Source organism: Streptomyces sp. TN58, from assembly GCF_001941845.1.
Taxonomy (GTDB): domain Bacteria; phylum Actinomycetota; class Actinomycetes; order Streptomycetales; family Streptomycetaceae; genus Streptomyces.
On the sequence record NZ_CP018870.1, the window covers coordinates 2,439,785 to 2,497,455 of the forward strand.

The following is a 57,671-nucleotide window of genomic DNA, read 5'->3' on the forward strand; positions in this document are numbered from 1 at the left end:
CTGGCCTCCAAGGTTGCCGCCATCTGAGTTCCGCACTCGATGTGATCGCCGGAAGGGACCCAGCGGGCCCTCTCTCCCGCTCCTGACCGGCACCCCGCTCCGCACACGAAGCGTTCGCCACGCGGGTGCGGCGCACAAAGCAGTGACCGAAGGCCCCGGCCGTCCCCCTTCCCCAGGGTGGCGGCCGGGGCCTTCGCGCTGCCCGGATCGGCGGCGCCGGACGCGGGCCGCGGCGCGGTCGGATCCGGTCGCTCAGCGGCGCTGGGGGCGGGCCGCGCGGGCCACCGCGACGACCGCCTTCTCCAGGGCGTACTCGGGGTCGTCGCCCCCGCCCTTGACCCCCGCGTCGGCGGCGGCCACGGCGCGCAGCGCGTCCGCGACGCCGTCCGCCGACCAGCCGCGCATCTGCTGGCGGACCCGGTCGATCTTCCACGGCGGCATGCCGAGGTCGCGTGCGAGGTCTCCGGGCCGGGCTCCGCGCGGGGCCGAGGCGAGCTTGCCGATCGCCCGGACCGCCTGCGCCAGCGCGCTGGTGATCAGCACGGGGGCCACGCCGGTGGCCAGGGACCAGCGCAGCGCCTCAAGGGCCTCCGCGGCGCGGCCTTCGACCGCCCGGTCGGCGACGGTGAAGCTGGATGCCTCGGCCCGGCCCGTGTAGTAGCGGCCGACGACGGCCTCGTCGATGGTCCCCTCGACGTCCGCGCACAGCTGGGCCGCGGCGCTCGCCAGTTCCCTCAGGTCGCTGCCGATGGCGTCGACCAGGGTCTGGCAGGCCTCGGGGGTCGCCGAACGGCCCAGCGTGCGGAACTCCCCCCGTACGAACGCGAGACGGTCCGCCGCCTTCGTCATCTTCGGGCAGGCGACCTCCCGGGCGCCGGCCTTGCGTGCCGCGTCCAGCAGGGCCTTGCCCTTGACGCCGCCCGCGTGGAGGAGGACCAGCGCGATCTCCTCGTAGGGCGCGGCGAGGTAGGCCCTGACCTCCTTGACCGTGTCGGCGGACAGGTCCTGCGCGTTGCGCACGACCAGCACCTTGCGCTCGGAGAAGAGGGAGGGGCTCACCAGCTCGGCGAGCGTGCCGGGCTGGAGCTGGTCCGAGGTGAGGTCGCGGACGTCGGTGTCGGCGTCGGCGGCTCGGGCGGCCGCCACCACCTCCCGCACGGCGCGGTCGAGCAGCAGCTCCTCCTGCCCCACCGCGAGGGTGATCAGGGCAAGCGGATCGTCGGTGGAGTTCTTCCTGGTGGCCATCGGCTCCAGCATCCCACGCCGCACTGACAGCCCCCGCGCCCCGGCCTCCCGCACCGCGTGTTCGACAATGGCCCGGTGAACGTGCGACATGTACTCGTCCTGCCCGACCGCGACGCCGCCGAGGAGGTGGCGCAGGAGGCGGTCGACCGCTTCGGCCTTCCGGAGGAACCGCAGTTGGTCCGCGACGCCCTGGCCGGCGAGGACGACGCCGAGGACGCCCAGTGGCTGGTGGTCGTCGAGGACCCGCGGGAACGGCTCGACGCCACCGCTCTGGACGACCTCGCCGCCGAGTACGAGGGCTGGCTGGAGGCCCCGTGAGGAGGCCCGCGGCCTCGGTCAGGCCTTGTGCACGATCTGGACGTCCAGTGCCACGTCCACGCTCGAACCGATCGCCGCGATCCCGTGGGCCAGCATCGACTGCCAGGTGAGGGTGAAGTCCTCGCGGTGCAGTTCGGCGGTGGCCCGGCAGGCCGCCCGCACCTCGCCCTCCATGCCCGTGCCGAGACCCAGGTACTGGGTGTCCAGGGTCACGGACCGGCTCACCCCGTGGAGCGTGAGGGCGCCGGCGACGGCCCAGCGGCTGCCGGTCCGGTGGATGAACCGCTCGCTGTAGAACTCCACCGTGGGGTGGCGGACCGCGTCCAGGAAGTCCCCCGACCGCAGGTGGTCGTCGCGCATCCGGAACCCGGTGTCGATGCTCGCCGCGTCGATGATCACGTGCATGGAGGATTCCTCCATGCGGTCGGCTATCCGCACCGCCCCGGCGAACGTGTTGAACCGTCCGTTGATCCGGGCGAGGCCGATGTGCCGGGCCGTGAAACCGATGGACGAGTGTGTCGGATCGATCTCCCAGTGGCCGGGCTGCGGCAGGATCGGCGGCTCCACAGCGTCGAGGATGATCTCCCCCGTACCGGGCTGGGCCGGGTCTCCCACGAGCGTGACCCCGTGGAAGGGCGTGTACCCCTCGGCGGTGACGGAGAGCCGGTACTCCCCCTCCGGCACGGCGGCCGTGAAGCCGCCGAACGGATCGGTCTCGCCGCTGACGATCCTGCGGCCGATCGGATCCGTCACCTCGAACGCGGCCTGCCGGATGGGCCGGTGGACCGTGTCGAGGACGCGGCAGCTGAGCAGACGCGCCGTCGGCGGCAGCGTCAGTGTCGCGGATGTGTGCGGGCTGGAACTTCCGGCCGACTCCATCCCCCGTCGGCGACCGAACATGACGTGTGCACCCCCGTGCTGTGTGGACTTGGACCGTTCTGGCGACGACGCATTCGATCATGCTGTCGGGTTGGGGGCAAACAGAGCGGTCCCGCCCGGTATGCCCGCGTCGCATACGTCGTCTCCTGGCTGGAAACGCACGCAGCCGAACGCCGGTTCCACTGACGGCGATCGAACCGTCGGTGTCGGTGCGCAGCACCGTCGCCCCCACGGCCCGCAGGCGGCTGAGCGTGCGCGGGGCGGGGTGCCCGTAGCGGTTGCCCGCCCCGACGGGCACGATCGCCAGCCGGGGCCGGACCCGCTCGTGCAGCCCGGGATCCTGGTGTGCGGAGCCGTGGTGGGCGACCTTGAGGACGTCCACCGGGCCCAGCTGCGGATGCTCCCTGAGGAGGGCTTGCTGCGCCTCGGGTTCGAGGTCGCCGAGCAGCAGCAGGGTGAGGCCCGCGCCGCGCACCAGCAGGACGACGCTCGCGTCGTTGGGCCCCTCGAAGGGCGACCCGGCCGGCGGCGGCCACAGCACCTGCCATTCGAACGGGCCGGCCCGCCGCCGCTCCCCCTGTACGGCCGCTACGACCGGCACCCCGGCGGCCGCCGCGGTGCGGCGGACGAACTCGGCCTGCCCGGGCGGCTCTTCCAGCACGGTTGCCTGGATCACCCCCACGGACCGGCCCCGCAGGACACCTGCGAGGCCTCCTACATGGTCGGCGTGAAAGTGCGTCAGCAGGAGCATCGGCACGCGGCTCACCCCCAGCTCGCGCAGGCAGGCGTCCACCGGCCCGGGTTCCGCGCCGGCGTCCACCACCACGGCCTCTCCCGGGCCGACGGCGAGGACCGCCGCGTCCCCCTGCCCCACGGCGCACTGGACGTAGCTCCAGTCGGGCGGGGGCCAGCCGGTGAGCGTACGGGTGAGCTGCGGTGGCCGCAGCACCGCGAGGAGCAGCAGCACCGCCAGCGCGGAGCACAGCCACGGCCTCCTCCCCCACCGGGCGCCGGCCAGGACGACCGCCAGGGTGGCGGCTGCCAGCAGCAGGCCGCCGGTGAGCCCGCCGGGCCAGGGCAGCTCCGCACCGGGGAATCCCGCCCCGGTCCGCGCGACGGCGGCGATCCACCCCGCCGGCACCCCTGCGCACCGGGCGAGCACCTCCGCGGCGGGCATCCACAGCGGGGCCGCCGCCAGCGCGGCGAAGCCGAGGACGGTCGCCGGTCCGGCGGCCAGCTCGGCCAGCAGGTTGCACGGAATCGCGACCAGGCTCACCCGGGCGGCGAGCACGGCGACCACGGGCGCGCACACCGCCTGGGCGGCAGCGGCGGCACCGACCGCCTCGGCGAGCCGGGGCCCCATCCCGCGCCGCCGCAGGGCCGCGCTCCAGCGGGGTGCCAGGGTCAGCAGCGCCCCCGTGGCCAGGACCGAGAGCAGGAAGCCGTAACTGCGGGCCAGCCAGGGGTCGTAGAGCACCAGCAGGAGCACGGCGGCCCCCAGGGCGGGGATCAGGGACCTGCGCCGGCCGGTGGCGATGGCGAGCAGGGTGACCGTGCCGCAGGCCGCGGCCCGCAGCACGCTCGGCTCCGGCCGGCACACCACCACGAACGCCAGCACGAGGGCCGTGCCGCCCAGGGCGGTCGTCCGCAGGGAGAGTCCGAGCCGGGGCGCCAGCCCGCGCCGCTCGGCCCGCTGCGCGCGGCCCGGGGGGCCGATGAGCAGGAACAGCACCACGGTCAGGTTCGACCCGGAGACGGCCAGCAGATGGAGCAGATCGGTGGCCCGGAAGGCCTCGTGCAGGTCGGCCGGGATTCTGGACGTGTCCCCGACGACCAGCCCCGGCAGCAGGGCCCGCGCATCCGGTGCGAGCCCTTCGGTGGCGTCACGCAGCCCCGCCCGCAGCCGCCCCGCCAGCCGCTGGGAGGTGTCCGGGCCGCCGGTCACCCCGGGCGGCGTGTCACCGGCCGGCCGGAGCAGTGCCACGGCCCGCTCCCCGCCCCGCGCCGGGGCCAGTCGGGCGACCACCACCACCCGGGTGGAGGGCAGGAGCCGGGCCCATTCCGGGTGCCCGGCGAGCACCCGTACCGGGGTCCCGACCCGGATGCTCACCCCGTCGGGCCCGGTCACCCGGGTCACCACCGCGTCCAGCACCACCATCGGCGGCCCGGTCCCGCTCCGCACGGCCCTGGGATCGGAGTCGACGGTCAGCTCGGTGAGCACCCGGGCGTGCCGACTCGCCAGAGCGGCGACGGGCCCGGCCCGCGCCTCGGCCAGCTGGAGCCCCGCGACGCCCGCTCCGGCGGCCGCGGACAGCAGGACCGCCGCCACGGCCGGGGCGACCCGCCACAGCGCGCCTGGGCGCCTTCCGTGGAGCAGCATCAGCAGTCCCGCGACGGCCACCGCCAGACCGACGCCGAGGACGGTCCGCCCGGCGGGTGCGCCGAGCGCGACTGCGGCCGCCGCCCAGGCGGCCCCGGCGGGGACGGCCAGACGCAGATCCGTGGGGCCCGCCGTCTCGGGGCGGTTCACGGCCGCACCAGCGGGCGCAGCTCGGCGAACCGGCGCTCGCCGATCCCGTTGACCTGGCGGAGCTCCTCGACGGAGCGGAAGCCGCCACGGGCGGTGCGGAAGTCGACGATGTGCCGGGCCAGGACCGGCCCCACCCCCGGCAGGCCGTCCAGTTGCTCGACGGTGGCGGATCCCAGGCTGAGCGGCCCGGCGGGCGGGCCGCCCGGCACGGCGCCTCCGGGCTGCGGCCGGTCCGTCGCGTCCACGCCCACCAGGACCTGTTCACCGTCCACCAGCACCCGGGCGCGGTTCAGTCCGGTGGTGTCCGTGCCCGGCCGGACTCCCCCGGCCGCGGCCAGTGCGTCCTCGACGCGGGAACCGGCCGGGAGCCGCCGGACCCCCGGCTCCCGGACCTTCCCGCCGATGTCGACGACGATCGGCGCCGGTCCCGCGCCGCCGCCCGCCCCGGCCGGCGGCCCGGCCGAAGCGGTGGCCCCCGCCGGCACCACCGCGGGGGCGGCCGGAGCGGGGGCGGTCAGCGCGGGGGCGGTCACCTCCCGCGGCCGGGCCGACCAGTACTGCTGCCCGGCGAAGCCGACGGCGGCGACCAGTACCACCCCGACGGCGGCCACCGTGCGCGGCTCCACCGCGCAGCGGGCCTGCAGCCACACCGGCAGCCGTTCCCGTGCCGCCAGCCTCCGCGCGGCCCCGGCGGGCAGCTCGGGCCCCTCCCCGGGCGGTACCGCGGTCTCCCGCGTGGCCGGCGGCGACGCCTGCGGCGGGCCGGCTCCGCCGAACAGGGCCTCGGCCCTCAGCCGCACCGCGTCCGTGTCCGGATCCCGATCCGGATACGGACGCGGGCTCGGGCCGGGATCGGGATCGGGGTGGTCGGGAGCGGGATGCCGGGGATGTGCCGGCGTGGAAGTCAGGCCGCGGCTGCGCATGCCGCGCCCTCGGCGGTAGCGAAGACGGCTGTCGGAGAGACGGGAACGGCCCGGGCCGCTGGTGGCGCCCGACGGATACGGCGTACGCGCTCGAAGAGTCATGTCCCGACCGTAGGGGCAGATCCCGACAGCCGTTCGGAGGCTTCAATTCCGGTGGATGACCGCCCCGTTGTGGATAACCCCGCCACTCGTTCCGGTGATCAGCGGGGCGAGACGACCGCCGCCAGCAGCCCCGGCCCGGTGTGCGCGCCGATGACCGCTCCGACTTCGCTGACGTGCAGCTCGACCAGTCCGGGAATGCGTTCACGGAGCCGCTGGGCGAGCTTCTCGGCCCGCTCCGGCGCCGCCAGGTGATGCACCGCCACGTCCACACCGGCGGAACCGGCGCGCTCGACGGCCAACTCCTCCAGACGGGCGATGGCCTTGGACGCCGTACGCACCTTCTCCAGCATCTCGATCCGCCCGCCGTCCAGGGTCAGCAGCGGCTTCACCGCGAGGGCCGAGCCCAGCAGGGCCTGGGCGGCCCCGATCCGGCCGCCGCGGCGCAGGTAGTCGAGGGTGTCGACGTAGAAGTACGCGGCCATGTCCGCCGCCCGCTTCTCGGCGGCCGCCACGGCCTCGTCCACGGTGCCGCCCGCTTCGGCGGCCTCGGCCGCCGCGAGGGCGCAGAATCCGAGGGCCATCGCGACCATGCCGGTGTCCACGACGCGTACGGGCACGGGCGCGGTCCTGGCTGCCACCACGGCGGCGTCGTAGGTTCCGGAGAACTCGGCGGACAGGTGCAGGCTGACGACGCCGGCCGCCCCGGCGTCCGCTGCCGCCCGGTAGGCCCGTACGAACTCCTCCGGGCTGGGGCGGGAGGTGGTGACCGAGCGGCGCTTCTGAAGGGCGAGGGTCAGACTGCGCGCCGAGATCTCGGTGCCCTCCTCCAACGCCTCTCCGCCGACCACCACGGTGAGCGGGACGGCGGTGATCGCGTGCCGCGCCATGACCGGTCGGGGCAGGTAGGCCGTGGAATCGGTGACGATGGCGACATGGCGGGACATGAGGCGGAGGTTACCGCTCGTAGGGGCGGGACGGCAGCCGGGCCCCCGGCCGGGGTCGGCTGGGCGCGGCGCGCGAGCCGTCCGGTGGCCGGGTGGCCGGGTGGCCGGGCCGAGCCTACGGGCGGCACGGCGGGGTGTGGGCTCGGGGGCCCTGCGGGGGTGTCCCCCACCCCGCCCCTTCCCGAAACCCGGGGCTCCGCCCCGAGAGCGGGGCTTCGCCCCTCGCACGCCCTTCGGCCGTACCGTCGGCCTCGGGCCTCCGTTACGTGACGGCGCCGGGGTCCGGCTCGCTCAGCCCGCGCTTTCCGGGCGGGGAGCCTTCTGCCAGGGGTACTGCACCGTCGGTGCGGGCGGGTTCAGGGCCGCCGGCCGGGGCTTGGGCGCGGGTTCAGGGCTCGGCGCGGACTGGGCGGACTGTGCTGACTGCGCCTGCGCGGCCTGCGCGGCGTCCCATTCGGCCGCTGCCGCCGCGAGGTCGTCCACCGGTTCGCGGGACCAGTCGCGCAGCGCGCCCGATTCCATCTGGATCTGGTCCGACAGCAGCGACAGGTCGTCCTCCGCGAAGCGCCGGGCCCGGTCGCGGGCGGCCCACCGCAGCGAGTCCGCCGACTGGATGATCCTGGACGCGCGCTCCCGCAGGTCCGGCAGGAGCTCGGCGGTGCGCTGCCTGTCGGGCTCCTGCTCCAGGCGCTTCAGCTCTCCGTCGAGCTCGTGCCCGTGCGCGCTCAGCCGCTCGAACAGCCCGAGGGACTCCCGCAGCGAGGCATCCGCCCGCGCCCCCTCGGCCAACGCCAGCTGGGTGGCGCGCATCGATGTCCGCAGGTCCAGCCGCAGCTGCGCGAGCGCCCCCGCCACCCCGACCTGACCGAAGCTCTTGGCCCGCAGCGCGGTGTCCTCCACCGTGCGCCGGGCCTGCACGACCGTCCGCTCCACGCCCCGCTTGGCCGCGCCCACCGCCTTGACCGTGAGGTACGCGCCGAGGCCGACGATCGTCAGCAACATCAGCGCGAAGATGATCAACGCCACCTCCATGACGGCCCCTTTCCCCAGGCGTCAGCTCTTCCCCTCCACCGTAAACGCCACGGGCAGGCCAGGGGTTCCAATCGAACCCCCAACCTGCCCGTACGGGATCTCCCCCATGCGGGGGTGGCGCCTTCCGGCGGCTCAGATCACGATGTTGACCAGCTTCGGCGCGCGCACGATCACCTTGCGGATCTCCGCGCCGCCCAGCGCGGCGACGACAGCGGCGTCGTTCACGGCCAGCTGCTCCAGCTCGGCGTCCGTGATCGCCGGCGACACCTCCAGGCGCGCCTTGACCTTGCCCTTGACCTGCACCACACAGGTGACGCTCTCGTCCACGACGTACGCCGGGTCCGCCACGGGGAAGTCCTGGTGGACCACGGACTCGCTGTGGCCCAGCCGGTGCCACAGCTCCTCCGCGATGTGCGGGGCCAGCGGGGCGACCAGCAGGACCAGCCGCTCGGCCACGGAGCGCTCCAGCGGGCGGCCCGCCTTGGTCAGGGTGTTGTTCAGCTCGGTGATCTTGGCGATGGCGGTGTTGAACCGCAGCCCCGCCATGTCCGCTCCGGCCCCGTCGATCGCCTTGTGCAGGGCGCGCAGCGTGTCCTCGCCCGGCTCGGCGTCGACGACCGTCACAGCGCCGGTCTCCTCGTCCACGATGTTGCGCCACAGGCGCTGCAGCAGCCGGTACTGGCCGACCACGGCGCGCGTGTCCCACGGACGGGAGACGTCCAGCGGACCCATCGCCATCTCGTACAGGCGCAGCGTGTCGGCGCCGTACTCCTCGCAGATCTCGTCGGGCGTGACGGCGTTCTTCAGGGACTTGCCCATCTTGCCGTGCTCGCGCTTGACCTGCTTGCCCTCGTGGAAGTAGGCGCCGTCGCGCTCCTCGACCTCGGCCGCCGGGACGTACACACCGCGCTCGTCGGTGTAGGCGTAGGCCTGGATCATGCCCTGGTTGAACAGCTTGTGGAACGGCTCCGCCGACGACACGTGGCCCAGGTCGAACAGCACCTTGGACCAGAAGCGGGCGTACAGCAGGTGCAGGACCGCGTGCTCGGCGCCGCCCACGTACAGGTCGACACCGCCGTGCGGGGCGCCCTCGCGGGGGCCCATCCAGTACTGCTCGATCTCCGGGTCGACCAGCGCGGAGGCGTTGTTCGGGTCCAGGTAGCGCAGCTCGTACCAGCAGGAGCCGGCCCAGTTGGGCATGGTGTTGGTCTCGCGCCGGTAGGACTTCACGCCGTCGCCCAGGTCCAGCTCGACGTTGACCCAGTCGGCCTTGCGCGACAGCGGGGTCTCGGGCTGCGAGTCGGCGTCGTCCGGCTCGAAGGTGCGCGGCGAGTAGTCCTCGACCTCCGGCAGCTCCAGCGGCAGCATCGACTCGGGCAGGGAGTGCGCGACGCCGTCCTCGTCGTAGACGATCGGGAAGGGCTCGCCCCAGTACCTCTGGCGGCTGAACAGCCAGTCGCGCAGGCGGAAGTTGACGGTGCCCTCGCCGATGCCTCGCTCGGCCAGCCATTCGGTGATCGCGGCCTTCGCCTCGGCGACGCCCAGGCCGTCCAGCGAGACGCCCTCGCCCGCCGAGTTGATCAGCTTCGCGTCGTAGGAGACGAAGGCGTCGTCCCACTCGGCCGGGTCGGTGCCGCGGCCGTCGGTGGGCTCGACGACGCAGCGGATCGGCAGCTCGAAGGCGCGCGCGAACTCGAAGTCCCGGCTGTCGTGGGCCGGAACGGCCATGATCGCGCCGGTGCCGTAGCCCATCAGGACGTAGTCGGCGATGAAGACCGGGACCTTGTCGCCGCTGACCGGGTTGGTCGCGTACTCGCCGGTGAAGACGCCGGTCTTGTCCTTGGCCTCGGCCTGGCGCTCGACGTCCGACTTCGAGGCGGCCTGCTTGCGGTAGGCGGTGACGGCCTCGGCCGGGGTGGCGTGCCCGCCCGTCCACACGTCGTGGGTGCCCTCGGGCCAGGCGGCCGGGATGAACTTCTCGACCAGCGGGTGCTCGGGCGCCAGCACCATGTAGGTGGCGCCGAACAGGGTGTCGGGGCGGGTGGTGAAGACGGTGATGGCCTCGTCGCCCAGCGCGAAGTCGACGCGCGCGCCCTCGCTGCGGCCGATCCAGTTGCGCTGCTGCAGCTTGATGGCCTCGGGCCAGTCCAGGGCGTCCAGGTCGTCCAGCAGCCGGTCGGCGTAGGCGGTGATCCGCATGTTCCACTGGCTCAGCTTGGACTTGAAGACCGGGAAGTTGCCGCGCTCGGAGCGGCCGTCGGCGGTGACCTCCTCGTTGGCCAGTACGGTGCCCAGCCCGGGGCACCAGTTGACGGGCGCGTCGGAGGAGTAGGCCAGCCGGAAGCCGTTCAGCACGTCGGCCCGCTCGGCCGCGGTCAGGTCGGCCCAGGCGCGGCCGCCGGGCACCTCACGGGAGCCGTCCTCGAAGGCGGCGACCAGCTCGGCGATGGGCCGGGCCTTCCTCGCGTCCGCGTCGTACCAGGAGTTGTAGATCTGCAGGAAGATCCACTGGGTCCACTTGTAGTAGTCCGGGTCGATCGTGGCGAACGAGCGGCGCTTGTCGTGGCCCAGGCCCAGCCGGCGCAGCTGGACCTTCATGTTCTCGATGTTCGCCTCGGTCGACACGCGCGGGTGCGTGCCGGTCTGCACGGCGTACTGCTCGGCCGGCAGGCCGAAGGCGTCGAACCCCAGGGTGTGCAGGACGTTGTGGCCGGTCATCCGCTGGTGGCGGGCGTAGACGTCGGTGGCGATGTAGCCGAGCGGGTGGCCGACGTGCAGGCCCGCACCGGACGGGTACGGGAACATGTCCATGATGAACTTCTTGGGCCGCGCGACGACCGCCGGGTCCCCGGCCAGGTCACCGGTCGGGTTGGGGGCCTCGTAGGTGCCCTGCGCGTCCCATACGTCCTGCCAGCGTGCCTCGATGTCGGCGGCCATGGCAGCCGTGTAGCGGTGCGCCTCGGCCGCCTCGGGGGCCGGGGTGTTCGTCTCGCTCATGATTTCTGAAGCTCCATCGATCGTCTCTGCCGTCTCTGCCTGCCCAAACGAAAAAACCCCTCGCACAGGAGGGGGCGCCGCGCCGAGGCCGACCGTTTCCGAAGGTCGGTACTGATCAGCGCGGCTCGGTAAGCAGGAGGCGTACGGCACGCATGGCGTCAGGGTACCGCAGCGGCCCCCGCCGACGCTCGGCCGTTTCACCCGATGGCACAACGAGAAGCGGGCCACCCGATCCGGGTGGCCCGCTTCTCCACTGTGGAGCTAAGGAGAATTGAACTCCTGACCTCCTGCATGCCATGCAGGCGCTCTACCAACTGAGCTATAGCCCCTTGTTTGTTTGCCGCTTCGGTTTCCCTTGCCGGTTCCCCTTGGCGACGTCCCAAACATTACACGGTCATGGCCCTGGTCCAAAAATCGGTTTCCACCAACCATGGGCCATGTCCGATTTGCAACGGTCTGTCATGCTCTCGCGAACTGGTAGAACCGCTTGAGCGTGCAGTGCTCGTCGAGCAGCCGACCATAGATCGGCTCCCCTTCCAGCTCGCGGTACGTCTCGATCGGGTCGCCTTTTATGATCAGCGCCCGCGCGCATTCCTCGCACCAGTACTGGTAGTCGGGGTTGACCGGGTCCATGTCCCGCACGATCGGCGTCCCGTTGTTGCACCAGTCGCACCGGCGCCGGTGTGCACCCATCCGTTCGCGACTCCCTCCCGCGTCGGGCCGTCGACTCCCCCTCCGGCTGTCCGATTCTGCCACGCCGGTGCGGGCCAGGTCAGCAAACGCAAAGGGTACAAAAGCAAGGATCCCGCCCCCACTTGGGGACGGGATCCTGATTGTGGAGCTAAGGAGAATTGAACTCCTGACCTCCTGCATGCCATGCAGGCGCTCTACCAACTGAGCTATAGCCCCGCTCTCCGCCGCGCTTCCCCCGTCTCCGGTGTTCTTCGCTGCGAACAAGAAGAACTCTAGCCTGTGACCAGCCGGAAAGTGAAATCCGGGTCGGAGCCCTGGTGGGAAGCGGCAGGGAGCCGGTCAGTCGTCGTCGCCGAGCACCGGTTCCGGCAGCGTGCCGGCGTTGTGCTCCAGCAGGCGCCAGCCCCGGGCGCCCTCGCCGAGGACGGACCAGCAGCAGTTGGAGAGCCCGCCCAGGCCCTCCCAGTGGCGCGGCTCCAGGCCCAGCAGGCGCCCGATCGTCGTACGGATGGTGCCGCCGTGGCTGACGACGACGAGCGTGCCGTTCCCCGGCAGCGCGTCGGCGTGCTCCAGCACCACGGGCGCGGCGCGGTCGGCGACCTCGGTCTCCAGCTCACCGCCGCCGCGGCGAACCGGTTCGCCACGCTTCCACGCCGTGTACTGCTCGCCGTACTTGCCGAGGATCTCCTCGTGCGTCAGGCCCTGCCAGTCACCGGCGTACGTCTCGCGCAGCGCCTCGGTGTGCGTCACGGGCAGCCCCGTGACCGCGGCCAGCTCGGCCGCGGTGGCCGCGGCACGCCGCAGGTCCGAGGCGACGATGGCGTCCGGCTTCAGGGACGCGAGCAGCCGCGCGGAGCGGCGCGCCTGCGCCAGGCCCGTCTCGGTCAGCTCGATGTCCGTGGAGCCCTGGAAGCGCCGCTCCAGGTTCCAGGAGGTCTGGCCGTGCCGCCAGAGGACGATCTTCCTGCTGGACCTGGCCGGCCCGGCCGCTTCGGTCGCGCTCAGAACAGATCACCGTCCAGGTCGTCGTCGCCCGCCGCCTCGCGCAGCTTGGCGTGCTCCTCGGCCTTGCCGATGGTGAGCTTGGCGTCCTCGGGGAGCTCGATCTCGGGGCAGTCCTTCCACAGGCGCTCCAGCGCGTAGAAGACCCGCTCCTCGCTGTGCTGGACGTGGACGACGATGTCGACGTAGTCGAGCAGGATCCAGCGGGCGTCGCGGTCGCCCTCGCGGCGCACCGGCTTGGCGCCGAGCTCCTTCTGCAGGCGCTCCTCGATCTCGTCGACGATCGACTTGACCTGGCGGTCGTTGGGCGCCGAGGCCAGCAGGAAGGCGTCGGTGATCGACAGCACGTCGCTGACGTCGTACGCGATGATGTCGTGCGCGAGCCGGTCGGCCGCTGCCTGGGCAGCGGTGGTGATGAGCTCGATGGAGCGGTCCGTGGCGGTCACTGGCCATGCTTTCGGGTCGGCGGGCAGATCCCTACAAGGGTCTCATGTACCGCCGACGGCGCCCGCGCGGAATGTTCCGCGCGGGCGCGAGCGCCCCTCCCCGCCGGACGCGGGCCCGGTCAGGACGGCTTGTAGTCCTTGCCGAGGATCACCACGACCTCGGCGTTCACGACGTTCTCGGCCTTCTTCACGACCGTTTCGGGCAGCCCCAGCGTCTTGGCCACCTCGATCGCGCGGTCGCGCTGGGCGTCGTCCTGATAGGTGATCTGGGAGGCCGCCGCGGCCTTGTCCGCCTTGCCGCCGTCCACGAAGGTGTAACCGCCGTTCATCAGCGCCGCCTTCGCCGCGACCTGCGTCTTCTCGTCGCCGGTGGCGTCCTTCAGGCCGACGCGCGGGGCGGCTCCGGGCTGGGCGGCGTCGGCGGACCCGCCGAGCACCTCCTTGACGACCTTCTTGTTGGCCTCGTCCGTGAGCGTCCCGTCCGGCTTCACCGCGATGACGTCGGTGCGGTAGGCGCCCACCTTGGCGTGCGCGCCGAGCTTGGACAGCAGGGCGCCGAGGGTCTGCGCGTCGAGCGCGGGATCCAGGATCTGGCCGATGCTCTCGACCGTGACGGCGGCGGCCTTGGGGTCGCTGGGGACCTTGCGCAGGACGGCGTAGAGCACCTTGCCGGTGCGCTCCAGCTGCTTGGCTTCCGCTTCGCCCTGGGCGCGGTGGGTGGCGTACGCGACGGCCATAGGGCCGCTCAGGCTCTGCTTCTGCCCCTGGGCGACGGCCGGGGTCTTGGCCGCGTCGTCGGCCGGGACGGCGGTGTCGGTGTCGACCTCGATGCCGCCGACCAGCTCGACCAGGTTCTCCAGGAAGGGTGTGTCCAGGCGCCAGGTGCCGCCGATGCTGGTGCCGAGCACGGCGTCCAGGGCCTCGCGGGTGCCGAGGCCGCCCTCCTCCACCGCCTTGCCGAGGGCGGTGGCGGTGCCGTCCTGGCCGGTGACGGCGAGGGCATTCGGCAGCAGGACGGTGGCGCCCTGCTTGGTGGTGACGTTGTCGACGAGCAGCGCCGAGGAGGTGCCGCCCTTCTTGGTGTTGTGCAGGTGCACGACGATCATGTCGCGCTTCTGCGCCCCGGGGTCCGCGGTCGTGGCGGTCTTGGTTCCTGGACCGTCGAGGAAGGGCAGCTTGCCCGCGTACCAGAGGTAGCCGGCGCCGCCGACGACGAACAGCGCCAGGACGACGATCAGGGCGGTGACCCGGTTGCGGCCGCGGCGGCGGGCCTCCTCGCGGCGCTCGGTGCGGCTCTCGGTGAACTTGAGCCAGTCGATGACGTCCTCGGACTCCTCGTCCGGCTGGTCGATGAAGGCGAACATCTCGGTGCGGTAGTCCCGGCCCGCCTCGGAGCCGGCCTCGGGCCGGCGCGGCTCGGGGACCTGGGCGGCGGGCCGCTCGGCCGGGGCCTCGGGCCGCTCGGCGGCACGGGGCTCGGGCGGCGCCTGCTGCGGAATCCACTGCTGGGCCTGCGGCTGGGTCTGCTGCGCCTGCTGCGGGGCCTGGTACTGGGTCTGCTGGGCGTCGTACCCGTAGGGGGACGGCGCCTGGGTGTACTCCTGCTGCCCGTACTCCTGCTGCTGCGGGTAGTACTGATGCTGGGGCTGCTGGGGCTGGGCGTAGCCCTGGTGGTCGTAGCCGTAGCCCGGCTGTTCGTAGCGGGGGGCGGCGGGCTGCGCGGGCGCCTGGCCGTACACCGGCCGCCCGTACGCGTCGTAGCCGATGAGCTGCTGCTCGTGAGCGGCATACGGGTCGTACGGATCCTGTCGGTCGTTCACCGCGGGCCCCTTTCTCCGGAAGCTCAGGCTCCCCGGTACAGCTCACGCTTGTCGATGTAGCGCACCACACCGTCCGGCACCAGATACCAGACGGGGTCGCCCTGGGCGACCCGCGTGCGGCAGTCCGTGGACGAGATCGCCAGCGCGGGGACCTCGACCAGGGAGACGCCGCCCTCGGGCAGCCCGTCGTCGGTGAGCACGTGGCCCGGCCGGGTGACTCCGATGAAGTGGGAGAGCGAGAACAGCTCGTCGGCGTTGCGCCAGGTCAGGATCTGCGCGAGCGCGTCGGCACCCGTGATGAAGAACAGGTCGGCGTCGTCGTTCAGCGCCTTCAGGTCCCGCAGGGTGTCGATCGTGTAGGTCGGCCCGCCGCGGTCGATGTCGATGCGGCTCACCGAGAACTGCGGGTTCGACGCCGTGGCGATGACCGTCATCAGGTAGCGGTCCTCGGCGGGCGAGACCGCCCGCTGGGACTTCTGCCACGGCTCACCGGTCGGCACGAACACCACCTCGTCGAGGTGGAAAAGGGCGGCCACCTCGCTGGCGGCCACCAGGTGTCCGTGGTGGATCGGGTCGAATGTCCCGCCCATCACGCCGAGCCGGCGTTTGGCCGGACCGGTAGGCGTCTCCTGCTCTCCCATGAGCGCAGAGCCTACTGGCCCGGCGGACCGGTCCGGCTGGGGGCCGTGTTGCGAAGTGGCGTCGTCCGCCGGAGAGCGGTGCGGGCCGGACGGGGCTTTCGAAGCACTTCCAGTGCTTCGACCGCACTAGCGGTCGCGGTTCAGGCGCGTGGTGACCCACAGCATCAGCATCAGGATGATGAAGGCGGCGCCGCCGGTCACGTACGGGTTGAGGCTGTCGTGGTTGCCGCCGTGCTGCTCGGCCCCCTCCGAGGCGAGGACGACCAGGTTGTGGGCGGTGGAGGAGAGGCTCATCAGGCAGGTACCTATCGAGTCGGGGAGCGGGCGGAGACTTCGCTCACATCGTATGCGGGCGCCCGGGGCACGCTCGCGCCGACTCAGGCGTTGGAGAGGATAGACGCATCGTCGAGCAGGTGGATCAGGGGAGGGCGCAATGACGCAGACGGGATTCGAGAAGACGCCGGCGCGGGACCGCAGGAGGTTCCCCGGTATCTCCTCGCGTGCGTACGAGCATCCGGCGGACCGGTCGGCACTGGTGGCGCTGCGGAAGCTGACCGGCTTCGACACGGTCTTCAAGGCCCTGAGCGGGCTGCTCCCGGAGCGCAGCCTGCGCCTGCTGTTCCTGTCGGACTCGGTGCGGGTGGGCGAGACGCAGTTCCCGCACCTGCACGCGATGCTCCGTGACGCCTGTTACATCCTGGACCTGGAGAAGGTCCCGCAGATGTACGTGCAGCAGGACCCGCGGCCGAACGCCATGTGCATCGGGCTGGACGAGCCGATCATCGTGGTGACCACGAGCCTCGTCGAGCTGCTGGACGAGGAGGAGATGCGGGCGGTCGTCGGCCACGAGGTGGGCCACGCGCTGTCGGGGCACTCCGTCTACCGCACGATCCTGCTGTTCCTGACGACTCTGGCACTGAAGGTGGCGTGGATCCCGCTGGGCAACGTGGCGGTCATGACGCTGGTGACCGCGCTGCGGGAGTGGTTCCGCAAGTCGGAGCTGTCGGCCGACCGGGCGGGGCTGCTGGTGGGGCAGGACGTGACGGCCTCGATGCGCGGGCTGATGAAGCTGGCGGGCGGCAACCACCTGCACGAGATGAACGTGGATGCCTTCCTGGAGCAGGCCGACGAGTACGAGAAGGGCGGCGACCTGCGGGATTCCGTGCTGAAGATCCTCAACATGCTGCCGCGCACGCACCCCTTCACCACGGTCCGGGCGGCCGAGCTGAAGAAGTGGTCGGAGAGCCGCGACTTCCAGCGGATCATGGACGGCCACTACCCGCGCCGCGAGGAGGACAAGGACACCTCGGTCACGGACTCCTTCCGGGAGTCGGCCGCGCACTACGCCGATTCGGTGCGCACCAGCAAGGACCCGCTGTTCAAGCTGGTGGGTGACATCGCGGGCGGCGCGGCGGACATGGGCGGCAGGCTGCGCGACCGGTTCACCGGAGCCGGAGCCGGATCGGGCTCCGGCGCGGACACGGGCGCCGAGGGCAAGGGCGGGGCTACGGGGCAGGGCTGACCGGGGCGCCGGGTGTCGCGGAGGGGGCCAGTACGCCGCACAGCCCCGCCGTGCGCCTGGGGTGGCCGCTGGCGTACGGGTCGCTCGCGGCCGGTCCGACCGTGGTGGGGCCGGCCCCGGCCAGGAGCGGGCGGAAGCCCCCGGCCGGGTCGGCGGAGCAGTCGTGCGGCCCGGCCATCACATAGGCCGAGGCCAGCTCCAGCCGCCGGGCGCCCAGGTCGTCGCGGTCGAAGCGCAGCCGCAGCTCGCGGCGGACGGTGAAGAGCGACGCGCCGTCGGCGGCGGCCGGGGCTCCGGCGGCCGCCCGTACGGCGTACACGAAGGTGTGATCGGTGGTGACCTCCAGCACGTCCTGGGCCACCTCCTCGTAGGCGAGGCTGCCGCTCACACGGACCCGGGGGTCGGCCATGGCCGCGGTGGCCGGGTCGAAGCGGACCAGCCAGCCGGTGGCCGCGTGCCGGCCGTCGCCGGAGGGCGAGGTCATGCTGCGGTCGAACTGCTCCAGCTGGTCGGGGTCGAGCAGGACGCGCACGGGCCGGGTGGCGGACCCGGCGAGCACGTCGGGGTCCAGCGAGGACTGCACCAGGTAGTCCTTGGCGATGGACAGGGCGGTGACGACCTGGACGTCGGTGAAGTGCTGGGTGCGGCGCACGGCGGGCAGGCTGATCCCGGCCGCCCCGACCCTGTAGTCGGCGGCGGGGCTCTTGGCGAGCAGCTCGGGCGGCGTCCCGCCGGGTACGGCGGTGGTCGGCGCGAGGGGGACCACGGTGCTGGTGAGCGGCCCGGCGGGCCCGCCGGGCGGGGGGACGTAGGGGTTGCGCAGCCCCATGTAGACGGCGACGGCGAAGGCCGTGGCGATGAGCAGTACGAGCAGCATGCCCTGCCGTGCGCCGCGGCCGGGGGTGCTGGTCCGGGGTGCGGAACTCGACCAGACGGACCGGCTGCGGACGGCCCGGGCGTGCTCGCCCATGCGTTCTTGTGCGGAGTACTCCTGGAGCCGGGCAGCACGGACGAAGTCCTCGTCGAACACCACCGATCGGTACTCGTCCGACCGGAATTCGTCGTCGCCCCCGCCGGTGCCGTCGGGGGTGCCGTCGGGTGGGTCTCCTGGCACGGCCATCGCTTCTCCCCGCTGTCCCCGCTTCAGAGAAGCCCCCAGCTCCGGCGAACGCGAGTGGGGTCGTACCTTCAGGGTTGGCGTACTGAGGGGTACGTAAACGCGCCGACGCCGGTGACTTCACCCCTGGGCGTGCTGGCGGGCGCGGGAGCGGGGTCCTTTGCGCCCGAGGCACTGCGGTAGACGGCGCTGAAGGCGAGCGCGACCATGCCGAGGCCCATCACGAAGGCGAGCACCCAGGCGACGGGGCGCAGCCAGGGGGCGCGGCCGCGGTAGGGGCGCAGGCTGCCGCCGTAGACGCCGTAAGGGCCGTCGGGGTGGCTGTGGGCCCGCTCGTGGCCGCCGCCGCGGTCCCAGCCGTACTCGTCGGCGTCGTACTCGTCGGGGTGGCCGTAGCCGTAGCCGTCGTGGTCGTCGTCGCCCGTCCAGCCGCCGGCGACGGCTCGGGCGGCTTCCGCCTCCGCGCGCGCCCGGTCGGCCGCCCGCTGGCGCTCGGCGGCGCTCGGTTCATGGATCTCGGCGTTCCGGACGAAGTCCTCGTCGAACACCACGGAGGCGAAGTACTCTTCCGCGCCTCCGCGGTCGTCGTCGGGCTCCCCGTCGTCCGGGAACGGCTTGCCCCCCACGTCGTCCGGCACGGGAACAGAGTAGACCTGGGGGGAGCCGTTGGGCAGGGTGTCCGCCGAATTCCGGCCACGCCCTGGGGGTGATTCGACTACCGAACGTGACCGTCGCCGGTGACGATGTACTTGGTGGAGGTGAGCTCGGGAAGCCCCATCGGGCCCCGGGCGTGCAGCTTCTGCGTGGAGATGCCGATCTCGGCGCCGAAGCCGAACTGGCCACCGTCGGTGAACCGGGTGGATGCATTCACGGCGACGGTGGTGGAGTCGACCAGCTGGGTGAAGCGGCGTGCGGCGGCCTGCGAGGTGGTGACGATCGCCTCGGTGTGGCCGGAGGTCCAGCGGCGGATGTGGGTGACGGCGTCGTCGAGGGAGTCCACGACGGCGGCGGCGATGTCGTAGGAGAGGTACTCCGCGGCCCAGTCCTCGTCCGTGGCGGGCAGCGCGGTGGCCTTGGTGCCTTCGGCGGCGGCGATTACGGCCTGGTCGCCGTGGACGGTGACGCCGGCGTCGGCGAGCGCGTCGAGGGCGCGCGGCAGGAAGGCGGCGGCGATGTCGCGGTGGACGAGGAGGGTCTCGGCGGCGTTGCAGACGGAGGGCCGCTGGGCCTTGGAGTTGAGGAGGATGTCCACGGCCATGTCGAGGTCGGCCTGGGCGTCGACGTAGACGTGGCAGTTGCCGGTACCGGTCTCGATGACCGGGACGGTGGACTCCTCGACCACGGTCTTGATGAGGGAGGCACCGCCGCGCGGGATGAGCACGTCGACGAGGCCGCGGGCGCGCATCAGCTCGCGGACGGAGTCGCGGGACTCGCCGGGGACGAGCTGGATCGCGTCGGCGGGCAGGCCGGCGCTCACGACGGCGTCGCGGAGGATGGCGACGAGGGCGGTGTTGGAGGCGTAGGCGGAGGAGCTGCCGCGCAGGAGGACGGCGTTGCCGGACTTGAGGCAGAGGGCGGCGGCGTCGACGGTGACGTTGGGACGGGCCTCGTAGATGATGCCGACGACGCCGAGGGGGACGCGGATCTGGCGGATGTCGATGCCGTTGGGGAGGGTGTTGCCGCGGACGACCTCGCCGACGGGGTCGGGGAGGGCGGCGACGTCTCGGACGTCGGAGGCGATGGCGGCGACCCGCTCCGGGGTCAGGGTGAGGCGGTCGATGACGGTCTCGCTGGTGCCGGCGGCGCGGGCCTTGTCCGTGTCCACGGCGTTGGCGGTGACGATCTCGGTGGTACGGGCCTCCAGCGCGTCCGCGATCGCCAGCAGGGCCGTGTCCTTGGCGGACCGCGGGAGTGGGGCGATGGCCGCGGCGGCGGTCCGGGCGGCTTGCGCGGTCGCGAGGACGGGGGAGGTGGCGGTGGCGTCGTCGAGCGAGGTCATGCCGACCAGGGTAGTGCGCCGGGGGTGCGGCCCCGGTGGGGCTTCCATCCCGCGAGACGGGTCGGGGGTGGCCGCTGCGCGGAGCCTGCTCCCCGCCCCGCCCTTTCTCCGTTTCCCGGGGCTCCGCCCCGGACCCCGCGCCTCAAACGCCGGCGGGGCTGGAGAGCAGGGGCCCGCGCGTCCCGGCCCCGCGCCTCAGACGCCGGCGGGGCTGGAAGGGCAGGGGCCCGCGCGTCCCGGCCCCGCGCCTCAGACGCCGGCGGGGCTGGAAGGGCAGGCCCGTGCGTCCCGGCCCCGCGCCTCAGACGCCGGCGGGGCTGGATCGCGGGGGCCTACAAGCGCGTCAGTATGGGTGGACGCCTACCGGGTGGGCCGGGGGTGGGCCGTAGCCCTCGGCCACGCGCAGGTGGTAGGTGGCGCGGTCGATGACCTCCAGGCCGACGATCTCCCAGGGCGGCAGCTGCGCCGAGGAGCGGTGCTCGCCCCACAGGCGCAGCGCTACGGCTGCCGCGTCGTGGAGGTCGCGGGCCTCCTCCCAGTACCGGATCTCCGCGTGATCGTCGGCGTACCGGCTGGTCAGCAGGAACGGGTGGTCGTGCGCCAGTTGCTCCAGCCCCCGCCTGACCTCGGACAGCGGGGCCGGCTTGCCGGAGACGCTGAGGGTCACGTGCCACAGACGCGAGGCCTCGCCCTGCTCGTACCCTCCGCCGTCACCGTCCCCCGTACCGACGCTGGTCAGCGCTCGTCTCACCAGCCGCCTCCTGTCTCGCTACGCGTGTCCGCCTGCCGGGCCCTCTCACAGTTGACCAGTCCCCGGGCGGCCGCGCTGCGGTTTTGCCGAACCTCAGCCCTGGAGCAGGACCAGATCGTCCCGGTGGACGACCTCCCGCTCGTACGCGGGTCCGAGTTCCCGCGCGAGCTCGCGAGTGGAGCGGCCGAGGAGCTGCGGGAGCTCCTTGGCGTCGAAGTTGACCAGGCCCCGGGCGACGGCACGGCCGTCCGCCGCTCGCAGCTCCACCGGGTCGCCCGCGACGAAGTCGCCCTCGACCGCCGCGATCCCGGCGGGCAGCAGCGAGCTGCCCCGCTCGGTGACCGCGCGGACGGCGCCGTCGTCCAGCACGAGGTGGCCCTGCGGGGTGGAGGCGTGCTGGAGCCAGAGCAGCCGGTCGGCGCTGCGCCGCCCGGTGGCGTGGAAGAGCGTTCCGGTCGCCCGTCCCGCCAGGGCGTCGGCGGCCTGGCTCGCGGAGGTGAGCACCACGGGGACGCCGGCGGCCGCCGCGATCCGCGCCGCCTCGACCTTGGTGACCATGCCGCCGGTGCCCACGCCCGCCTTGCCGGCGCTGCCGATGGAGACGTGCGCGATGTCGCCGGGCCCGCGGACCTCGTCGATGCGGGTGGTGCCGGGCAGGGACGGGTCGCCGTCGTAGAGGCCGTCGACGTCGGAGAGGAGGACGAGGAGGTCCGCGCGGACCAGGTGGGCGACGAGGGCGGCGAGCCGGTCGTTGTCGCCGAAGCGGATCTCGTCTGTGGCGACGGTGTCGTTCTCGTTGACGACCGGGAGCGCGCCCATGGCCAGCAGCTGGTCCAGGGTCCGGTACGCGTTGCGGTAGTGGGCGCGGCGGCTGGTGTCGTCGGTGGTGAGCAGCACCTGGCCGACGCGCAGGCCGTACCGCGCGAAGGAGGCGGTGTAGCGGGCGACGAGGAGGCCCTGTCCGACGCTGGCCGCGGCCTGCTGGCGGGCGAGGTCCTTGGGGCGGCGGCGCAGGCCCAGCGGGGACAGACCGGCGGCGATGGCTCCGCTGGAGACGAGGACGATCTCCTTCTCGCCGCCGCTGCGGGCCTTGGCCAGGACGTCGACGAGCGCGTCCACCCGGTCGGCGTCGAGTCCGCCGGCCGCGGTGGTCAGGGAGGAGGAGCCGACCTTGACCACGATCCTGCGGGCGTCCACGACACCTTGCCTAGCCGCTGACACGTTGTTCCCCTTGCCCCTTGCCTTCAATGCCTGCCACCTCAATCTACGGGGTGGCCGACGGAGGCCGCTCAGGGGTTTCAGACCGTGGACGAGGTCCTGGCCTGCCCTTCGTGCTCCTGCGGCCCGGCGGCCCGGTCGGCGCCGGGGACGAGGATCTTGCGGGAGAGGAGGAAGGTGAAGGGGATGGCCACGACCGCCGCGACGAGCGGGGCGATCCGGGTGTCCATGCCGGCCCAGGCCACCAGGGCGTAGAGGCCGGCGGACTGGATGACGTAGTTGGTCACGTTCGTCAGCGGGAAGAGGAGGAACTTCTTCCAGGTCGGCCGGGTCCGGTAGGTGAAGTAGGTGTTCATGAAGAACGAGCCGACCATGGCGAGCACGAAGGCGAGCGAGTAGGCGGCGAAGTACGGCATCCAGGGGTGGAGGAGGAGGTAGATGCCGAAGAAGGTACCGGTGTTGACCCCGCCCACCAGGGCGAAGCGGAATACCTGGCCGAGTTGTTCCCTGCGGCTCATCGGGTGCTGCGCTCCGCGATCGTCGGTTCGGTCGCCGGGGTGGCCGGGGTGGCCGGCGCGGTCCTCGGCAGGGGTTGGGAGCCGTGCGACTCCTTCACCAGGAAGTGCGGCCGGCGCTTGGTCTCGTAGTAGATGCGGCCGATGTACTCGCCGACGAGGCCCAGCATGATCAGCTGTACGCCGCCCAGGCCCGTGATGATGGCCACAAGGGTGACGTAGCCCGGGGAGTCCACACCGTTGGTGATCGCCATGACCGTGATCCACAGCGCGTACAGGCCGGTCAGGGCGACCAGCGACACGCCGAACCAGATTCCGATCCGCAGCGGCCTGTTGTTGAAGGAGATCAGGCCGTCCATGCCGTAGTTCAGCAGGGCGCCGAACTTCCACTTGGTCTCGCCGGCCTCGCGCTGCGCGTTGCGGTAGTCGAAGTGGACGGTGTCGAAGCCGATCCAGGAGAACAGGCCCTTGGAGAAGCGGTTGTACTCCGGCAGGGACAGCAGGGCGTCCACGGCCGGGCGCGACAGCATCCGGAAGTCGCCGACGCCGTCGGTCAGTTCCACGTCGACCCAGCGGTTGACGCCCCGGTAGTAGAGGCGGCTGAGTGCGGAGCGCATCTTCTTGTCGCCCTCGCGCGTGCGGCGGGCGATGATCTGGTCGTGGCCCTGCCGGTAGTGCTCCAGCATGGTGGCGATGAGTTCCGGCGGGTGCTGGAGGTCGGCGTCCATGATCACGACGGCGTCGCCGGTGGCTTCGCGCAGGCCGGCGAGCATGCCGGCCTCCTTGCCGAAGTTGCGGCTGAAGGAGACGTAGCGGGTCTGTTCGCCGTGTTCCGCGGCGATCTTCCGGAGCTTGCCGAGGGTGCCGTCGCGGCTGCCGTCGTCGACGTAGCAGACCTCGTACTCGACGGGCAGGGCGTCCAGGACCCTGCGGATCTCTTCGTCGAAGCGGTCGATGACGGCTTCTTCGTTGTAGCAAGGGACAACTACGGACAGCTTGGTCATGAACACTTCCTGCTGGATCCGAACGGGTGATTGTCGGCGACCGGACCCGCCTCTCACCTCTTCCTTAGAAGTATGCACGGCGAGTGACCGCCGAGAGTCGCCCTGCCTGAGCCGAGGGCGGCACACGGTAGCTTTGACGGGATAAGCGGAATGAGCGGAACGAAACGAAGGGATCGAGGTGCACGTGCCCGACGTCTCGGTGGTCGTCATCGTCTACAACGACGCAGAGCGTCTGTCGACAGCAGTCCAGTCGGTTCTCGACCAGACACTCCAGGGTGTCGAGGTCGTGATCGTCGACGACTGCAGCCAGGACCGCTCCTTCGCGGTCGCCCAGGAACTTGAGGCACAGCACCCCGGGAGGGTGCGCGCCTTCCAGCTGCCGCAGAACAGCGGCGGCTGCGGCGCGCCGCGCAACCACGGCATCCAGCAGGCCACGGGAACGTACGTGATGTTCCTCGACAGCGACGACGTGCTGGAGCGCAACGCCTGCCGGAACATGCTGGCCGCCGCCGAGCGGACCGGCTCCGACCTGGTCTCGGGCATGTGCGTACGCGTGCACCTCGACAACCGGTGGGGCAAGACCACCGAGTGGTACCCCTGGATCTACTCGCGCACGCGCACGCTGGAGTCGATCACCGAGTTCCCGGACCTGCTGGTCTACGACACCCTCTCCACGAACAAGTGCTACCGGCGCGAGTTCCTGCTGGAGCAGGGCCTCGAATTCCCGGTCGGCATCCACTACGAGGACCTGCTGTTCTCGGCGCAGGCGTACGTGGCGGCCCGGCGCATCACGCTGATCCCCAACCACGTGTACTTCTGGAACGTGGTCGAGAAGGCCGCGGCCAAGTCGATCAGCAACCGGCGCCACGAGATCGCGAACTTCGTCCACCGGATGGAGATCCACCGGCGCGTCGACGAGCTGCTGGCGGCCAAGGGCCACACGGACATCAAGTCCGCCAAGGACGCCAAGTTCCTCAAGCACGACCTGGTCCTGCACCTGCGCGACCTGCCGCTGCTGAGCGACGAGTACCGCCAGGAGTTCGCGGGCCTGGCCAACGGCTACCTCGCCGGCATCGATCCGGAGGCGTACGAGCACGTCACCCACCTCCAGGCGATCTGCGCGTACCTGCTGGGCAAGGAGGACTGGGACAACCTGCTCCCGGCCGCCGACGCCATGATCAACAAGGGTCGGCTGACCTCCCCGCTCGCCGAGCGCGACGGCCGCGTCTACTGGTGCGCGCAGCACATCGACGGCCCCGACGCCGCCGAGGCCCGCCGGATACTGGACGTCACCGAGCAGGGCTTCCACACCACCCCCCTGCCGTCCCTCACCCTGGGCAACCGCCTCACCTCCTACGAGGACGACGGCCGCGGCACCGTCACGCTGTCCGGCACCGTCGTGAACCCGCTGGGCCGCATCGACGCCGACGCCGAGCTGAAGGCCACGCTGGAGCTCCGGGCCCGCCGGCAGGTCGGCGTGCGCTCCTTCAGCTTCCCGGTGGCAACCGTGCGCCACGCCGGTGACACGATCGAGTGGCGCACCACCGCGGACATCGGCGGCACCGTGCGCCCCCTCGGCATCATCGACGCCGTCTGGGACGTCCGCCTGAAGCTGACCGCCGGACGCGATCGGATCATCACCCGCGTCTCGGTCGGCGGCCTCGACCTGGACTCGGCGGCCCGGCTGCGCGTCCGGCCGCGGCTGACCCGCCTGGTCTCCGACCGCTTCACGGCGGAGATGACCAAGAAGGGCAACCTCTCCTACGTCCTGACCGCGGAGGGCGCCGCCGCCGTCCGCACCCAGTCGCTGATCAACAACGCCATACAGGGCAAGGCGGCCGGCGTGGTCAAGCGGGGTCTGCGCAAGGCCCTACGGGCCCGCCGGAACATGGGCTCCGGCGAGCAGAAGGTGAAGATCTACCACGAGGTCTTCTCGAAGCTGCCGGTCAAGAAGGGCACGGTCGTCTTCGAGAGCCACATGGGCAAGCAGTACAGCGACAGCCCCAAGGCCATCTACGAGGAGATGGTCCGCCAGGGCGTGCCGTTCGAGGCGGTCTGGTCCTACGCGGGGGCGAGGCCCACCGGCTTCCCCAAGGAGGCCACCCTGGTCAAGCGGTGGAGCTGGCAGTACCTGCGCGCCCTCGCCCAGGCCGAGTACTGGGTCGACAACCAGGGCTTCCCCCTGGCCCTGGCCAAGCGCCCCGGCACCACCTACATCCAGACCTGGCACGGCTCCGCGCTCAAGCGGATGGGCTTCCACGAGCCGCGCACCAAGGCGCAGGGGCGGGCCGCCCAGGACCGCTTCCAGGCGGCCGTCGACCGCTTCGACCACTTCCTGATCCGCTCGGAGCACGACGCCCGCACCCTCGCCAAGGGCTTCCGACTGCGGGACGAGGTGCTGCTGCGCACGGGCTACCCGCGCAACGACGCCCTCGTCGAGGCGCACCGGGCCGAGGCGGACAGCGGCGAGCGGGTCCGCGGCGCCCTCGCCTCGGAGCTCGGCATCGACCCGGACAAGAAGGTGCTGCTGTACGCGCCGACCTTCCGGGCGGGTGCGGACGGCGCGGTGGAGGGCTTCACCTTCCCCTTCGACGTGGAGGAGTTCGCCGACCGGCTCGGCGACCGCTTCACGCTGCTGGTGCGCACCCACTACCTCAACAGCGTCTCGCTGCCGCCGTCGGTGGCCGGGCGGGTCGTCGACGTGTCACGGCACCACGACATCACCCCGCTGCTGGCCCTCGCCGACGGGCTGATCACCGACTACTCGTCGGTGATGTTCGACTACGCCGTCCTGGACCGGCCGATGGTGTTCTTCGCGTACGACTACGACAAGTACGCCACCGACATCCGCGGCACGTACTTCGACCTGAAGGAGAAGGCCCCGGGCCCGGTGGTGGCCACCGCGGACGAGCTCCTGCAGGCGCTGGCGGTGTTCGAGGAGGCGGACACCAAGTACGCGGAGGCGCGGCAGCGCTTCCTCACCGAGTTCGGCGAGTACGACCGCGGGGACGCGGCCCGCCAGATCGTCGAGAAGTTCTTCACCGGGAGCGGCAAGTGAGCCGGGACATCTTCATCGTCTCCAACAGCGTCGACGAGATCGGCGGCGTGACCACCTGGTCGCACCAGATGGCCCGGCTGTTCTCCGAGCGCGGCCACCGGGTGCACATCGTGGGCATCGCCCCCGTCGCCGAGGAGATCCGGCAGAAGCTGCCGCAGGACCTCCCGTACGAGACGACCACGCTCTACGAGACCCACCCGCCGGCGGCGCGCCGGCTGCGCGGCATCAAGGGCAGGCTGAACGCGCCCGAGCGGCGCCGCCAGGCGGCCCGGCGGTCGATGATGCAGGCCAAGGCGGACCGGCTGAGCGAGCTGCTGCGCGGGGCACGGCCGGGCGGGGTCGTCATCGTCACCCAGGTCTGGGCGATGGAGTGGGTCGCGCTCGCCGACACCAAGGGGCTGTCCGTCGTCGGCATGAGCCACGAGTCGTTCGAGGCCAGCCAGAAGTCGACGCGCGGCGACCGGGTGCGCCGGCACTACCGGGAGGTCGACCGGCTGCTGGTGCTGACCGCCGAGGACGCCGACCTCTGGATCCGGTCGGGCATGGAGAACGTCGCCAGCATGCCGAACCCGATTCCCTTCATGCCCGACACCCCCGCACCGCGCACCTCGAAGGTCGTGGCCAGCGTCGGCCGTCTCGCGTTCGAGAAGGGCGTCGACCTGCTGCTCGACGCGTGGGCGGACGCGGCGCCGCTGCACCCGGACTGGGTCCTGCGGATCTACGGGGCGGGCCTGGAGGAGGAGGCGCTGCGGGCGCACTGCACCAGCCTGGGCATCGACGACTCCGTGGAGTGGATGGGCAGCACCGACGACGTGCTGGGCGCGCTGCGCGGGGCCTCGGTCTTCGCACAGGCGTCGCGCGCCGAGGGCTTCCCGATCACCCTGCTGGAGGCGATGGCCGCGGGCGTGCCGGTGGCGGCCTTCGACTGCGCGCCGGGCGTGCGGGAGATCGTCGAGCACGGCGAGGACGGGCTGCTGGCCCGGCTGGGCAACACGATGGAGCTCGCCGGACACCTGCACGCGCTGATGTCCGACGGCGAGCTGCGCGACCGGCTCGGCGACCACGCCTTCCGTTCGGTGAAGCGCTACTCCAGCGCCGAGATCACCGACCGGTGGGAGGAGCTGTTCGCCTTCCTGGAGCGCTGACGGACCGGCGCACGTGACGTGACACGGTGAAGCCGCCCGCCCCGGAGCGTCCGGGGCGGGCGGCTTCACCGTGTGGCGGCTTCACCGTGTGGCTTCGCCGTATGGCCGGAGGCGGCCGTCAGGCCTTGTGGACGTCGCGGTGGGAGTCCTTGCGGGCCACCTTGTTGGCCTCCCAGCCCGCCCAGGCGGAGGTGACCATCTCGCTGACGTCGTGGCGGGCCTTCCAGCCCAGCACGGTGTTGATCCTGTCGGCGGAGGCGACGACCTTCGCCGGGTCGCCGGGCCGGCGCGGGCTGACGACCGGGGCGTAGTCGTGCCCGGTGCCCTTGTTCAGCAGCTCGACCATCTCGGCGACCGAAACGCCCTCGCCGCGCCCGATGTTGACGGTGAGGTCCTTGTAGTCCTCGGCCGCGGCCCACTCGGCCAGCTTGCGTGCGGCCGCCACGTGGGCCTCCGCCAGGTCCTCGACGTGGATGTAGTCGCGGATGCAGGTGCCGTCCGGCGTCGGGTAGTCGTCACCGAAGATCTTGGCGCCCTGGCCGGCGTCGTACCGCTCGAAGACCATCGGCACCAGGTTGAAGACGCCGGTGTCGGCGAGCTCCGGGGTCGCCGCGCCAGCCACGTTGAAGTAGCGCAGGCAGGCGGTGGAGATGCCGTGCGCCTTGCCCGCGGCGCGGACCAGCCACTCACCGGCCAGCTTGGTCTCGCCGTACGGGCTCAGCGGCGCGCACGGGGTGTCCTCCGTGACCAGGTCCACGTCGGGCATGCCGTAGACGGAGGCGGAGGAGGAGAAGAGGAAGTTGCGCACGCCCGCGTCGGCCACGGCCTGCAGCAGCACCGTGAGGCCCTGCACGTTCTCGTGGTAGTAGTACAGCGGCTTCTCGACGGACTCGCCGACCTGCTTCTTGCCCGCCAGGTGCACCACGCCCGTGATCTTGTGCTCGCGGAGGGTCTTCTCCAGCACCAGCCGGTCCAGGACCGAGCCGACCACCAGCGGGACGCCCTCCGGGACGCGGTCCTCGTTGCCCGTGGAGAGGTCGTCGAGGACCACGACCTTCTCCCCCGCGAGCACCATCGCGCGGACGACGTGCGCGCCGATGTAACCGGCGCCACCGGTGATCAGAAACGTCATGTGTATCTCCTTGGTCCTGTCCGACTTCGGTGGGAAAGCGCAGCGGGGCGCATCCGGTTCAGCCCGCCGCCCGGGCCGCCCGGGCCCGGTGGAGGCGGTTGCGTACGAGGTACAGGGCTCCCTCGGCGCCCGGCGCGAGGCGCAGCGCGAGGGCGCCGGCCCCCGTCCGGTAGGGCTGCGCCAGCAGAACACCGTACCGGCTGCTGGGCAGGGCCCGACGGCGGAGCAGCCGGCCCCGGGGGCGCAGGGAGGTGAACACCGAGCTCCCGTCGGCGCAGTGCACGCCCACCCCGACGTTCCAGGCCTGCATCCTGCGCAGCCCCTGGCGGCGTCCGGTGACGGCCAGGTCGGCGAGGCGGAAGGGCAGGACGGCCGTCCAGCCGCCGTCCCGGTCCGCCATCAGCTCCACCGGGCGTGCGAGGACCGGCTCGCCGCCCGCGCGGGGCATGAAGCTCAGGCGCGCGGTCTGCGGACCGGCCTCGGCGAGGCGCCCGTAGAGGTCGTGCACGCGGATCCGGACGGCGCCGCGGCCGGCCGGTTCGGCGTCCACGGTGACGGGCAGCTCCTCGACCGGCAGCGCCGTCAGGCCGTCGAGCCCGACGGGAAGCTCCTCGCTCCACACCGGCTCGCCTGCGGCGCCGACCGCGTACGGGGGCAGCAGACGCGGCGGCTCGGCGGCCAGCCGGGTCAGCCGCTCGACGTCGGCGGGCGGGGTCGCGGTGGCGCGCAGCACCCGGACGATCCAGCGGGCGTGAGCCGCGGCGGCCTCGACGTCCGCCTCGGCGAAGGTGTCGACGTACTCGCGGGTGAGGGTCCACCAGGCGGCCCGGTAGTCGGGGTTCGCGCCGAGTTCGCGCAGGTACATGCGCAGGTCGTACTCCAGGAACTTCACCTGGCAGGCGCTGCCGAGGACCGGCGAGGCCGCGGCGAGGGTCCGGGCGGCGGTGCGGTGGGCCTCGATGCGGGAGCGCCAGTTCCCGACGTCCTTGCGGTCCAGGGAGATCGACACCTGGGCGGCGGCGCGGCGCACGTGCCACACGTAGACGAGGTCGCCGGTGACGGCGATCCGGGGGGCCGCGGCGAGGACGCGGGAGGTGAAGACGAAGTCCTCGTAGACGAACCGGCCGTCGGGGAAGCGCAGGCCGTGCTCCTCCAGGAAGGCGCGCTCGTAGAGCTTGTTGACGCAGAGGGTGTCGCGGACCAGCTCGGGCCGGTCCGCCGGGCGCTCGATGACGTCGCCCGGCGTGTAGAGGCCGGGCATCCACGGCACGTCGTGGTGCTGGGGCAGCTCGCGCCGCACGGCCGCGCCGACGGTGACGGGCGCCCGGTGCTTCTCGGCGGTGCGCACCAGGGCGTCCGCAGCGTCCGGTGGCAGGATGTCGTCGCTGTCGAGGAAGAGCACGTACCGGCCGGACGCCGCGGCGATCCCGTCGTTGCGCGGGGTGCCGCACCCGCCGCTGTTCTCCGTCCGGTGCACCACCTTGAGGCGGGGGTGGGCCGAGGCCAGTTCGTCCAGCACCCGCGCGGTGCCGTCGGACGAGGCGTCGTTCACCGCGATGACCTCGCCGACCACCGGGCCCTGGGCGAGGGCCGAGGAAACGGCCTCGCCCACGAGCCCGGCGTCGTTGTACGCGATCACCACGACGGAGACGGTGGGGAGGTTGCTGCTGTTCACCCGGAGGATCCTAGGCGACCGAGATAAAGACACCTTCAAACCCTCCGGGGCCCGCTCCCCCGGAAGTCGACTAGAACGGCCGGAATTCGTCGTACTCGCGCTGCGCGGAGTCGCCGCGCTTGGCTTCCTTCTCCTTGCGGCGCTGGGTGGCCGGACGCGGGGCCTCCATGCGGTGGTCCTCGCCGCGGCGGCCCAGCATCTCGGCGCCGGCCATCATGGTCGGCTCCCAGTCGAAGACGACCGCGTTCTCGTCCGAGCCGATGGCGACGCCGTCGCCGGCGCGGGCGCCGGCCTTCTTCAGGGCGTCCTCGACACCGAGGCGGTTGAGCCGGTCGGCCAGGTAGCCGACGGCCTCGTCGTTGTTGAAGTCGGTCTGGCGGACCCAGCGTTCCGGCTTCTCGCCGCGCACCACGTACACGTCCTCGGCCTCGTCGTAGGCGACGGTGAAGCCGGCGTCGTCCACGGCCTTCGGGCGGATGACGATACGGGTCGCCTCCTGCTTCGGCTTGCGGGCGCGGGCCTTGGCGATGACCTCGGCGAGGAAGTAGGAGAGCTCCTTCAGACCCGTACGGGCGACCGCGGAGACCTCGAAGACCTTGTAGCCGCGGGCTTCCAGGTCGGGGCGCACCATGTCGGCGAGCTCCTGGCCGTCGGGGATGTCGACCTTGTTCAGGACGACGAGGCGCGGGCGCTTCTCCAGGCCGCCGCCGTAGAGCTTGAGCTCCTCCTCGATGACGTCGAGGTCGGCGATCGGGTCGCGGTCGGACTCCAGGGTGGCCGTGTCCAGGACGTGGACGAGGACCGAGCAGCGCTCGACGTGGCGCAGGAACTCCAGGCCCAGGCCGCGGCCCTGGCTGGCGCCGGGGATCAGGCCGGGGACGTCGGCGATCGTGTAGACGGTCGAGCCGGCGGTGACGACGCCCAGGTTCGGGACGAGGGTGGTGAAGGGGTAGTCCGCGATCTTCGGCTTGGCGGAGGAGAGCACCGAGATCAGCGAGGACTTGCCGGCGCTGGGGAAGCCGACCAGCGCCACGTCGGCGACGGTCTTGAGCTCCAGGACGATGTCGCCGGTGGTGCCGGGGACGCCGAGGAGCGCGAAGCCGGGCGCCTTGCGGCGGGCGGAGGCCAGCGCGGCGTTGCCGAGGCCGCCGCGGCCGCCCTCGGCGGCCACGTAGGTGGTGCCCTGGCCGACGAGGTCGGCGAGGACGTTGCCCTGCTTGTCGAGGACGACGGTGCCGTCCGGCACCGGCAGGATCAGGTCCTGGCCGTCCTTGCCGGAGCGGTTGCCGCCCTCGCCGGGCTTGCCGTTGGTGGCCTTGCGGTGGGGGCTGTGGTGGTAGTCCAGCAGGGTGGTCACCGCCTGCTCCACCACCAGGATGACGTCGCCGCCACGACCGCCGTTGCCGCCGTCGGGGCCGCCGAGCGGCTTGAACTTCTCCCGGTGAACGGAGGCGCAGCCGTGGCCTCCGTTACCCGCGGCGACATGCAGCTCGACGCGGTCCACGAAGGTGGTCATGGTTGTTCCTCCAGATACAGCGGGATAGTCCGGAAAGTCCGGTGGCAGGCCTTGCTGCCCATTAAACGTGTCTATGTGACAACGCGCCGAGGGCGGACCTCTCTTCCCGGCCTGAGCCGGGAAGAGCTGAGATCCGCCCTCGGGAAGTTACGAACGCTCGATCAGCCGGAGCTGGATCAGGCGGCCGGAACGATGTTGACGACCTTGCGGCCACGGTGCGTGCCGAACTGCACGGCACCGGCCTGCAGCGCGAACAGCGTGTCGTCGCCACCACGACCGACACCCGAGCCCGGGTGGAAGTGGGTGCCGCGCTGGCGGACGAGGATCTCGCCGGCGGAGACGACCTGACCGCCGAAGCGCTTCACGCCGAGCCGCTGGGCATTGGAGTCGCGCCCGTTCCGGGTGGACGATGCGCCCTTCTTGTGTGCCATGTCTCAGTCCCTCTTACTTCGCAGCCGCGGGGATACCGGTGACCTTGATCGCCGTGTACTGCTGACGGTGACCCTGGCGACGGCGGTAGCCGGTCTTGTTCTTGTAGCGCAGGATGTCGATCTTGGCGCCCTTGTGGTGGTCCACGACCTCGGCCGTGACCTTGATACCGGCCAGGACCCACGGGTCGCTGGTCACGGCGTCGCCGTCGACAACGAGCAGGGTCGAGAGCTCGACCGTGTCGCCAACCTTGGCAGTGGAAATCTTGTCAACCTCAACGATGTCGCCGACAGCAACCTTGTGCTGGCGACCACCGCTGCGCACGATGGCGTACACGCGGATCTCTCTCTCACTCGGGACGGATGCTCCTGAAGCCAGCCGCTCAGGCGGGCCGGGGCCCACGCTGATCCGGAATGGACGAGCGGCCTCTCCCGTACAGCGCTTGCGCGCGGGAAACGGGAGGAAGGTGCTCAGGAGCGCGACGCGCGCTGGACGGATTCGTACAGGACACGCCGACGGTCTAGGTTACGGGGCCGGTTCCGGAGGGTCAAACCGGGCCCCCGCACGGCCGTGGGCCCCGCCGAGCGGCGGGGCCCACGGCCACGTGGCGGATCAGGCCTCGGTCGGAGCCGAGACGGACGGGGCAGCCTGCTGCTCCGCCGCCGCGGTCTTCTTCGTCGCCCGCTTCGCTGCGGTCTTCTTGGTCGTGGCCGCCTTCTTGGCCACGGTCTTCTTGGCGGCCGCCGCCTTCTTGGCCGGGGCCTTCTTCGCCGCGGTCGCCTTCTTGGCCGGAGCCTTGCGGGCGGCCTTCTTGGCCGGTGCGGGCTCCTCCGCCGCCGCCTCGGCCTCCTCCGCCGACGGGGCGGGCTCGGCCGGAGCGGCGGGCTCGGTCACCGGGGCCTCGACGACCACCACGGCGGCCTCCGCCGCGCCCGCCGGGGAACCGGCGGGTGCGGTGGCCTTGCGGGTGGCCCGACGGCGCGGACGCGCCGGCGCGGCCTGCGCCACCGGGGCCTCCTCGGCCGCGACGGCCGGCTCCGGCTCGACGACGGGCTCGGGCTCCGGAACGACGACCGGCTCGGGGGCCGCAGCCGGCTCCGGCTCCGCTGCCACCACCGTCTCCGGGGCGGACTCGGCGGCGGCCGTCGGCGCGGTCGCCTTACGGGTCGCACGGCGACGGGTACGGCCCTTCGGCGCGGCCTCCTCCACCGGGGCGACCGGGGTGGCCTCGATCGACTCCGCGGCCTCCACGGCCTCGGCGACGACCTCGGCGACCGGCTCCAGCACCGTGTCGGCCGGCTCGGTCACCGGCTCGGCGACGACCTCGGCCACGGGGGCAGGTGCCGGGGCCGGGGCGGCCTCACGGCGCGGGGCACCCGCCGGAGCGGTCGCCTTGCGCGTGGCACGGCGCCGGTTGCGGCGCCCGCTCAGACCCGCCGCGGCCTCCGCCTCGGCCGCGGAGCCGTACAGCTCCTCGCCCGCGGCGAACTCCGGCTCGGGCAGCGCCTTCGGCGCCGCGACCTCCGCGGCGACCTCCGCCTCGGTCTCGAAGTCCTCGACCTCCGGGCCCCCGACGGTCTCGACGGGCTCGACGGTCTCGACCTCGTGGTCGTGCTGGTCGAACTCGGTGCGGCCGCCACGGCGCTTCGAGCGCTTGCCGTTGCCACCGCCGCCGATCGCGGCCGGCGTCTCCATGTGGACGATGACACCGCGGCCGTTGCAGTGGACGCAGGTCTCGGAGAAGGACTCCAGCAGACCCTGGCCGACCCGCTTGCGGGTCATCTGGACCAGGCCCAGCGAGGTCACCTCGGCGACCTGGTGCTTCGTACGGTCACGGCCCAGGCACTCCAGCATGCGCCGCAGGACCAGGTCGCGGTTGGACTCCAGGACCATGTCGATGAAGTCGATGACGACGATGCCGCCGAGGTCGCGCAGCCGCAGCTGGCGCACGATCTCCTCGGCCGCCTCCAGGTTGTTCCTGGTGACGGTCTCCTCAAGGTTGCCGCCCTGACCGGTGAACTTGCCGGTGTTGACGTCGATGACGATCATCGCCTCGGTCTTGTCGATCACAAGCGAGCCGCCCGAGGGCAGCCACACCTTGCGGTCGAGCGCCTTGGCGAGCTGCTCGTCGATCCGGTACGTCGCGAAGACGTCGACCTCGGAGGTCCAGCGCTGGAGCCGGTCGGCCAGGTCCGGGGCCACGTGCGAGACGTAGCCGTGGATGGTCTCCCAGGCACCGTCGCCGCTGACGATGACCTTCGAGAAGTCCTCGTTGAAGATGTCGCGCACGACGCGGACCGTCATGTCCGGCTCGCCGTACAGCAGGGACGGCGAAGACGTCGTGATCTGCTTCGACTTCTTCTGGATGTCCTCCCACTGGGCCTGCAGACGCTCGACGTCGCGGCGCAGCTCGTCCTCGCTCGCACCCTCGGCCGCGGTGCGCACGATGACGCCCGCGTCCTCGGGGACGATCTTCTTGAGGATGGTCTTCAGACGCGCGCGCTCGGTGTCGGGCAGCTTGCGGCTGATGCCGGTCATCGAGCCCTCGGGCACGTAGACCAGGTAGCGGCCGGGCAGCGAGACCTGGCTGGTCAGACGGGCACCCTTGTGGCCGATCGGGTCCTTGGTGACCTGCACCAGGACCGACTGGCCCGACTTGAGGGCGGACTCGATGCGGCGCGGCCCGTTGGCCATGCCGAGCGCCTCGAAGTTGACCTCACCGGCGTACAGGACGGCGTTGCGGCCCTTGCCGATGTCGATGAACGCGGCCTCCATCGACGGCAGCACGTTCTGGACCTTGCCCAGGTAGACGTTGCCGACGTACGAGGTGGCCTCTTCCTTGTTGACGTAGTGCTCGACGAGCACGTTGTCCTCAAGGACGCCGATCTGGGTGCGCTCGCCGGACTGGCGGACGACCATCACGCGCTCGACGGCCTCACGGCGGGCCAGGAACTCGGCCTCGGTGATGATCGGGACGCGGCGGCGGCCCTGCTCGCGGCCCTCGCGGCGGCGCTGCTTCTTCGCCTCCAGACGGGTCGAGCCCTTGATGGACTGGACCTCGTCGGACGGCTCGGCCTTCTCGCGGGCCGGGCGCGGCTCGCGGACCTTGACGACGGTGCGCACACCGTCCTCGTCACCCGCTTCGGCGGCCTCGGCACCGGTGTCACCGCTGCGACGGCGGCGACGGCGGCGACGGCGGCTGGAGGTGGAGCCGAGGGCTTCCTCGCTCTCCTCGTCCTCTTCCTCCTCCGTCTCCCGCTCGGCGGCCGCCTCGGGCTCGGTCTCCTCCTCGGCGGACTCGTCGAGGTCGGCGGCCTCACCGCGACGGCGGCGACGGCCACCGCGGCGGCGGCGGCGCGAGGGGCGCTCGCCCGACTCGTCGCCCTCCTCGAAGTCGGCGGACTCGGCGGACTCGGCGGACTCGTCGTCGAGGTCGGCGGCCTCGGCCTCCGGCTCCTCCTCGGCGAGCACCTCGGGCAGCGAGACCGGCGCGGACTCGGCGGCGCCACGGCCGCGGCGACGGCGGCGGCCGGCAGGCTGCGCGGGCTCGACCGGGGCGGCGGCCTCGGTCTCCTCTTCCTCCTCCGCCTCCTCGGCCTCGCGCGCGGCGGCGGCCGCGGCAGCCATGGCAGCGGTCTCGGGAGTCTGGAACATCGGCTCGGTGAACACCGGCGCCTGGAAGACGGCCACGGCGGGACGCACCGCGCGGCGGGCCCGCGCCGGCGCGGCGGGCGCCTCGGCGGCCTCGGCCCCGGACTCGGCAGCCGGCTGCTGCGCGGCGGGAGCGGGAGCGGTCGTGGACCGGGTGGCGCGGCGGCGGCCGCGCTTCGGGGCGTCCACGGCGTCGGCGACGGTCACGGCACGGGCGGCGGCCTTGGGCGCCTCCTCCGCGGCGGCGGGGGCGGTCTCGGCGGCGGCCTCGGCGGCAGGGGCCTCTACGGCCGGGGCGGCCGGGGCGGCGACGGCGCGGGTGGCGCGACGACGGGCACGCGGCGCCGGAGCAGCCGGGGCCTCCTCGACAGCCGCAGCGGCGGCCTCGGCGGCGGCCGGAGCCTCCGCAACCGGAACCTCGGCGGCCTCAGCGGCCGGGGCAGCGACAGCACGCGTGGCGCGACGACGGGCACGCGGCGCCGGAGCGGCCGGGGCCTCCTCGACAGCCGGAGCGGCGGCCTCGGCGGCGGCCGGAGCCTCCGCAACCGGAACCTCGGCAGCCTCGGCAGCCGGAGCGGCCACAGCACGCGTCGCACGGCGACGGGTACGCGGCGCCGGAGCGGCCGGGGCCTCCTCGACGGCCGGAGCGGCGGCGGCCTCGGGGGCCTGCGCCTCGGCGGCGGGCTCGACGACGACCTCGGCGGCCTGCGTCTTCGGAGCGGCCACGGCGCGGGTCGCACGGCGGCGGGGACGGGCGGGGGCGGCGGCCGGAGCGGCCTCCTCGGCGGGGGCGGGCTCCGCCACGGGGGCCACCTCAGCGGCGGCGACGCCGCCGGGCGGACCGGCCGGCCGGGAGGCGGCGCGGCGGCGCCTGCGCGGAGGCAGGTTGTCGCTGGGGCTGCCGCTGTCGGCGCCGGCGGGGGTGGTGTCGTTTTCGTTGTTGGGCATTGCGGGCGGTTCTCCCGTCACGCTCCCGGGCGCCGCGGCTGACTTCCGGTCCGGCACGGCTCCGCGCGATGACGCGGAGCCGGCCTCCGGGGCGCGTTCGCCACACGGGAGCTGTAGTCCATGGCCGCCGGTTCCGTACGTGTTGGTCCGTACGGCCTGGCGGAAGTCTTCAGGTCTGTACGCGGCCCGACCCAGGTGGCTCCCGAGTGCCAGGGCTGCGCGACGACGACGATCCCTACGCGGCGGGACCTTCCGGCGCCTTCGCGTCGGCGGTCACGGCGACCGTGGGTGGGGCGGCCGTGTCTGCCTCGCGGTCGGGCGCGAGCGGGTCGGTCACCGTGCCGGACTCCTCGTCGAAGAGCCCCTGCGCCAGCCTGGTCACCGCAGAGGGGACCGGCGGCGCCAGGTCGGCCACAGCTCGGAGACCGGACAGGACGTCGTCGGGTCGCACGGCAGGTGTCAGATGCCGAACAACCAGCCGCAGTATCGCACAGGCATTGTCCAGCGGCCTATCAGCCGCCGGGGGAAGCGCTTCGAGGCTGACGACCGCACCGCGGGTGTCGAAGGTGCGGATGCCGTTCTTGGTCTTGCGCTGCACCTCGACGGTCTCGGCGGCGAGGAACACCTCCACCGCCCGTTCGGCCTCGGCGAGCTCGACACCGTCCAGGCGCAGCTCCCACACGGAGGCAGTCAGCCGGTCCGCGAGGCCGGAGGTGCGGGCCTCGACGGCGTCGACGATGTCGAGGCCGGTGGGCATCGACTCGTCGAGCAGCTTGCGCAGGGTCTCGGGGTCGCGGGGCGCCGCGAGTCCGATCTCCAGGTACTCGGCCTCGCTGCCGGTCCCGGTCGGGGCGGCGTTCGCGTAGCTGACGCGCGGGTGCGGGGTGAAGCCCGCCGAGTACGCCATCGGCACCTCGGCACGGCGCAGGGCCCGCTCGAAGGCGCGCTGGAAGTCTCGGTGGCTGGTGAACCGGAGGCGGCCGCGCTTGGTGTAGCGCAGTCGGATGCGCTGCACCACCGGTGCGGGAGGCGGGCCTTCGGGCTGTCGCTTGCCCAGGGGTTCTTCTCCTTGTGCGGGGCTCCGCGGCTCGCGCTTCGCCCATGAGGTCTGTCGACCCGCTCCGGCTCACCCCTGCCGTCGGGGCAGGGAGATCTCGTCTGCGGGTGCCGCGTCGGCGGCTGTCGTACTACCCAGAGTACGCGCCCGTGACCTCGCCGGTTCCACGGGAGGAGTACCGAAGAGCGCCCGGCGCACGGTGGCCCGCGCCTCGCGGACGGCTGCGCGGCCGGTGCGCCAGACCTCGCGCACGGCGTGTCCGACGGGGGTGAGGACATGCCGGTACACCCGGGAGGCGGGCCACCCGACGAGGACCCAGGCGACCCGTTTGAGCCCGCGCCACAGGGCGGCGGTGATCCGCCCGGCCACGTGCCAGGCCCAGAGCAGGACCTGCCCGACCGGGGTGAGCACGTACCGGTACAGGGCGGCGGCCAGCCAGGCGAGCCCCAGCCCGGCGGGCTTGAGCAGATACCGGTACAGGGCGACCACGAGCCATACGAGGCCGAGCCCGACGGGCCGCACCAGGTACCGGAACACCGCGGCCGCCAGCCATGCGAGGCCGTGCCCGACGGGGGTGAGCACGTACCGGTACGCCGCCGCGGCCAGCCATGCGATCCCGCGGCCGACGGGCGCGAGCACGTACCGCCACAGCGCGACCCACGGCCACACGAACAGCGCCATGGCGAGGACCCAACCGATCCAGGTCACGCCTTTGGCGAGGGGCGCGAGCAGGTACCGCATGCCGCCGCGGCCGATCCAGGCCAGCGCCTCCCCGACCGGACGCAGCAGGTAGGCGGTCAGGAACCGCCCGGCCGGCGCCAGCACCTGGTCGTACAGCCCCCGCCCCAGCCACGCCAGCCCCTGCCCGACCGGAACGAGCACATACCGCCACAGCCCGGTCCACGGCCAGACGAAGACCAGCTTGAGCAGGGTTGCCAGCAGCCATCCCAGCGCACGCAGCAGCGGCTCGACGACATGGGCGTACAGCGGCCCGAGCACGTGCCGGTGCACGGCCCGGCCGGCGGCGACGAGCAGTTCCCACACCACTCGTACGGGCAGTACGACGAGTACGGCGACGATCTTCACGGGGATCCGGACGACGCCCACCAGGCACCCGTCACCGCCGCCCGCGGGAGGCCGTTTCTCCAAGTCCATGCAGGGGAGGACACGCCGGAGGCCCCCACCCGTTGCGGGCGGGGGCCTCTCGTGACCCAAGGGTTACGTGACCGGCTGACCGGCTACTTCACAACCGACAGCGGCAGCAGCTTCTTGCCCGTCGGGCCGATCTGGATGTCCAGGCCGAGCTGCGGACAGACGCCGCAGTCGAAGCAGGGGGTCCAGCGGCAGTCGTCGACCTCGGTCTCGTCGAGGGCGTCCTGCCAGTCCTCCCAGAGCCAGTCCTTGTCGAGACCGGAGTCCAGGTGGTCCCAGGGCAGGACCTCCTCGTAGGTGCGCTCGCGCGTGGTGTACCAGGCCACGTCGACGCCGTAGGCGGGCAGCGTCTTCTCCGCGGCCTGCATCCAGCGGTCGTAGCTGAAGTGCTCGCGCCAGCCGTCGAAGCGGCCGCCCGACTCGTAGACGGCGCGGATGACGTCGCCGATGCGGCGGTCGCCGCGGGAGAGGAGGCCCTCGACGATGCCCGGCTTGCCGTCGTGGTAGCGGAAGCCGATGGAGCGGCCGTACTTCTTGTCGCCGCGGATCTTGTCGCGGAGCTTGCCCAGGCGGGCGTCCGTCTCCTCGGCCGACAGCTGCGGCGCCCACTGGAAGGGGGTGTGCGGCTTGGGTACGAAGCCGCCGATGGAGACGGTGCAGCGGATGTCGTTCTGGCCGGAGACCTCGCGGCCCTTGGCGATGACGTTGACGGCCATGTCGCCGATCTGGAGCACGTCCTCGTCGGTCTCGGTGGGCAGGCCGCACATGAAGTACAGCTTCACCTGGCGCCAGCCGTTGCCGTAGGCGGTGGCGACGGTGCGGATCAGGTCCTCCTCCGAGACCATCTTGTTGATGACCTTGCGCATGCGCTCGGAGCCGCCCTCGGGGGCGAAGGTGAGGCCGGAGCGGCGCCCGTTGCGGGTCAGCTCGTTGGCCAGGTCCACGTTGAAGGCGTCCACGCGGGTCGACGGGAGGGACAGGCCCACCTTGTCGTCCGAGTAGCGGTCGGCGAGGCCCTTGGCGATGTCGGCGATCTCGGTGTGGTCCGCCGAGGAGAGGGAGAGCAGGCCGACCTCTTCGAAGCCCGTGGCCTTGAGGCCCTTCTCCACCATCTCGCCGATGCCGGTGATGCTTCGCTCCCGCACGGGGCGCGTGATCATGCCGGCCTGGCAGAAACGGCAGCCGCGGGTGCAGCCGCGGAAGATCTCCACGGACATGCGCTCGTGGACGGTCTCGGCGAGCGGGACCAGGGGCTGCTTGGGGTAGGGCCACTCGTCGAGGTCCATGACGGTGTGCTTGGACACGCGCCACGGCACGCCGGAGCGGTTGGGGACGACGCGGCCGATGCGGCCGTCCGGGAGGTACTCGACGTCGTAGAAGCCCGGCACGTAGACGTTGCCCGTCTTGGCGAGGCGCAGCAGGATCTCCTCGCGCCCGCCCGGCCTGCCCTCGGCCTTCCAGGTGCGGATGATCTCGGTCATGTCGAGGACGGCCTGCTCGCCGTCGCCGATGACGGCGCAGTCGATGAACTCCGCGATCGGCTCGGGGTTGAAGGCCGCGTGGCCGCCGGCGAGGACGATCGGGTGGTCGACGGTGCGGTTCCTGGCCTCCAGCGGGATGCCGGCGAGGTCCAGTGCCGTGAGCATGTTGGTGTAGCCCAGCTCCGTGGAGAAGGAGAGGCCGAACACGTCGAAGGCGGAGACCGGGCGGTGGCTGTCCACGGTGAACTGCGGCACGTTGTGCTCGCGCATCAGCTCTTCGAGGTCGGGCCACACGCTGTAGGTGCGCTCGGCGAGGACGCCCTCGCGCTCGTTGAGTACCTCGTAGAGGATCATGACGCCCTGGTTGGGCAACCCGACTTCGTATGCGTCCGGGTACATGAGGGCCCAGCGGACGTCGCAGCTCTCCCACGGCTTGACCGTGGAGTTGAGTTCACCGCCGACGTACTGGATGGGCTTCTGCACGTGCGGAAGCAGGGCCTCAAGCTGAGGGAAGACCGACTCGGTCATCACGCGACTTTCGTGAAGCGGGCAGGGGGCAGCTATCTAGCGTACCCCGATGGCTCAGCCGTCCCCACCGCATGATCACTTCAGGGCCGTCCGCAGGGTGGGGGCCGAGGCCTTCGCCCATACGGCGGGCAGTTCCCGCTCGCGGCGCTCGGCCAGGGCCTCCTCGCGTCCGTAGAGCAGGCCCCAGGTGAAGGCCGGCTCCCCCGCGTCGGTGGCCTGGTCGGCGAGGCCGCGCAGGGCGTCGCGTGCCACCACGCTGTCCTGGTGGTCGCCGAGCAGGCTCTGGACCTTCTTCACGGCCTTGGCCAGGCGTTTCGCCGGTTTGCCGAGCGCGGGCACGGCCGACTCGGCGGCGTAGCGGACGCGTTTGGCCGCCTTGCGGGCCTCGTGGAGGGCCACGTCGCGTTCCCGGCCCTCGTCGAGGGCGAGGGCGCTGTCGATGCGGGCGGCGAGGCGGGCGTAGTCGCGGAGCACCGCCTTGCGGAGGGTCTTGCGGGGGGAGCGTGCGGCGCCGTCGAGCAGCGGAGGCGCGTCGAGCGTGGCGTCGAGGGTGTTCAGCAGGCTGATGTAGCGGTCGCTGTCGAGTGCGTCCAGGGCCCTGCGGCGCGATGCGGAGCGCCGGGCGGTGTTCCAGGTGCGCAGGCGTTCGCGGACCGGTCCGGTGAGGAGGGTGGGGGGCAGTTCGGTGAGGTGGGCCTGGAGCCGTTCGGCCAGGACTTCCTGGTCGCGGTCGACGCCGAGTTCGGCGGCCAGCCAGCGCAGTTCGTCGCCGACGGGGTCGGTGGCCTCGCGGTCGAGGACCTTGCGGTAGGTCTTGAGGGCGCTGCGCAGGCGGCGGGTGGCGACCCGCATCTGGTGGACGGAGTCGGGCAGGTCGCGGCGTACGGCGGGGTCGTGGGCGACGAGGGCGTCGCGCTGTTCGCGGAGGTACGCGAGGACGTGTGCGCCGGCGGTGTCGCCGGATCCGGGTCCGCGGCCGTCGGGCCGGGCGGGGGGCTCGGCGCCGGTCTCGGCGAGGGCTCGGGCGAGTTTGGAGGGGGCGTCGCTGACGCGGAGGCCGGCTTTGCGGAAGGTCTTCTCGACGGCGTCGAGGAGGCCGGGGTCGACGCCGTCGGCGAGTTCCACCTCGACTTCGGTCCAGGCGGCGGTGGCCTCGCCGCGTTCTGCGACGACGTCGTCGGTGCTCAGTTCCGCGAGGAGGGTTCCGTCGGCGTCGAGGAGGTGGCTGACGTGGCGCGAGGAGACCAGTCGGACCTGTGGTGTGAGTGCGGCGCCGCGGGTGCGGGAGCGGACGAGGGCGGCGAGGGCGGGCGGGACCGTGTCGCCGAGTGGGGCGCCGACCTCGTCGCGCACGCCTGGGGACACGGGCAGCTTGAGGTGCCAGCCCTCGTCCGCTCCGCCCGTTCTGCGCCGCAGGGTGAGGCCGTCGGCGGCCAGCCGCTGGTCGGGGGTGTCGTAGTAGACGGCGTCGAGCTCGACGGTGCCCTGGTCGGTGACGGCCGCGACGGCGGCCGTCCCCGTCAGGTCCGGCAGCCCTCGCCGGGCAGATGCGGCCTTGGAGAACTCGAATTTCCGCTCGATCTCGCGTGTGGTGTCCGCCATGTACCGAACCTAGTACCGAACGGGAGGTGTCTGCAGGATGAGCGGGGACATCAGGCTGACAGCGGCCGTTGGACCTTGATCGACTGGAGGAGTCCGACCGCTATCCACACGGCGAACATCGAGGAGCCTCCGTAGGAGACGAACGGCAGTGGCAGGCCGGCCACCGGCATGATGCCGAGGGTCATCCCGATGTTCTCGAAGGACTGGAAGCCGAACCAGGCGATGATGCCGCCGCAGACGATCGTGCCGTAGAGCTCGGTGGTCTCCCGGGCGATGACGCAGGCGCGCCAGAGGATGACGCCGAGCAGCACCAGGATGAGGCCCGCGCCGAGGAAGCCGAGTTCCTCGCCGGCCACGGTGAAGACGAAGTCCGTCTGCTGCTCGGGCACGAACTGGCCGGTGGTCTGCGAGCCCTTGAAGAGTCCGGAGCCGGTCAGGCCGCCGGAGCCGATGGCGATACGGGCCTGGTTGGTGTTGTAGCCGACGCCGGCGGGGTCGAGCTCGGGGTTGGCGAAGGCCGCGAAACGGTTGATCTGGTATTCGTCGAGGACGCCGAGCTGCCATATCAGGACGGCTCCGGCCACGCCGGATCCGAGGAGGCCGAAGACCCAGCGGTTGGAGGCTCCGGAGGCGAGCAGCACGCCGAGCACGATGACGACCATGACCATGACGGACCCGAGGTCGGGCATCAGCATGACGATGCCCATCGGGGCGGCGGCCAGGCAGAGCGACTTGACGACGGTGCGGTGGTCGGGGTGGGTGATGTCGCCCGCGTCCACCCTGGTGGCGAGCAGGATCGCCATCACGAGGATGATCGTGATCTTCACGAACTCGGACGGCTGGAGGGAGAATCCGCCGCCGATGACGATCCACGCGTGGGCGCCGTTGATGGTGGCGCCGAGCGGGGTCAGGACGGCGAGGATCAGCACGAGTGAGAGTCCGTAGAGGACCGGAACGGCTCCGCGCAGGGTGCGGTGGCCGAGCCAGATGGTGCCGATCATCAGGACCAGGCCGATGCCGGTGTTCAGGGCGTGCCGGGCGAGGAAGTAGTACGGGTCGCCCTGGTTCAGGGTGGTCCTGTTGCGGGTCGCCGACCAGACGAGCAGGGCGCCGAGGAAGGACAGGGCGAGGGAGGAGAGCAGGATCGGCCAGTCGAGCCGGCGCAGCACGGAGTCCCGGGCGGTGAGCTTGGCCATCGGGCCGCGCTCGGGCGCGTAGCGGGAGACGGAGAACTTGTTGGCGGTTGGCATGTCGGTATGGGGGTCCTCAGTCGTGCCGTGTCGGGGGTGGCCCGGCGAGTGCCGGCGCTTGGAGGTCCTCCGGGGACGGCGGTACGTACGGCCGGATCTCGGGGGATTCGATGGAGCCGTCGGGGTTGATCTTGGGCAGTTTCGTCTCCGGGGCCGGGAGGAGTGCGCCCTTCTGGTTCGGCTTGCCGTCCATGGTCAGACCGTAGAGGGCGTTGTAGAGGTTGCGCACGGCGGGGCCGGAGGCGCCGGAGCCGGTGCCGCCCTGGGAGATCGTCATGACGATCGTGAAGTCCTTGGTGTAGGTGGCGAGCCAGGAGGTGGTCTGCTTGCCGTAGACCTGGGCGGTGCCGGTCTTCGCGTGCATGGGGATCTTGTCCTGGGGCCAGCCGCCGAAGCGCCAGGCGGCGGTGCCGCCGGGTTCGACGACCATGCGCAGGCCCCTGTCGAGGTCGGCGACGGTCTGGGCGTTGACGGGGAGCCGGCCGTGGGACTGGGGCTTGAGGATTTCGACGTGCTTGCCGTCGGGGCTGATGACGGCCTTGCCGACGGTGGGGTTGTAGAGGGTGCCGCCGTTGCTGATGGCGGAGTAGGCGGTGGCCATCTGGATGGGGGTGACGAGGACGTCGCCCTGGCCGATGGCGAAGTTGATGCTGTCGTAGGCCTTGAGCTGGTTGCCTTCGAGGCAGCTCTCGTAGGCGATCTGTTCGACGTAGGTGCCGCCGCGCTTGCCCTGCTTGCACCAGGAGTTCTTGTTGGCTGCCCAGAAGCTCTGCTTCCACTGGCGGTCGGGGATGCGGCCCTTGACCTCGTTGGGCAGGTCGATGCCGGTCTCCGAGCCGAGTCCGAACTCGCGGGCGGTGCGGTAGAACCAGTCGTGGGCGTCCTTCTTCGGGCTGAGGCCGCCGTCGCGCTGCCATTCCTTGTGGCCGAGGGCGTAGAAGACGGTGTTGCAGGAGAACTTCAGGGCTTCGCCGAGGGTGATGGGGCCGTGGCCCTTGGACTCGAAGTTCGCGAAGCTGCGGCCGCCGAGGCTGTAGGAGCTGCTGCAGTTGTACCTGTCGTTGAACTTGTAGCCGGCCCGGACAGCGGCGCTGGCGGAGACCACCTTGAAGATGGAGCCGGCGGGGGCCATGCCCTGGATGGCCCGGTTGAGCAGCGGGTAGTTGGAGTTCTTGCTGGTGAGCTTGGCGTAGTCGGCGCCGGAGATGCCGCCGACCCAGGCGTTGGGGTCGTAGTCGGGCTGGGAGGCCATGGCGACGATGCGGCCGGTTTTGGCCTCCATGACGACGACGGCGCCGGAGTCGGCCTCGTACTTGCGGCCGGTGATGTTGTCGGTCTCGTTGCGGACGACTTTCATCGCCTGCTGGAGCTCGTACTCGGCGACCGCCTGGACGCGGGCGTCGATGCTGGTGACGAGGGTGGAGCCGGCGATTCCGGGGTCGGACCTGGTCTGGCCCATGACGCGGCCGAGGTTGTCGACCTCGTAGGAGGTGACCTGTGCCTTGCCGCGGAGCTGACGGTCGTAGGTGCGTTCGAGGCCGGAGCGGCCGACCTGGTCGGAGCGCAGGTGCGGGGAGTCGGTGTCCTTGGCCTTCTGGATCTCGTCGTCGGTGACGGGTGAGAGGTAGCCGAGCACCTGTGCGGTGCGGGCGCCGCCGGGGGCCGGGTAGCGGCGGACGGCGGTGGGTTCCGCGGTGATGCCGGGGAACTCCTCGGGGCGTTCGCGCAGCTGGAGCGCCTGCTGGGTGGTGGCTTCGAGGGTGACCGGGATGGGCTGGTAGGGGGAGCCGTTCCAGCAGGGTTTGGGGGTCTGGGAGTCGCAGAGCCGGACCTTGTCCATGACCTGCTTGGGGGTCATGTCCAGGACGTCGGCGAGGCGGGTCAGGACGCCTCTGCCCTTGTCCTTCATCTTCATCAGCGCGGTGCGGCTGGCGGAGACGACCAGGCGGGTCTCGTTGTCGGCGAGGGGGACGCCGCGGGCGTCGAGGATCGAGCCGCGTACGGCGGGCTGGACGACCCGCTGGACGTGGTTGCTCTTCGCCTCGTGGTAGTACTCCGCGCCGTTGCGGATCTGGAGGAACCAGAGCCGGCCGCCGAGGGTGATGAGCATCGAGAAGACGAGGACCTGCATGATGACGAGCCTGATCTGCACGCGGGAGGCGCGGCCGGTCTCCGGGACGTTGGTCACGTCTGCTCCTCCCTCACAGCTTCTTGACGCTCTTCACACCCTTGGCCGGCTTGACGCCCTTTATGCGGACGGCCTTGTTGGCGCGGACCCGCGCGGTCTTCATGCGCAGGCCGCCGCGCTGGCTGCCGATGCGCAGGCCGGTGCCGCCGGTCAGCCAGCCGGCGGATACGTCGGCGGCCTTGTTGGCGGGGCCGCCGCCGGCCTCGACGGCCATCGGGTCGTTCTCGGCCTTCCGGGCGAGGGCCATGATCCACGGCACGGTGAACGGCGCGAGCAGCAGGTCGTAGAGGGTGGCGGTGAACACCAGGCCGGTCAGGCCCACGTGGCGGGCGGCGGTGTCGCCGACCAGGGCGCCCACGCCCGCGTAGAGCAGGGTGGAGCCGATCGCGGCGGCGACGACGGTGAGCATCGGGCCCCAGGCGGAGCGGAACCGTCCGCCGTCGGGGCGGACCAGGCCGGCGACGTAGCCGATGACGCACAGGACGAGCGCGTACCGGCCGGCCGCGTGGTCGGCGGGCGGTGCCAGGTCGGCGAGGAGTCCGGCGCCGAAGCCGATGAGGGCACCGCTGACGTGCCCGTACACGAGTGCGAGGGAGACGACGGTGAGGAGGAGCAGGTCGGGTACGGCGCCGGGCAGTTGGAGCCGGCCCAGGACGGTGACCTGGATGACGAGGGCGACCACGACGAGCGTGGCCGAGAGCAGGATCCGGTTGAAGCGCATACGGGGTCGGCTCCTAGTCGTCGGCCGGCTGGGCCGCCAGGCTGGCGGACCCGGACGGAGTGACCGTGACGGTGACCGTCGGGGTGGGCTTGGGGGCCTCGGGCTTGGGCGGCAGGACGGCGTCGCGCGGGTCCTCGCGCGGCGGCATCACGACGACGCCGACGATGTCGAGTCGTGAGAAGCCGACGAACGGGCGCACCCATACGGTGCGGGTCAGGTCGCCGCGGGAGGGGTCGACCTTGACGACCTCGCCGATCGGGACGCCGGGCACGAAGGGCTTGTTGCCGCGCGAGCCGAAGGTGACGAGCCGGTCGCCGGGGCTGACCTTGGCCTTGCCGTTGAGCATCTGGACGGACAGGGCGCGGTCGCCCTGTCCGGTGGCGAAGCCGAGCTCGCCGGTCTTCTCCAGGCGCGTACCGACGGTGAAGTCGGGGTCGTTGGCGAGGACGACGGTGGAGGTGTCGGGGCCGACGGTGGTGACCCGGCCGACGAGTCCGTCGCCGTTGAGGACGGTCATGTCACGCTCGATGCCGTCCTTGCTGCCGGCGTCGATGGTGACGGTCCAGGAGAAGCCCTGGGCGGCTCCTATGGCGATGACCTCGGCGCCCTTGATGCCGTACTGTCCGGCGCCGGCCCGCTTGAGCATCTCGTCGAGCTCGTGGATGCGGCTGCGGGTCTGGTCCTCGCTGCCGAGCTTGGCCTTGAGGGCCGCGTTCTCGCGCTCCAGCACGGCGATGCGGTTGTGGCGCTTGCCGGAGTCCCGTACGGCCCCTATGGCGTTGGCGACCGGATCGACCGCGGTCGCCACACCCTCCTCGACCGGCCCGAAGACCGCTGCGGCGGCCTGCCGGGCACCGTCGACCGGTGACTCCTCGCCTGCCCTGATGTCCACCGTGATCAACGCGAACGCGATGGCGATCAGAAGCACCAGGAGCAGCCGGCTTTCTCGTGTGTCCCTCACGTGCGGCGGCCGTGCCTTCCTCGTCGGAATTCTCTTTTGCCTGTATATCAACGATCCGCCGCACGGGCCCGGTAGCACCCGTACGGCGGATCCTTGTGTTCCGCTTAGCCCCTCCCCGGCCGGGAGGGGTGTGGTCAGCGACGGGGCTGAGCGTCCAGGACCTGCTGCAGTGCCTCGAACTCCTCGACGCACTTGCCGGAGCCGAGCGCGACGGAGTCGAGGGGGTCCTCGGCGATGTGGATCGGCATGCCGGTCTCGCGGCGCAGCCGCTCGTCGAGGCCGCGGAGCAGGGCTCCGCCACCGGTGAGGACGATGCCTCGGTCCATGATGTCGCCCGAGAGCTCCGGCGGGCACTTGTCGAGCGTCGTCTTGACCGCGTCGACGATGGAGTTGACCGGTTCCTCGATGGCCTTGCGGACCTCGGCGGCCGAGATGACGACCGTCTTGGGCAGGCCCGAGACGAGGTCCCGGCCGCGGATCTCGGTGTGCTCGTCCTTGTCGAGGTCGTACGCCGAACCGATGGTGATCTTGATCTGCTCGGCCGTCCGCTCACCGAGGAGGAGCGAGTACTCCTTCTTGATGTGCTGGATGATCGCGTTGTCGAGCTCGTCGCCGGCCACCCGGATGGACTGTGCCGTGACGATTCCGCCGAGGGAGATGACGGCGACCTCGGTGGTGCCGCCGCCGATGTCCACGACCATGTTGCCGGTGGCCTCGTGGACGGGCAGGCCCGAGCCGATGGCGGCGGCCATGGGCTCTTCGATGATGTGCACCTGGCGGGCGCCGGCCTGCGTGGACGCCTCGATGACCGCGCGGCGCTCCACTCCCGTGATGCCGGAGGGGACGCAGACCACGACGCGCGGGCGGGCCAGGTAGCGACGCTTGTGGATCTTGAGGATGAAGTACCGGAGCATACGCTCGGTGATCTCGAAGTCGGCGATCACGCCGTCCTTGAGGGGCCTCACGGCGACGATGTTGCCGGGCGTGCGCCCGATCATCTTCTTCGCCTCGGAGCCGACCGCCAGGATGCCGCCGGTGTTCGTGTTGATGGCGACCACGGACGGCTCGTTCAGGACGATCCCCCGGCCCCTCACGTACACCAGCGTGTTGGCGGTCCCGAGGTCGATCGCCATGTCACGGCCGATGAACGACATGTTGTTCCCCTTGTTCCCCATGAGGAGCGTCTGGCCTTCCAGTTGAAAGCGGCTGCTGTCAGGTCGGCGAGGTGGGTGTGTGGGTGGAGGCCCCATCGTAGTGCCGGGGTACGGACACCGCGCGACGGGACTCCGGCAATCCCGCCGGAACGGATACCCGCCCCCTTACTGGTGACGACGTGTCCTGCCCAGGCGTTCCCGCTCGTGCGCGGAATTACCTGGGGGCGACCGAAATTACTTCGGTCGCCCCAGGTCATGAGCGCTATTCGGCTGATGTCTCGTCAGGAGGGAGTGATCAGAGCGCGGGGAAGAAGAGCTTCAGCTCGCGCTCGGCCGACTCCTCGGAGTCCGAGGCGTGGATCAGGTTCTCCCGGGTGACGGTGCCGAAGTCGCCGCGGATGGAGCCGGGCGCCGCCGCGATCGGGTCGGTGGGTCCGGCCAGCTGGCGGACGCCCTCGATCACGCGTTCCCCTTCGACGACCAGGGCCACGACCGGGCCGCTCGACATGAAGCCCATCAGCGGCTCGTAGAACGGCTTGCCCTTGTGCTCGCCGTAGTGCGCCTCCAGGGTCTCCTGGTCGAGCGTGCGCAGCTCCAGGGCGGGGATGGTCCAGCCGGCCTTCCGCTCGATGCGGCCGATGATCTCGCCGACCAGGCCACGACGGACGGCGTCGGGCTTGAGCAGGACGAGGGTGCGCTGGGTCATGTTGCGGCTCCTTGCGGCATACGGGTGCGGTAAGGCGAATCTACAGGGCCGTACGGGGCGGCCCTTCCGGCCGGGGGCCGGGGCGGCCGGGGGCCGGGGCGGCCGGGGGCCGGGGCGGCCGGGGGCCGGGGCGGCCGAGCCGCCGCGGCCCGGATGTCCGTCAGGCGGTGTCGGACGCCGCGCTCGCCGCCGGCGCCTCCTGCGAGGCCGCCCAGCGCTCCTTGATCGCGTCGATCCTCCGGCCGTAGTGGACGGAGCACCACCACAGGCCCGCGAAGACCGCGCCGAGGAAGAACATCGTCGGTACGACGAACCCGCTGGCGACGAGCCCGATCTGCAGGGCCCAGCCCAGCTGGACCGCCCCGGGCCGCGACAGCATCCCGCACAGCAGCACCGACAGCAGCATGGCGACCCCGCAGACCGTCCAGACCGTGGCCTGGGTCAGGTCCGGGTCCTTCATGGCGACCAGCCCCGCGAAGCCGATCACGAAGAACTCACCGATCAGCGTGCTCGCACACAGCGTGCGCATCCTCAGCCCCTCTTCAGCAGCAGGCGGGCCTCGCCCACCGTGATCACGGAACCGGTCACCAGGACCCCGGCCCCTCCGTACTCGGCCTCTTCCTCGGCCAGGGTGATCGCCGCCTCCAGGGCGTCGTCCAGCCGCGGCTCGACCTGCACCCGGTCCGCGCCGAAGACCTCGACGGCGACGCCCGCCAGCTGGTCCGCGTCCATCGACCGGTGGCTGGAGTTCTGCGTGACCACGACCTCCGCGAAGATCGGCTCGAACGCCTCCAGCACCCCGCGTACGTCCTTGTCCCCGCTCGCGGCGACGACGCCGACGAGCCGGCTGAAGCCGAACGCCTCGGTGACCGCCTCCGCGGTGACCGCCGCGCCCGCCGGGTTGTGCGCCGCGTCCAGGATCACCGTCGGGCTGCGCCGCACGACCTCCATGCGGCCCGGCGAGGTCACCGACGCGAAGGCCTTCCGCACCGTGTCCACGTCCAGCACCCGGGCGTGCGGCCCGCCGACCCCGAAGAAGGCCTCGACCGCGGCGAGCGCCACCGCCGCGTTGTGCGCCATGTGGGCGCCGTACAGCGGCAGGAAGACGCCGTCGTACTCGCCGCCCACTCCGCGCAGCGTCAGCTGCTGCCCGCCGACCGCGACCTCGCGCGAGACGACGCCGAACTCCATGCCCTCGCGGGCCACCGTCGCGTCAACCTCGACGGCCTTCTTCAGCAGCACCTGCGCCGCGTCCACCGGCTGCTGCGCCAGGATCACGGTGGCGTCCTGCTTGATGATGCCGCCCTTCTCCGCGGCGATCTCACCGGGCGTGGAGCCGAGCCGGTCGGTGTGGTCCAGGCTGATCGGGGTGACCACGGCGACCGATCCGTCGATCACGTTGGTCGCGTCCCAGCTGCCGCCCATGCCGACCTCGACCACGGCCACGTCCACCGGGGCGTCCGCGAAGGCCGCGTAGGCCATCCCGGTGAGCACCTCGAAGAAGGACAGCCGGAACTCCTCGGCGGCGTCGACCATCTCCACGTACGGCTTGATGTCGTGGTACGTCTCCACGAACCGCTCGGCGTCGATCGGCGCGCCGTCGAGGCTGATCCGCTCGGTGATCGACTGCACGTGCGGGCTCGTGTAGCGGCCGGTGCGCAGCTCGAAGGCGTTCAGCAGGGCCTCGATCATGCGGGCCGTGCTGGTCTTGCCGTTGGTCCCGGTGATGTGGATGGAGGGGTACGCGCGCTGCGGCTCGCCCAGCACGTCCATCAGTGCGGCGATCCGCGACACCGACGGCTCCAGCTTGGTCTCGCCCCAGCGGGTGGAGAGCTCCTGCTCCACCTCCAGCAGCGCCTGGGCGACCTCCGGGTCGACGGGGCGGGCGGGCACCGGGTCCCCCTGGGGCGGCCCGGCATGGGCGCGCAGGGTGCGGCTGCCGGCCTCGATCACCGCCAGGTCGGGGTCGCGGTCGGACTCTTCCGCCACGATCTGGTCGAACTCGTCGAAGGCACCGGCGAGGTCTTCGTCGTCGTGGCGGTCGTGGCTCTCGGGCTGCTGGTCACTCACAGGGCCAGTCTACGGACGGCCGCCGGCGGGACTTCCGGCCCGGGCCGTTCGGGGACCTTCCGCGCCGGCGGCGGCCTGATCGCCAAGCGGCCTCGCAGGCGGCGGACAGCGGGGTCAGCCGCGCGGAAGGGTGGCGACGACCTCGTACGCGGTGTCCGTGCGGGTCGCCGTCAGGGTGCCGCCGAGGCTGCGGACGCGCTCGGACATGCTCGCCGTTCCCGAGCCCGCCGAGACGGGGGCCCGGCCCGGGGCCCGGGCCGGCAGGGAGTTGCCGACGGCGATCCGCAACAGCGGGCCGTCCACCGTGATCGACACGTCGACGGTCTCGCCGTGCGCGTGCTTGGCGGCGTTGGTCAGGCACTCCTGCACCACCCGGTAGACCGCCGCCTGACGCAGCGGCGACAGCCCGTGCACGCCCTCGTCCACGTCCAGCCGGACGGGTGACCCGGCCCGGCCGCTCTCCTCCGCCAGCGCCGGCAGCCCGTCCACGCCCGGGGTCGCGGCCCGCTCACCCCGCTGCACGATGATCTCGTTGAGCACCAGGTGGGCCCGGCGGGCGGTGTCGGCCAGCTCCTCGAAGTCCTTGGCGTGCGCCGTCTCGCGCGCCCGCACCGACAGCACCTCGGAGCGCACCGTCAGCAGGGTCAGCTCCCGTCCGACGAAGTCGTGGACGTCGCGGGCGACGGAGGTGCGCTCCTGCTCGACCGCCTGGAACACGGCGGACTCGGCCCGCCGGGCGGCCAGCTCCCGCACCAGGTCGTGCCGGTAGGCGGCGATCCCGACCGCCGAGGAGAGCGCGCCGATGGGCACGACGATGCCGAGGAAGCCGCTGAGTGTCTGCCCCGCGGGCTCGGGCCAGCCCGGCACCCAGAACATGGCCAGTGCGAAGGCGAGGTACCCGAGCGTCGCCAGGATCCCCGCGCGGCGCCCGCGGAAGCGGCCGACCGAGTACAGCGCGAACTGGATCAGGGTCAGCTCGTGGAGCCACCCGATGAACAGCAACGCGGTCAGGTACGGGATCCAGGGCAGCCGGCGGCGCACCAGCAGGGTCGCGCAGCCCAGGGCCAGCGCGACGGCCGCGGCGGGTCCGCTGAGGGAGTTGTCGGCGGCGGCCAGACCCGGCAGGTCGAGGGCCATCAGCCCGAGGCAGCCCAGCGCCGTGAGTACGTCGACCACCTGCGGCGAACCGGCCCAGGTGTCGGTCAGCCGGCGGCCGGCGGCCACGCACCGGTGGAACACCGGCGCGACGGGCTTGACATGCATGCCCTCCATCATCCGTGGTCGGCGCCCCGGATGAGATCCGGCCGACCGGTAGACGGAGTGATGTCGGGCACTTCGGACAGGGCGAAGGCCCCCGCACCGGCGGACCGGTGCGGGGGCCTTCAGGCCTTCAGGCCTTCAGGCCTTCAGGCCTTGGCCTTCAGCGTCCTGCGGGGACTACGCGGCGGGCAGCGTCTCCAGCTGGGCCTGGATCCGGGCGATGTCCGCCTCGGCCTTGGCCAGCCGGCCCTTGATCTTGTCCACGACGTTGTCGGGGGCCTTGGCCAGGAAGGCCTCGTTCCCCAGCTTCGCCTCGGCCTGCGCCTTCTCCTTCTCGGCCGCACCGAGGTCCTTGGTCAGGCGCTTGCGCTCGGCCTCGACGTCGATGGTGCCGGACAGGTCGAGTGCGACCGTGGCGCCGGCGACCGGAAGGGTCGCGGTGGCGCTGAAGGAGTCGCCCTCCGGCTGGAGCCGCAGGACCTGGCGGATGGCGGCCTCGTGGGCGGCCAGGACGGTGCCGGTCAGGTCCAGGCGGGCCGGGACCTTCTGCTTGTCGTCGAGGCCCTGCTCCTTGCGGAAGCGGCGGACCTCCTTGGTCAGCGTCTGGATGCTGCCGATCTCGGCCTCGGCGGCGTCGTCGCGGAAGCCGCCCGGGGCGTCAGCCCCAGGAACCGCGACAGCCTTGGGCCAGTCGGCGACGACCAGCGACTCGCGCCCGGTGAGGGTGGTCCACAGGGTCTCGGTGACGAAGGGGACCACCGGGTGCAGCAGGCGCAGCATGACGTCCAGGACCTCGCCGAGGACCCGGGCGGAGACCTTGGCCTGCTCGCCGCCGGCGAAGAAGGTCGTCTTGGACAGCTCGACGTACCAGTCGAAGACCTCGTCCCACGCGAAGTGGTAGAGCGCCTCGCTCAGCTTCGAGAACTGGAAGTCCTCGTAGTAGGCGTCGACCTGGGCGATCGTCTTGTTCAGGCGGGAGAGGATCCAGCGGTCGGTGGCGGACAGCTGCTCGACCGGCGGCAGTTCGCCCTCGATCGTGGCGCCGTTCATCAGGGCGAAGCGCGTGGCGTTCCAGATCTTGTTGGCGAACTTGCTGGACGCCTGGACCCAGTCCTCGCCGATCGGGACGTCGGTGCCGGGGTTGGCGCCCTTGGCCAGCGTGAAGCGGACGGCGTCGGAGCCGTACTTGTCCATCCAGTCCAGCGGGTCGACGACGTTGCCGAAGGACTTCGACATCTTCTTGCCGCGCTCGTCGCGGACCAGGCCGGTGAGCGCGATCGTCTTGAACGGGACCTCGCCGTCCATGGCGTACAGGCCGAACATCATCATCCGGGCGACCCAGAAGAAGATGATGTCGTGGCCGGTGACCAGGACGTCGGTGGAGTAGAACTTCTCCAGGTCCGGGGTCTTCTCCGGCCAGCCGAGCGTGGAGAACGGCCACAGGCCGGAGGAGAACCAGGTGTCGAGGACGTCGGTGTCCTGCGTCCAGCCCTCGCCGGTCGGCGCCTCGTCGTCGGGGCCGAGGCAGACGACCTCGCCGTCCGGGCCGTACCAGACGGGGATGCGGTGGCCCCACCACAGCTGGCGCGAGATGCACCAGTCGTTGAGGTTGTCGACCCAGTCGAAGTAGCGCTTCTCCATCTCCACCGGGTGGATCGCGACCCGGCCGTCGCGGACGGCGTCGCCGGCGGCCTTGGCGAGGGTCTCGACCTTGACCCACCACTGCAGGGACAGGCGCGGCTCGACGGTGGTGCTGCAGCGCGAGCAGTGCCCGACGGAGTGCAGGTACGGGCGCTTCTCGGCGACGATCCGGCCCTGTTCGCGCAGGGCGCCGACGACCGCGGAACGGGCCTCGTAGCGGTCCAGGCCGAGGAAGGGGCCGTGGACGGTGATGACACCGTGCTCGTCCATGATCGTCATGTTGGGCAGGTTGTGGCGCTGCCCGATGGCGAAGTCGTTCGGGTCGTGCGCCGGGGTCACCTTGACGCAGCCCGTGCCGAACTCCGGGTCGACGTGGGTGTCCGCGACGACGGGGATCGAGCGGTCGGTCAGCGGGAGCTTGACGAGCTTGCCGACCAGGTGCTTGTAGCGCTCGTCGTCGGGGTGGACGGCGATGGCCGTGTCGCCGAGCATCGTCTCGGCTCGGGTGGTGGCGACGACGAGGGTGTCCTCGCCCTCCCCGTACCGGATGGAGACGAGCTCGCCCGCGTCCTCCTGGTACTCGACCTCGATGTCGGAGATGGCCGTCAGGCAGCGGGGGCACCAGTTGATGATGCGTTCGGCGCGGTAGATCAGGCCGTCGTCGTAGAGCTTCTTGAAGATGGTCTGGACGGCCTTGGACAGGCCCTCGTCCATGGTGAAGCGCTCACGGGACCAGTCGACGCCGTCGCCGAGGCGGCGCATCTGGCCGAGGATCTTGCCGCCGTACTCTTCCTTCCACTGCCAGACGCGCTCGACGAACGCCTCACGGCCCAGGTCGTGGCGGGACTTGCCCTCCTCGGCGAGCTGCTGCTCGACCTTGTTCTGGGTGGCGATGCCGGCGTGGTCCATGCCGGGCAGCCACAGCGACTCGTAGCCCTGCATGCGCTTGCGGCGGGTCAGGGCGTCCATGAGCGTGTGCTGGAAGGCGTGGCCCAGGTGCAGGGAGCCGGTGACGTTCGGCGGCGGGATGACGATGGTGTACGGGGGCTTCTCACTCGCGGGATCGGCCGTGAAGTACCCACGCTCTACCCAGCGCTCGTAGAGCTTCCCCTCTACATCGGCCGGCGTGTAGGCGGTCGGCAGTTCGGAGTCGGGGCTGCTGGGTGTCTGCGTGTTCTCGGTCACGGGGCCCAGTTTAGGGCCGTAACAGTCCAGTCATGAAACCGGTTAGGGAGGGGCCCGGCGCCCTGGCGGGGTTCGGCTTGGGACAGGATGTGAGGAACGCATAAGCAACCTCAGAGGGGGACGCGGGATGAGCTACAACCAGCCGGGACCTTACGGACAGCAGCCTCAGCAGCCCGGACCGTACGGGCAGCAGCCTCCGCCGCCGGGCCCGTACGGCCAGCCCGCGCAGCCGGGCCCGTACGGCGGCCAGCCCGCGCCCCCGCAGCCGGGCTACGGCTACCCGCAGCAGCCGGGCGTCCCGCCGCAGGGCTACCCCCAGCAGCCGCCGACCCCGGCCTACGGCTTCACCCAGCAGGCCCCGTACGGCGGCCAGCCCCCGAAGAAGTCCAAGGCCGGCGTGATCATCGGCGTGGTCGTGGCGGTGGCGGTCATCGCGGGCGGCGGCTGGTACCTCCTGGGCGGCGGCTCCGGCAGCGTCTCGGACGACACCAAGGGCTACAAGCTCGTCGCGCCGGAGTCGGTGGACGACTTCAAGAAGGACCCCAAGCACAAAGAGAAGGCCCTCACCGACGAGGACAAGAAGGAGGCCGAGGCGGCAGGCGTCAAGAACCCGACCAGGGTGACCATGAACTACCAGGCCGGCGACCCGCAGAACCCCCTCGCCCTCAAGGGCCTCAACTTCTCCGGCGTGTACGGCGAGATCGCCGACCCGGAGAAGACCGTGGACGGATACTTCGCCATGGCCAAGCTGGAGAGCGCCAAGGACGGCAAGTCCGAGGTGGAACTCGTGGGCAGCCCCAAGGCGGCCAGCCCGGCCGGCTTCGAGGGCGCGGTCATGAAGTGCCAGGACGTCAAATTCACCGCGAAGGACACCAGCAAGAAGGGGCCGAAGGAAGCCACGATCCCGATCTGCATCTGGGGTGACTACAGCACGCTGGCCATGGTGAGCGCCTCCGACGTGGCCTCCCTCCTCGCCGGCAAGCCGGGCTACACCCAGGAGCAGACGGCGGAACTGGCCGCGAAGCTCTACAAGACCGCCCGCGTCAAGAAGTAGCGGACGGCACAACACGCGAAAGGGGCGCCCCCGGTGGGGGCGCCCCTTTCGGGTACCGGTCTGCTGCCGCTCTACTGCCCTGCGGCTACGCCGACTTCTCGTGCGGGCCCTGGTCCTTCGGGACGATGCGCGGGACCAGCGTCGGGTTGACGTTGGAGCGGACCACGTCCGCGGTGATGACGACCCGGGCCACGTCCTTGCGGGACGGGACCTCGTACATCACCGACATCAGGACCTCCTCCATGATGGCGCGCAGGCCGCGCGCGCCCGTCTGGCGGAGGATCGCCTGGTCCGCGATGGCCTCCAGCGCCTCGCGCTCGAAGTCCAGCTCTACGCCGTCGAGTTCGAACAGCCGCTGGTACTGCTTGACCAGCGCGTTGCGCGGCTCGATGAGGATCTGCAGCAGGGC

The 57,671-nt window shown here is 71.9% G+C and carries 46 protein-coding genes, 2 tRNA genes and 1 pseudogene (2 of these 49 running past the window's edge); 6 read left to right on the forward strand and 43 right to left on the reverse strand.

The genetic code is table 11. The features are described 5' to 3' along the window. Positions 1 to 27 carry the end of a 30S ribosomal protein S20 gene (gene rpsT / locus BSL84_RS11160; protein ID WP_030030523.1) on the forward strand. The gene continues 234 nt to the left of window position 1, outside the view, so the window shows 27 of its 261 coding nt (coding positions 235-261); its start codon lies off the left edge, out of view; the stop codon is at positions 25 to 27. Between the two features lie 225 nt (positions 28 to 252). Here rpsT and holA read toward each other — a convergent pair whose 3' ends face one another. Continuing rightward, a complete protein-coding gene (gene holA, locus BSL84_RS11165; protein WP_199838717.1) occupies positions 253 to 1,245 on the reverse strand; it encodes a DNA polymerase III subunit delta in 993 nt (330 codons plus the stop codon). Positions 1,246 to 1,320: 75 nt separating this feature from the next. Here holA and BSL84_RS11170 point away from each other — a divergent pair, with 75 nt between their 5' ends. Beyond that, the gene (locus BSL84_RS11170) at positions 1,321 to 1,563 is read left to right on the forward strand and encodes a hypothetical protein (protein WP_030031475.1); all 243 of its coding nucleotides are present in this window, start codon (positions 1,321 to 1,323) and stop codon (positions 1,561 to 1,563) included. A gap of 18 nt (positions 1,564 to 1,581) precedes the next feature. Here BSL84_RS11170 and BSL84_RS11175 read toward each other — a convergent pair whose 3' ends face one another. The 14 genes and pseudogenes from BSL84_RS11175 to BSL84_RS36480 all read right to left on the reverse strand — a co-directional run bounded on the left by BSL84_RS11175 (position 1,582) and on the right by BSL84_RS36480 (position 15,866). Further along, positions 1,582 to 2,463 carry a YceI family protein gene (locus BSL84_RS11175; protein WP_075970263.1) on the reverse strand — a complete coding sequence of 294 codons (882 nt, stop codon included), beginning with the start codon at positions 2,461 to 2,463 and terminating at the stop codon, positions 1,582 to 1,584. 136 nt (positions 2,464 to 2,599) lie between these two features. Then, positions 2,600 to 4,822, reverse strand: a pseudogene (locus BSL84_RS34705) (ComEC/Rec2 family competence protein); the annotation flags it as partial. 146 nt (positions 4,823 to 4,968) lie between these two features. Then, complete coding sequence (locus tag BSL84_RS11190; RefSeq protein WP_324609993.1) at positions 4,969 to 5,772, reverse strand: helix-hairpin-helix domain-containing protein; 804 nt, start codon at positions 5,770 to 5,772, stop codon at positions 4,969 to 4,971. 323 nt (positions 5,773 to 6,095) lie between these two features. Next, a complete protein-coding gene (locus tag BSL84_RS11195; RefSeq protein ID WP_075970265.1) occupies positions 6,096 to 6,941 on the reverse strand; it encodes a DegV family protein in 846 nt (281 codons plus the stop codon). 291 nt (positions 6,942 to 7,232) lie between these two features. Further along, on the reverse strand, positions 7,233 to 7,973 hold the full coding sequence (locus BSL84_RS11200; RefSeq protein WP_075970266.1) for a hypothetical protein: 741 nt from the start codon (positions 7,971 to 7,973) through the stop codon (positions 7,233 to 7,235). A 132-nt stretch (positions 7,974 to 8,105) separates the two neighbouring features. Next, positions 8,106 to 10,970 (reverse strand): leucine--tRNA ligase, encoded by a 2,865-nt coding sequence (gene leuS / locus BSL84_RS11205; RefSeq protein ID WP_045320780.1) that lies wholly within the window; start codon positions 10,968 to 10,970, stop codon positions 8,106 to 8,108. 256 nt (positions 10,971 to 11,226) lie between these two features. Then, positions 11,227 to 11,299: transfer RNA gene (locus BSL84_RS11210), tRNA-Ala, on the reverse strand. 130 nt (positions 11,300 to 11,429) lie between these two features. Further along, complete coding sequence (locus BSL84_RS11215) at positions 11,430 to 11,603, reverse strand: hypothetical protein (RefSeq protein ID WP_157854762.1); 174 nt, start codon at positions 11,601 to 11,603, stop codon at positions 11,430 to 11,432. A 203-nt stretch (positions 11,604 to 11,806) separates the two neighbouring features. Next, a tRNA-Ala gene (locus tag BSL84_RS11220) sits at positions 11,807 to 11,879 on the reverse strand. Positions 11,880 to 12,002: 123 nt separating this feature from the next. Continuing rightward, complete coding sequence (locus tag BSL84_RS11225) at positions 12,003 to 12,668, reverse strand: histidine phosphatase family protein (RefSeq protein ID WP_030027739.1); 666 nt, start codon at positions 12,666 to 12,668, stop codon at positions 12,003 to 12,005. Then, on the reverse strand, positions 12,665 to 13,111 hold the full coding sequence (rsfS, locus tag BSL84_RS11230; protein WP_030027741.1) for a ribosome silencing factor: 447 nt from the start codon (positions 13,109 to 13,111) through the stop codon (positions 12,665 to 12,667). Before rsfS ends, BSL84_RS11225 begins: the two co-directional genes overlap by 4 nt. A gap of 119 nt (positions 13,112 to 13,230) precedes the next feature. Beyond that, complete coding sequence (locus BSL84_RS11235) at positions 13,231 to 14,931, reverse strand: LCP family protein (protein WP_030027742.1); 1,701 nt, start codon at positions 14,929 to 14,931, stop codon at positions 13,231 to 13,233. Positions 14,932 to 14,954: 23 nt separating this feature from the next. Next, on the reverse strand, positions 14,955 to 15,572 hold the full coding sequence (gene nadD / locus BSL84_RS11240; RefSeq protein WP_030027743.1) for a nicotinate-nucleotide adenylyltransferase: 618 nt from the start codon (positions 15,570 to 15,572) through the stop codon (positions 14,955 to 14,957). A gap of 126 nt (positions 15,573 to 15,698) precedes the next feature. Next, positions 15,699 to 15,866, reverse strand: a complete 168-nt coding sequence (locus BSL84_RS36480; protein ID WP_037661433.1) for a hypothetical protein — start codon at positions 15,864 to 15,866, stop codon at positions 15,699 to 15,701. A gap of 139 nt (positions 15,867 to 16,005) precedes the next feature. On the opposite strand from BSL84_RS36480, the gene BSL84_RS11245 reads away from it, so the two are divergent. After that, entirely contained in the window at positions 16,006 to 17,094 is a 1,089-nt protein-coding gene (locus BSL84_RS11245) for a M48 family metallopeptidase (RefSeq protein ID WP_045320782.1), read from the forward strand. Here the strand turns inward: BSL84_RS11245 and BSL84_RS11250 are convergent. The 7 genes from BSL84_RS11250 to BSL84_RS11280 form a co-directional block, all read right to left on the reverse strand. Next, the gene (locus tag BSL84_RS11250) at positions 17,078 to 18,214 is read right to left on the reverse strand and encodes a hypothetical protein (protein WP_075970267.1); all 1,137 of its coding nucleotides are present in this window, start codon (positions 18,212 to 18,214) and stop codon (positions 17,078 to 17,080) included. The two genes, BSL84_RS11245 and BSL84_RS11250, sit on opposite strands and share 17 nt — an antisense overlap. Positions 18,215 to 18,282: 68 nt before the next feature. Continuing rightward, positions 18,283 to 18,849 (reverse strand): hypothetical protein, encoded by a 567-nt coding sequence (locus BSL84_RS11255; RefSeq protein WP_075970268.1) that lies wholly within the window; start codon positions 18,847 to 18,849, stop codon positions 18,283 to 18,285. Positions 18,850 to 18,926: 77 nt separating this feature from the next. Next, positions 18,927 to 20,210, reverse strand: coding sequence for a glutamate-5-semialdehyde dehydrogenase (locus tag BSL84_RS11260; protein WP_075970269.1), 1,284 nt, complete (start codon positions 20,208 to 20,210; stop codon positions 18,927 to 18,929). A 343-nt stretch (positions 20,211 to 20,553) separates the two neighbouring features. After that, on the reverse strand, positions 20,554 to 20,949 hold the full coding sequence (locus BSL84_RS11265; protein ID WP_234308419.1) for a hypothetical protein: 396 nt from the start codon (positions 20,947 to 20,949) through the stop codon (positions 20,554 to 20,556). Positions 20,950 to 21,054: 105 nt separating this feature from the next. Further along, entirely contained in the window at positions 21,055 to 22,182 is a 1,128-nt protein-coding gene (gene proB, locus BSL84_RS11270; RefSeq protein ID WP_030027142.1) for a glutamate 5-kinase, read from the reverse strand. A 77-nt stretch (positions 22,183 to 22,259) separates the two neighbouring features. Next, entirely contained in the window at positions 22,260 to 22,697 is a 438-nt protein-coding gene (locus BSL84_RS11275; protein ID WP_037661048.1) for a GtrA family protein, read from the reverse strand. Next, a complete protein-coding gene (locus BSL84_RS11280) occupies positions 22,694 to 23,698 on the reverse strand; it encodes a glycosyltransferase family 2 protein (RefSeq protein WP_037661045.1) in 1,005 nt (334 codons plus the stop codon). The genes BSL84_RS11275 and BSL84_RS11280 overlap by 4 nt, the downstream gene beginning before the upstream one ends. Before the next feature lie 178 nt (positions 23,699 to 23,876). Between BSL84_RS11280 and BSL84_RS11285 the strand changes: the two genes are divergently transcribed. Together BSL84_RS11285 and BSL84_RS11290 are read left to right on the forward strand one after the other, a co-directional pair. Further along, positions 23,877 to 26,756: a bifunctional glycosyltransferase/CDP-glycerol:glycerophosphate glycerophosphotransferase gene (locus BSL84_RS11285; RefSeq protein WP_075970270.1), complete on the forward strand. Its 2,880-nt coding sequence runs from the start codon at positions 23,877 to 23,879 to the stop codon at positions 26,754 to 26,756. Further along, positions 26,753 to 27,901, forward strand: a complete 1,149-nt coding sequence (locus BSL84_RS11290; protein ID WP_030027138.1) for a glycosyltransferase — start codon at positions 26,753 to 26,755, stop codon at positions 27,899 to 27,901. The genes BSL84_RS11285 and BSL84_RS11290 overlap by 4 nt, the downstream gene beginning before the upstream one ends. 118 nt (positions 27,902 to 28,019) lie before the next feature. Here the strand turns inward: BSL84_RS11290 and galE are convergent, their stop codons facing one another. The 20 genes from galE to BSL84_RS11390 form a co-directional block, all read right to left on the reverse strand. Beyond that, complete coding sequence (gene galE / locus BSL84_RS11295; RefSeq protein ID WP_030027137.1) at positions 28,020 to 29,033, reverse strand: UDP-glucose 4-epimerase GalE; 1,014 nt, start codon at positions 29,031 to 29,033, stop codon at positions 28,020 to 28,022. Between the two features lie 58 nt (positions 29,034 to 29,091). Beyond that, positions 29,092 to 30,708 carry a glycosyltransferase family 2 protein gene (locus BSL84_RS11300; RefSeq protein WP_075970271.1) on the reverse strand — a complete coding sequence of 539 codons (1,617 nt, stop codon included), beginning with the start codon at positions 30,706 to 30,708 and terminating at the stop codon, positions 29,092 to 29,094. 70 nt (positions 30,709 to 30,778) lie between these two features. Continuing rightward, positions 30,779 to 32,224, reverse strand: a complete 1,446-nt coding sequence (gene obgE / locus BSL84_RS11305) for a GTPase ObgE (RefSeq protein ID WP_075970272.1) — start codon at positions 32,222 to 32,224, stop codon at positions 30,779 to 30,781. 176 nt (positions 32,225 to 32,400) lie between these two features. Then, positions 32,401 to 32,655 (reverse strand): 50S ribosomal protein L27, encoded by a 255-nt coding sequence (gene rpmA / locus BSL84_RS11310; protein ID WP_030027134.1) that lies wholly within the window; start codon positions 32,653 to 32,655, stop codon positions 32,401 to 32,403. A gap of 13 nt (positions 32,656 to 32,668) precedes the next feature. Continuing rightward, entirely contained in the window at positions 32,669 to 32,989 is a 321-nt protein-coding gene (gene rplU, locus BSL84_RS11315; RefSeq protein WP_015033583.1) for a 50S ribosomal protein L21, read from the reverse strand. 276 nt (positions 32,990 to 33,265) lie between these two features. After that, positions 33,266 to 37,252 carry an Rne/Rng family ribonuclease gene (locus BSL84_RS11320; RefSeq protein ID WP_075970273.1) on the reverse strand — a complete coding sequence of 1,329 codons (3,987 nt, stop codon included), beginning with the start codon at positions 37,250 to 37,252 and terminating at the stop codon, positions 33,266 to 33,268. Between the two features lie 235 nt (positions 37,253 to 37,487). Next, positions 37,488 to 38,267 (reverse strand): TIGR03936 family radical SAM-associated protein, encoded by a 780-nt coding sequence (locus BSL84_RS11325; RefSeq protein WP_030027176.1) that lies wholly within the window; start codon positions 38,265 to 38,267, stop codon positions 37,488 to 37,490. 111 nt (positions 38,268 to 38,378) lie between these two features. Then, complete coding sequence (locus tag BSL84_RS11330; protein ID WP_045322201.1) at positions 38,379 to 39,464, reverse strand: hypothetical protein; 1,086 nt, start codon at positions 39,462 to 39,464, stop codon at positions 38,379 to 38,381. Between the two features lie 83 nt (positions 39,465 to 39,547). Continuing rightward, positions 39,548 to 41,473 (reverse strand): TIGR03960 family B12-binding radical SAM protein, encoded by a 1,926-nt coding sequence (locus BSL84_RS11335; protein ID WP_199816161.1) that lies wholly within the window; start codon positions 41,471 to 41,473, stop codon positions 39,548 to 39,550. A gap of 72 nt (positions 41,474 to 41,545) precedes the next feature. Beyond that, a complete protein-coding gene (locus BSL84_RS11340; protein WP_075970274.1) occupies positions 41,546 to 43,072 on the reverse strand; it encodes a CYTH and CHAD domain-containing protein in 1,527 nt (508 codons plus the stop codon). A 50-nt stretch (positions 43,073 to 43,122) separates the two neighbouring features. Further along, the gene (gene rodA / locus BSL84_RS11345; RefSeq protein WP_030027169.1) at positions 43,123 to 44,322 is read right to left on the reverse strand and encodes a rod shape-determining protein RodA; all 1,200 of its coding nucleotides are present in this window, start codon (positions 44,320 to 44,322) and stop codon (positions 43,123 to 43,125) included. Positions 44,323 to 44,338: 16 nt separating this feature from the next. Continuing rightward, positions 44,339 to 46,510 (reverse strand): penicillin-binding protein 2, encoded by a 2,172-nt coding sequence (gene mrdA, locus BSL84_RS11350; protein WP_075970275.1) that lies wholly within the window; start codon positions 46,508 to 46,510, stop codon positions 44,339 to 44,341. Between the two features lie 13 nt (positions 46,511 to 46,523). Beyond that, positions 46,524 to 47,231, reverse strand: a complete 708-nt coding sequence (gene mreD, locus BSL84_RS11355; protein WP_030027165.1) for a rod shape-determining protein MreD — start codon at positions 47,229 to 47,231, stop codon at positions 46,524 to 46,526. Between the two features lie 13 nt (positions 47,232 to 47,244). After that, on the reverse strand, positions 47,245 to 48,192 hold the full coding sequence (gene mreC / locus BSL84_RS11360; RefSeq protein ID WP_030027163.1) for a rod shape-determining protein MreC: 948 nt from the start codon (positions 48,190 to 48,192) through the stop codon (positions 47,245 to 47,247). A 134-nt stretch (positions 48,193 to 48,326) separates the two neighbouring features. Beyond that, on the reverse strand, positions 48,327 to 49,346 hold the full coding sequence (locus BSL84_RS11365) for a rod shape-determining protein (protein ID WP_030008578.1): 1,020 nt from the start codon (positions 49,344 to 49,346) through the stop codon (positions 48,327 to 48,329). 295 nt (positions 49,347 to 49,641) lie between these two features. Continuing rightward, positions 49,642 to 50,052, reverse strand: a complete 411-nt coding sequence (gene ndk / locus BSL84_RS11370; protein ID WP_030027161.1) for a nucleoside-diphosphate kinase — start codon at positions 50,050 to 50,052, stop codon at positions 49,642 to 49,644. 160 nt (positions 50,053 to 50,212) lie between these two features. Further along, entirely contained in the window at positions 50,213 to 50,581 is a 369-nt protein-coding gene (locus tag BSL84_RS11375) for a DUF4233 domain-containing protein (RefSeq protein WP_030026949.1), read from the reverse strand. A gap of 2 nt (positions 50,582 to 50,583) precedes the next feature. Continuing rightward, positions 50,584 to 52,122, reverse strand: coding sequence for a bifunctional tetrahydrofolate synthase/dihydrofolate synthase (folC, locus tag BSL84_RS11380; RefSeq protein ID WP_420718780.1), 1,539 nt, complete (start codon positions 52,120 to 52,122; stop codon positions 50,584 to 50,586). A gap of 114 nt (positions 52,123 to 52,236) precedes the next feature. Next, positions 52,237 to 53,385 (reverse strand): sensor histidine kinase, encoded by a 1,149-nt coding sequence (locus BSL84_RS11385; RefSeq protein WP_075972051.1) that lies wholly within the window; start codon positions 53,383 to 53,385, stop codon positions 52,237 to 52,239. Positions 53,386 to 53,559: 174 nt separating this feature from the next. Next, the gene (locus BSL84_RS11390; protein WP_030026952.1) at positions 53,560 to 56,208 is read right to left on the reverse strand and encodes a valine--tRNA ligase; all 2,649 of its coding nucleotides are present in this window, start codon (positions 56,206 to 56,208) and stop codon (positions 53,560 to 53,562) included. 127 nt (positions 56,209 to 56,335) lie between these two features. Here BSL84_RS11390 and BSL84_RS11395 point away from each other — a divergent pair, with 127 nt between their 5' ends. Next, complete coding sequence (locus BSL84_RS11395) at positions 56,336 to 57,262, forward strand: hypothetical protein (protein WP_030026953.1); 927 nt, start codon at positions 56,336 to 56,338, stop codon at positions 57,260 to 57,262. Between the two features lie 85 nt (positions 57,263 to 57,347). Here BSL84_RS11395 and clpX read toward each other — a convergent pair whose 3' ends face one another. Further along, on the reverse strand, positions 57,348 to 57,671 hold the 3' end of the coding sequence (gene clpX / locus BSL84_RS11400; protein WP_030026955.1) for an ATP-dependent Clp protease ATP-binding subunit ClpX. It continues 963 nt past the right edge of the window; the window shows 324 of its 1,287 coding nt (coding positions 964-1,287); the start codon falls outside the window, past its right edge — the gene reads right to left on this strand; it ends in the stop codon at positions 57,348 to 57,350.

Coding starts and splice junctions, on each gene's coding strand:
- holA (WP_199838717.1), bottom strand. CDS start 1,245: ATGGCCACCAGGAAGAACTCCACCGACGATCCGCTTGCCCTGATCACC.
- BSL84_RS11175 (WP_075970263.1), bottom strand. CDS start 2,463: ATGTTCGGTCGCCGACGGGGGATGGAGTCGGCCGGAAGTTCCAGCCCG.
- BSL84_RS11195 (WP_075970265.1), bottom strand. CDS start 6,941: ATGTCCCGCCATGTCGCCATCGTCACCGATTCCACGGCCTACCTGCCC.
- BSL84_RS11200 (WP_075970266.1), bottom strand. CDS start 7,973: ATGGAGGTGGCGTTGATCATCTTCGCGCTGATGTTGCTGACGATCGTC.
- leuS (WP_045320780.1), bottom strand. CDS start 10,970: ATGAGCGAGACGAACACCCCGGCCCCCGAGGCGGCCGAGGCGCACCGC.
- BSL84_RS11215 (WP_157854762.1), bottom strand. CDS start 11,603: ATGGACCCGGTCAACCCCGACTACCAGTACTGGTGCGAGGAATGCGCG.
- nadD (WP_030027743.1), bottom strand. CDS start 15,572: ATGGGAGAGCAGGAGACGCCTACCGGTCCGGCCAAACGCCGGCTCGGC.
- BSL84_RS36480 (WP_037661433.1), bottom strand. CDS start 15,866: ATGAGCCTCTCCTCCACCGCCCACAACCTGGTCGTCCTCGCCTCGGAG.
- BSL84_RS11245 (WP_045320782.1), top strand. CDS start 16,006: ATGACGCAGACGGGATTCGAGAAGACGCCGGCGCGGGACCGCAGGAGG.
- BSL84_RS11250 (WP_075970267.1), bottom strand. CDS start 18,214: ATGGCCGTGCCAGGAGACCCACCCGACGGCACCCCCGACGGCACCGGC.
- BSL84_RS11260 (WP_075970269.1), bottom strand. CDS start 20,210: ATGACCTCGCTCGACGACGCCACCGCCACCTCCCCCGTCCTCGCGACC.
- BSL84_RS11275 (WP_037661048.1), bottom strand. CDS start 22,697: ATGAGCCGCAGGGAACAACTCGGCCAGGTATTCCGCTTCGCCCTGGTG.
- BSL84_RS11280 (WP_037661045.1), bottom strand. CDS start 23,698: ATGACCAAGCTGTCCGTAGTTGTCCCTTGCTACAACGAAGAAGCCGTC.
- galE (WP_030027137.1), bottom strand. CDS start 29,033: ATGACGTTTCTGATCACCGGTGGCGCCGGTTACATCGGCGCGCACGTC.
- obgE (WP_075970272.1), bottom strand. CDS start 32,224: ATGACCACCTTCGTGGACCGCGTCGAGCTGCATGTCGCCGCGGGTAAC.
- rpmA (WP_030027134.1), bottom strand. CDS start 32,655: ATGGCACACAAGAAGGGCGCATCGTCCACCCGGAACGGGCGCGACTCC.
- BSL84_RS11320 (WP_075970273.1), bottom strand. CDS start 37,252: ATGCCCAACAACGAAAACGACACCACCCCCGCCGGCGCCGACAGCGGC.
- BSL84_RS11330 (WP_045322201.1), bottom strand. CDS start 39,464: ATGGACTTGGAGAAACGGCCTCCCGCGGGCGGCGGTGACGGGTGCCTG.
- BSL84_RS11340 (WP_075970274.1), bottom strand. CDS start 43,072: ATGGCGGACACCACACGCGAGATCGAGCGGAAATTCGAGTTCTCCAAG.
- rodA (WP_030027169.1), bottom strand. CDS start 44,322: ATGCCAACCGCCAACAAGTTCTCCGTCTCCCGCTACGCGCCCGAGCGC.
- mreD (WP_030027165.1), bottom strand. CDS start 47,231: ATGCGCTTCAACCGGATCCTGCTCTCGGCCACGCTCGTCGTGGTCGCC.
- BSL84_RS11365 (WP_030008578.1), bottom strand. CDS start 49,346: ATGTCGTTCATCGGCCGTGACATGGCGATCGACCTCGGGACCGCCAAC.
- ndk (WP_030027161.1), bottom strand. CDS start 50,052: ATGACCCAGCGCACCCTCGTCCTGCTCAAGCCCGACGCCGTCCGTCGT.
- BSL84_RS11375 (WP_030026949.1), bottom strand. CDS start 50,581: ATGCGCACGCTGTGTGCGAGCACGCTGATCGGTGAGTTCTTCGTGATC.
- BSL84_RS11385 (WP_075972051.1), bottom strand. CDS start 53,385: ATGCATGTCAAGCCCGTCGCGCCGGTGTTCCACCGGTGCGTGGCCGCC.
- BSL84_RS11395 (WP_030026953.1), top strand. CDS start 56,336: ATGAGCTACAACCAGCCGGGACCTTACGGACAGCAGCCTCAGCAGCCC.